This window comes from Salinibacterium sp. SWN248 (genome assembly GCF_015864575.1).
Lineage (GTDB): Bacteria > Actinomycetota > Actinomycetes > Actinomycetales > Microbacteriaceae > Rhodoglobus.
Window position 1 is genome coordinate 1 of sequence record NZ_JADYWW010000002.1, and the last position, 57098, is coordinate 57098.

The following is a 57098-nucleotide window of genomic DNA, read 5'->3' on the forward strand; positions in this document are numbered from 1 at the left end:
CGACCCAAACCTAAAAGATTTCGGAGGATGGTGGCCCCCACTTGAGGCCGGAAACCTAGCAGCAGAACTGCCCGGGACTTCCGCACCTTTGGGGTGACAAGAGGAAACATTACGTGCATTTTGCCCCCCTCGCCAACACCGCCCACATCCCGGGCGCGTCGCACCGTTGCACCCCCCCGAAACATGGGGATGTGCACCACTCACCAACCTCGTTCGCCGCGCCCTGATGCACAGGCCCTCGCCACATCCGACTCTCTCCACCTTTTTCTCGAGCCGCACCCTCGAGACGTGTGCGTACGCAAAGATGGTTTCGTGCCCAGTTTCACCACACGAGCCGCACGGCTCGACGACGCCAAAGAGCTCGCCGGCGTGCATACGCAGTCCTGGAAAGAGACCTACACCGGATTGTTTCCTGAACAAGCATGGAGCGATGAAGCGCGGCAGCGACGCGAGGCGATGTGGAACGAGCTTCTCACCGACGCGAACACGACAACCGTGGTGGCTGAAGTTCGCTCCCACATCATCGGATTTGCTCAGGCGCACCATAATCGCGATGAACCCGATCTGCCTTCCGAAGAGCTCGCCATGATCTACGTCCTAGCGAATGCTCACGGCACGGGTGCCGGCCAAGCGTTGATCGATGCAGTGCTGGGGGGCGCAGCCGCAAGCGTCTGGGTGCTTGAACAGAATCCGCGCGCTCGCGCCTTTTATGCCAGAAACCGCTTCATGTACGACGGCACCGTTCGCGAAATGGATTTCAATCCGAACATCCGCGAACTCCGACTCGCTCGTTCATAGCGAAGACACTCCCCCGCGGACCTCGTGGCGACTAGACGCAACACGCCAATAATCATATTATTGGACAATCACAGGGTGTAGAGCTGCATTCGCGGCCCCACCGCTGCTTCAACGCAAGGGACTGCAATGACTTGGATGGTAACGGGCGGCGCCGGCTATATCGGCGCCCACGTAGCTCGCGCGCTACTGAATTCCGGAATGAAAACAGTGATCGTTGATGACCTCTCCAGTGGGTTCACGCGATTCATTCCGCAGGACGCCGTATTCGTGCAGGCCGACATCCGAAACAAGAATGCACTCATCGAAACGATGGCTGCCCACGACGTAACCGGCGTCATCCACGTTGCTGGCTACAAGTACGCCGGCGTCTCCGTGCAGCGGCCGCTCCACACGTACGCACAGAATGTCACCGGCACACTCGCATTGCTCGAAGCAATGCAGGAATCGAAGATCGACCAAATCGTGTTCTCCTCGAGTGCCGCCGTGTACGGGACACCGGATGTCGATCTGGTGACCGAAGACACCGCGAAAGATCCCCTCTCCCCCTACGGAGAATCAAAATTGATCGGCGAATGGCTATTGCGCGACGAAGCCGTTGCCACTGGACTGCGGCACACCTCGCTTCGCTACTTCAACGTCGTCGGTTCCGGCGACCCCGTTGTCTACGATACGAGCCCCCATAATCTGTTCCCCCTTGTCTTCGAAGCACTCGTCGCCGGAAAAACACCGCGGATCAACGGCACCGACTACCCCACGCCCGACGGCACCAACGTGCGCGACTACGTACACGTTGCCGACATCGCCGCCGCCCACGTCGCTGCCGCCCGCCGGCTTGACGCTCATGAAGAAATCGAGCCTGCCTACAACCTCGGCAGCGGAAACGGACTCTCCGTCGCAGAGATCATGACCGCTATCTCGACCGTCACCGGAATCGACTTCACCCCGGAGATCGCACCGCGTCGGCCCGGCGACCCGCCCCGCATCGTTGCTAATGGTGACCTTGCCGCCCGCGACCTCGACTGGAAAATGCGGCACACCGCAGAAGAAATGGTTCGAAGCGCTTGGGATGCTCGCCTTCGCGCCGACAATGACAGCGCTACCCAGGGAAGTGCAGAATGACTTCGAAGATCATCAAACGACCGACAACTCTCGCCGATGGTCGCGAGCTCATCTACTTCGATGACGCCGACACCACGTTGGGCGAGGAGCGATCGGTCGACAGCCGGGTGCTCGACCCTCGACCGGCTACCGCGACGATGCGACAAGACATCCTCACGGGAGAATGGGTCTCCGTGGCCGCGGCCCGACAGAATCGAGTCTTCCTCCCGCCCGCAGATCAAGACCCGCTGGCGCCACAAACTCCCCAGAATCCGTCAGAGGTTCCCGCACTCTACGACGTAGCGGTCTTTGAAAACCGTTCGCCATCATTCGGGCCAGACCTCGCCGGAAGCGACAACAGCCCGACCGGGCTCGACGACCTTGCCGACCTCGACCTCGGCCGCACCCGCAGCTCCATCGGGCGTTGTGAAGTGGTGTGCTTCAGCCCCGACCACGAAGGATCGTTCGGCACTCAAACCCCGAGCCGTGCTCGCACCGTGATTGAAGCGTGGGCGGATCGGACCGAGGCGCTCTCGGCGCTCGACGGCGTGCAGCAGGTTTTCCCCTTCGAGAACCGCGGAGAAGCGATCGGCGTGACACTGCTTCACCCACACGGGCAGATCTACTCGTACCCGTACATCACACCCAAAACACAGCGCACTCTGGATGCGATTGATCGCACCAGCCCCGACATGTTTCAGCGCATCCTCGACTTCGAACGCGCGGGCGACCGCGTCGTGCTGAGCGGAGAGCATTGGACCGCTTTCGTGCCGTTTGCGGCACGCTGGCCCATCGAAGTGCACATGCTGCCGCACCGCCAGATTCCTGACTTCGCTGCAACATCCACTGAAGAACGCGACGAACTCTCCACGATGTATCTGAAACTGCTCCGGGGAATCGATGCGATCTATGACACCCCTACGCCCTACATCGCGGCGTGGCATCAGGCACCCGTGAACCGTGCGCGCGATACCTTCCGCCTGCACCTCCAACTGACCTCGCCTCGTCGCGCGGCAGACAAATTGAAGTACCTTGCCGGATCCGAATCGGCGATGGGCGCCTGGATCGCTGACGTCACTCCAGAAGCCGCAGCCGAGAACATCCGAAAGGCAATCGAACAAGCATGAGCGACACAGTGCAGCAGCTACGCAGACAATTCAGTGAATCAACCGGACACAATCCGGATGGCGTCTGGTCAGCACCGGGCCGCGTCAACCTCATCGGCGAACACACCGACTACAACGAAGGCTTTGTGCTGCCGTTCGCTATCGATCGCCGCACCCGCGCTGCCGTTGGGCTGCGCGCCGACGGCGTCATCCGCGTCACCAGCACGTTCGATGCCACGTCAGTTGAGGTTCCGCTTTCTGGACTCGACGCAGCGCGTTCCGCGGGAGAAATCGTCGGCTGGAGCGCGTATCCACTCGGCGTCGCGTGGGCCCTCGGCCAGCACGGCGCAGACCTGAACGGTGTGCCGGGCGTCGATATCCTCATCGACTCCACCGTGCCCGTCGGCGCAGGCCTGTCGTCGTCGGCCGCAATTGAAAGCTCCGTAGCCTTAGCCCTCAACGACCTGTGGAAGCTCAGATTCTCGCGCGAGCAACTGGCGAAGGTAGGGCAGCTCGCCGAAAACGAAGTCGTCGGTGCCCCCACCGGAATCATGGACCAGTCTGCGTCTCTCTTGGGCGCTACAGATTCAGCAGTGTTTCTCGACTGCCGCTCCCTTGATGTCGAGGTCGTACCGCTCGGACTTGCTCCAGCGGAATTGAGCATTCTCGTGATGGACACACGCGTCTCGCACTCTCACGCCACCGGCGGCTACTCCGAACGCCGTGCATCCTGCGAAGCTGGCGCTGCCGCCCTGGGCGCTTCGTCGTTGCGCGACGTGAGCGTCGCCGATCTGGAACGCGCTCAAGAAATTCTTGACGATGTGACGTTCCGCCGAGTCCGTCACGTGGTCACCGAAAATCAGCGCGTGCTGGACACCGTTCGCGCCCTCAATGAAGAAGGCCCGCTCGCCATCGGTGCGCTGCTTGATGCCTCGCACGTGTCGATGCGCGACGACTTCGAAATCTCCATCCCCGAACTCGATCTTGCCGTCGAAACAGCGCGCGAACACGGCGCGATCGGTGCGCGGATGACCGGAGGAGGCTTCGGCGGCGCAGCAATCGCTCTCGTTCCGCACGCCCGAGTGTCAGAAGTCGAAGTCGCGGTGAAGGAAGCCTTTGCAGCCCGCGGATTCACCGAACCCATGACATTTACCGTGACTCCCTCACAGGGAGCAGAACGGAACGATGCCAACTAGGCAGAGTTTCTGAAACTCACAACGCGACAACGACCGGTGGTGGAGATGGGGGGAATTGAACCCCCGTCCACTGCTGTAATTCTGTGCCTTCTACGGGTGTATCTTGTGCAGACGTTCTACTCGGCTTTGATCTTTGCCACAAGCACCTAGATCAACAAGCCCAGCCAGAGTGCAAGTCCCACGTAGCCCTCAGGCGTAACTACGCAGCAATCTCTCTAAATTGCGCCAGAATCCGGGTAGAGAGCATTCCCGGTCTGACGGACTTCTTTAGTGCGCTCGCTTAGGCAGCGAGGGCGAAGTCAGTGCGCTTTGAATTGGCACTTATAGTTTGCAGTCATCGTTAACGAGATAAGGCTGCATTCTCGACCCGCTTCTCACAGTTTTGCAGGCAATGTCGAAACCGATCATCCCCCTGTGTGGGTCGTTGTCGCGCTGTGGAGTTATCAATTGCTACCTAATGAACAGGTAGCCCTCTAGTGTAGGTCGGATTCGGCGCAGTAGCCAGCCCTGTACCCAGGCAGCGAACGCTGCCAGCGAACGCAACGCCCGCTTCCAGTATCGGCGAAGTAGATTTGGTTCATGACCGATACAACTCAAGCCTCACCCGCCAAAATCACTATGTTTGGCGCAGACTGGTGCCGCGACTGCGTGCGCTCCGAAGCACTCCTCAACTCGTTGAACATTGACTGGGAAAAAGTCGATGTAGAGAAAGATCCCACGGCAGCAGATCGCGCCCACGCCATCAGCGGCCGCCTCAACATTCCTGTCGTGCACTTCACTGACGGAACCTTCCAAGTGGAGCCCAGCGACAAGGAGCTGAAGGCCAAGCTCGAAGAACTCGGCGCCATCTAACAATGTCCCTCGTCATCACTGTTCGAGGCGAGCATGAATCGTGGCACCCTGCCGAACGCGGCATCGTGCATCTGGCGGTATCGATAGACGGTCCCGACCGGAGTGAGGTCTTCGATGCTGCACTGCAGTCGTCGAGTCGGGTGCATGCCCTCCTCGCCAAGCTCGCCTCGAACGATGGTGCAATTACGCGGTGGTCATCTGACACCGTGCGCGTCACCTCCCAACGGCCGTGGAACAACGCCGGCCAACAACTGCCGCTCGTGCACTCCGCCGCGATCGACTACATCGCGCGGTTCAAGGACTTTGACGCGCTCGCACTCTTCATCGAATACGTCAGTGCGGTCGACAACACTGCGGTGAAGTATGTCGAGTGGGAACTCACCGAAGAATCCACTCGCGCCGCACACGCACACACCCGACGCCTCGCCGTTACGGATGCCCTCACCAAGGCACACGAGTACGCAGCGAGTGTGGGGCTCACCGAGGTAACCGCTCTCGCGATTGCCGATCCAGGGATGCTCGACCACGTCGGCCCCGCAGGCGATCACGATCCTTTTGCCGGCGCTGCGGCCATGCGGATGTCAGGTGCGCCCTCGGACGGCGCCCAGCTGACGCTCAACCCCGAGAAGATCGCGATCTCGGCACGCGTCGAGGCGCGGTTCAGCGCACGCTAACGAGCGCGGAAACGAGTACAGAGACGAGTACGGAAACGAAGTTCCGCTACTCCCCCATGTTTTTGCGGGCCGAAATTGCCCGGTCTGATTCGCGCTTATCCTGGCGCTCACGCAACGTCTGACGCTTGTCATACTCGCGCTTACCCTTGGCCACTGCGAGCTCAACTTTGGCGCGGCCATCCAAGAAGTAGATCGACAGCGGAACGAGCGTGTAGCCGCCCTGCTTGATCTTGTTGTGAATCTTCAGGATCTGCTCTTTATGCAGCAACATTTTGCGCTTGCGACGCGGAGGATGATTGTTCCAGGACCCTTGGAAGAACTCAGGAATATGCACGGCATCCAACCAAGCCTCAGCATGGTCGTCGATGTAGCCGTAGCCATCGATCAGACTGGCTCGCCCTAACCGCAGAGACTTGACCTCAGTACCCGACAGCACAAGACCAGCCTCAAAGGTGTCTTCAATGCTGTAGTCGTGGCGCGCCTTACGGTTGCTGGCAACAACCTTTCGGTCACCTTCCTTGGGCATGGTTCACTTCTCTCTTCGATACGTTGGATGCTGCAATGCTACGGCGGATGCCGACAGTGCAGCAGACGAGTTTAGCGCGAGAGTGGCCCGGCGACTACACCTTGAGATAACGACTGATCGCGACGCCGGCGGATACCGCAGCAAGCGCGGCGCCGGAGACGATGAGAATGGGCACGACGAGCAGCGCCTCTTCCATTCCGAGCAGGCTTGTATTGAGGGGAAGCGTTGACGCCAGATAGCCGCGAACGAAGAACTGCACGATCGCGACAATCGCACCGCCTGCGAGGACTGACCCGATCAATGAGGCGAAAACACCCTCAAGGATGAATGGCGTCTGGATGAATCTGTTAGACGCACCCACGAGTCTCATAATGCCGAGCTCTCGCCGTCGAGAGAACGCGCTCAGCCGGATGGTCGTGGCAATCAGCAGCACCGCAGCGACCAGCATCAGACCAGCGACCCCAATCGCGGTATAACTAGCGGCATTCAGAATGGCAAAAATCGGTTCCAGATAGGCCCGCTGATCTTCGACACTCTCAACTCCCGCAAGCCCAGACAGACTCTCGATGAGTACATCCGCCTGCTCGGGATCGACGAGGTTCACCCGGAAGCTCTCGTTCAACGACTCCGGGGTAATGATGCCCTCAAACGTCGTGTCAGCGAACTGTTCCTTGAAGTTTTCGTAGGCCTGCTCGTGCGTCTCGAACTCGACCTCGTTGATGTACGGCGCGAGAGTCGGCGAATCGAGCTGTTGCTGCACCGACGCGATCTGATCTTCAGTCGCCTCAGCCAGGGTGCAATTGCCGGTCGTATCGATCTCGGTGCACATGTAGACCGCCACTTGCGCACGGTCGTACCAGTAGCCCTTCATCTGCCCGATTTGCATCTGCAGAAGAATGGATGCGCCCACGAACGTGAGCGAGATAAAGGTCACCAGAACGACGGAGACCACCATCGAGAGGTTGCGGCGCAGTCCGCTGCCGACCTCTCCTAAGATCAGTCCGAGCCTCATGCGTCGAGCCCCTCGCCCTGAGATGACGGCGAGGTCATGGGGCGCGCCGGAGACTGGGTAGCAGTCGGCGCGGCCGACGCAGGCTTGCTTGCCCCCGGATGCGGAATACGCCCCTGAGTGGGAACAGTCTGGGTTTGGTATCCACCCTGAAGCTCGTCGCGCACAATCTGTCCACCGATAAGTTCAATCACTCGGCGCTTCATCTGGTCGACGATGCCGGCGTCGTGGGTAGCCATCAGCACGGTCGTGCCGCCAAGGTTGATGCGCTCGAGGAGCGTCATGATTCCCGCAGCAGTAGCGGGGTCAAGGTTTCCGGTCGGCTCATCCGCAAGCATGATGGCTGGCTTGTTCACCACAGCGCGAGCGATCGCCACACGCTGCTGCTCACCACCCGAAAGTTCGTGAGGAAAACGATTCGATTTGCCGGCGAGACCGACCATCTTGAGAGCATCCGGAACAGCCTCTTGGATGAAACCCCGGCTCTTGCCGATGACCTGTAGCGTGAACGCCACATTGTCGAAGACCGTCTTGTTGGGCAGCAGGCGGAAGTCTTGGAACACCACACCAAGGTTGCGACGGAAATAGGGCACCTTGCGGCTCGACAGCGTATTCAGGTGCTGACCGAGCACGTGGATGGAACCCTTTGTGGGGTTCTCCTCTTTGAGGATCAGCCGCAAAAAGCTCGACTTGCCCGAGCCGGATGCGCCGACCAAGAACACGAACTCACCCTTGAGGATCTCAAGGTCAACAGAGTTCAGCGCCGGTCGTGTCGTGCCCGGATACGACTTCGAAACAGAATCAAAACGAATCATTTGGAGCCAGCCTAAGGAGCCGTGCCCGAGAACTCGGCAGCGACGCACCGCTGGCACGTACTCACAGGGTGGCCCAGTTCAGGGCACACCGGCACCGGAGGACGGAACAGTGGCGCCCCGGGTAGACCGGGCGGTCGTGGTTATTCGATGGTGCGCTTGCGCCACTTGATTCCGGCCGAGATGAAACCGTCAAGGTCACCGTCGAACACATTCGAAGGATTGTTGACCTCAAACTCCGTGCGGAGGTCTTTCACCATTTGATAGGGCGCCAAAACGTAGCTGCGCATCTGATCGCCCCAGCTCGCCGTAATGACACCCGCGATTTCCTTCTTGGTGGCCGCTTCTTGCTCACGCTGCAGCAGCAACAGCCGCGACTGCAACACCCGCATTGCGGCAGCACGGTTCTGAATCTGGCTCTTCTCGTTCTGACAACTCACCACAATTCCCGTGGGCAAGTGAGTGATGCGCACCGCGGAGTCCGTCGTGTTAACCGACTGGCCGCCGGGGCCGGAAGACCGGAAGACATCGACACGGATGTCGTTCTCGGGAACTTCGACAACATCCGTCGTCTCGATAAGGGGAACAACTTCGACCGCGGCAAAACTCGTCTGGCGCTTGCCTGCTGAGTTGAATGGGCTCATGCGAACGAGACGGTGCGTACCAGCCTCGACACTGAGCGTTCCGAAAGCGAAGGGAGCGTCGACCTCGAACGTGGCCGACTTGATGCCGGCTTCTTCGGCATAGCTCGTGTCGAGCACGCGTGTGGGATACGAGTGCTGCTCGGCGTACCGCAGGTACATGCGCAACAGCATTTCGGCGAAATCGGCGGCGTCGACGCCACCGGCTCCCGCGCGAATGGTGATGACAGCGGGTCGCTGATCAAACTCACCGTTGAGAAGGGTTTGCACCTCAAGGTCGCCCAAAGTCTTCTTGATGCCCCTGAGTTCGGTGCGAGCATCCGCCGCTGCCTGATCGTCACTCTCCTCGTTGGCCAACTCGACCATGATCTCGAGATCGTCAAGGCGACTCGAAATGGAATTGATCTTGGCCAGCTCGGCCTGACGGTGGCTCAGGTCACTCGTGACCTTTTGCGCCTTATCGGTGTCATCCCACAGATCGGGGGCACCAGCCGCCTCACTCAATCGTGCGATCTCCGACGTGAGCCGGTCGGTGTCGACCACCTGGCGAATGTCCGCAAAGGTGGAGCGCAGCGCCGCGATGTCGTCAGAAAAGTCCAGTTCATCCATGTCACCAACCAGACTACCCGCGAACCCCACGCGACACCTGTTGGCCGAGTACCCGTTCGCGCGCACCCTCTGGCCCGCACGACATATTATGGACGGCGATGAGCACAACAGGACAACCCTTCAGCTGGCGCTCGATCGGGCTTCCCGTTCTCTTGCCGACACTGCTTTTTTCGATCGGTGAAGGCGCGATCATCCCGCTGATTCCGATCGCTGCCGACAGCCTCGGCGCGACCCTCGCGATAGCTGGCCTTGTTGCTGCCGTGCTGACGATCGGCGAACTATTCGGCAACATCCCGAGCGGATGGCTCATCTCCCGTGTTGGCGAACGCCCGGCCATGATCGGCGCGAGTGCACTCTCCATCATCGGAGTAGTGATCGCGATTCTCGCCCCCAACCCCGTCGCACTCGGATTCGGTGTGCTGCTGCTCGGCCTTGCCGCCGCCGTGTTTGCCTTGGCGCGACATGCTTTTCTCACGAGCTTCGTTCCCGTTGCCTATCGCGCCCGCGCACTCTCTACACTCGGCGGAACCTTCAGGCTCGGCGTCTTCATCGGACCGTTCATCTCGGCCGGGGTCATTCACCTCACCGGTACCGTGACTGCTGCCTTCTGGATTCATGTTGTGGCAGCACTAGCCGCCGCCGCGGTGCTCCTTCTCCTTCCCGACCCTGCAACGACCTTCGGCGCGGTACACACTTCCCGCGTCAACAACCGCACGCTGCGTGACGGTGAAGCGCTTGTAGAGCAGGAATCGCACGGGCTTTTCGCTACCGTGCGTCGCAATCGTGCGCTGCTCTCACGCCTCGGCCTCGGTGCCGCCGTCATCGGAGCAATGCGAGCCAGTCGTCAGGTGATCTTGCCGCTGTGGGCCGTCAGCATCGGGCTCGCCGACACCAATACCGCCATCATCATCGGCGTCGCCGGTGCTGTCGACTTCGCTCTCTTCTACACGGGCGGCCAGATCATGGACCGCTTCGGCCGACTCTGGACCGCCGTGCCATCCCTCGTCGGCCTCGGCATCGGCCACCTTGTGCTTTCCTTCACCCACGACTCAGCGCAGAACGTGGGTTGGTTCATCTTCGCCGCCATGTTCCTGTCGCTCGCGAACGGTCTGGGAAGCGGCATCCTGATGACCCTCGGTGCCGACCTTGCTCCGCAAGCCAACCCCGCCCCGTTTCTCGGAGCCTGGCGCTTCACCGGCGGCGTCGGACAGGCATCCTCTCCCCTGCTCATCGCGGGGATTACGGCCGTGGCCTCCATCTCTTTCGCTGCGGGGGCTGTCGGAATACTCGGTCTCATCGGCGCCGGAATCATGGTGCGGTACGTGCCGCGCTACATCACGAAACCGCAGCGCTAGGCACCGAGATCTAGCCGTGGCCGGCCGGTCTTCTCCGGCGAGCCCGGAGCCCTAGACTGGCGAAATGATCCCGACCAGCAACCTGATTGCCTTCGTGCTGATCGCGTTGCCGATCATCCTGATTCCGGGACCGAGTGTGCTGTTTTTGATCGGCCGCTCGCTTTCCTTGGGAAAGCTTGGCGGCATCATCAGCTCGCTGGGAAATGCCACCGGCGGCGTCACTCTCGTCTTCGCCGTAGCCTTTGGCGTCGGCACGATCATCGCGCAATCCGTTATTGCGTTCACCATTGTGAAATACCTGGGCGCCGCCTACCTGATTTACCTCGGTGTTCAAGCGATTCGTCACCGCAACGCTCACACGACAACGGATGACGCAGCTCCCCGCCCACAATCACGCTGGCGCATCTTCGGCCAGGGTTTCATTGTCGGCATCACGAATCCCAAAGCGACCGTGTTTTTCGTTGCCGTTCTGCCGCAGTTCGTGAGCTTCGGAGCCGGCAATGTGCAACTGCAATTGCTCGTTTTGGGGCTGCTGTTTATGGCAATAGCCGTGGTGACAGACACGTCGTGGGCGATCGCTGCCGGTTTCGCGCGCGACTGGTTCGCGCGCTCACCGCAGAGAATCACCACCCTCAGCGCAACCGGTGGGGTGGCGTTGATCGCGCTGGGAGTGGGATCTCTATTTATCCCGCACGCTAAGCAATAGCGGCAATAACATCCGGAATCGGGGTCGACCCATCAGTGAACTCGATGGTCTGACCGATGGTGTTGTCGGCATCAATCACTTCCGCGAGAACGCGGGCCACGTTGTCGCGACTCGTGTGCTCGTCGGTGGCGTCATCGCCGATACCGATCATGCCGGAGGCGGCTTCACTCGAGAGTGAACCCGGGCCGACGATGGTGTACTCAAGGGGGCCGGTGCGGAGATGTTCATCGGCAGCAGCCTTTGCTTCTGCATACGCGAAGAAAGCGTTGTCTTCGGGAACACCGTGGTCAAAACCGGCACCCTTGTACGAGACCATGACGTAGCGCTTGACGCCCGCATGGGCAGCAGCGTCCATGGTGCGGATGGCCGCGTCACGGTCAACCGAATAGGTGCGTTCGGGGCTTCCCCCACCAGCACCCGCCGAGAACACGACGACATCGTGTCCCGTAAAGATTTCAGAGAGCTCTTCGGCACTGAGTGCCTCAACGTCTGCGATGACAGGCATAGCGCCCGTGGCGCTGATGTCAGCCTCCTGCTCAGGCTTGCGGACCAGCGAGTGCACGTGGTGACCGCGAGAGGTGAGAAGCTCGGCCAGACTCAGGGCAATCTTGCCGTGGCCTCCGACGATAGCGATTCGTTTCATGGCTAACTCCTTTGCTTCGGTGATGCGCCTGCGAGAAGCGCACCACCCACGCTACGGATCGAAACTCCCTGTTCGCTGGATGGAGTGTGATCGCGGGCTGGAGGATTGCGGTGTGCTGGTGACGGGTTTTCAGAGAACGCTACGAAAAGACAGAGCGAGCGTTAGCCGTAACTTCGATACGCAGGCCCTCCGGGACCAAGAGGGAGACGAACGGTGGCTTCCAATAGGCAGAAAGCGAGACCGTCGCGCTGGAATTATCGACGCTCGTCGCTTGCTCGATAGTGAGCCCGTCGAACTCTGTGGTCGGGGCGGCAGCGACATACTCCCCCACCGCGTCCGCGACCTTGGTGGGCGTCAATTGCGGGCGAAAGCCCTGGGGCGTTCGCAACACATCGTCGAGATCGTAGGATTCTGCTCCGACGAGAGCAGCTCCATCCGCCAGTGTGAAGAGTCGTTTGCGTTCCAGATAGAGCGAGGTTGCCGCGACCACTAGAAAGATGAGCACGAGCGAGAGGAAGCCATAGAAGATGGTGAGCAGGAGTGCAGAACCATCGTCGTCACGTAGCCGTAGCCGTAGCCGTAGCCGTAGCGAAGGGTTCACTAGCGCGACCCCGCAAACTGAGAAACCTGCTGCGTTGCGGCCGCATCGAGCGGCACCTCTAGAGGAAATGAGCCGCTCAGCACCGGCGGCGCCAGCGGGAGCGGCACGGCAATAGCCACCTGCACGGTGACGAAGCTGTGGCGGGACAGACAATCGCTGGGATCGGGTGCGCACGAGATCGTGACCGCCGCGCTTGCGGCATCCACGTTGTGATTGTCGAGGGCGAACTCGACCGCGCGCGATGCCGCTGCGTTCGCCTCACTGAGAGTGTCAGCCTGAACGAACACGCGCGCCGCCTGGCGGGCAGCCCCCTCAGCAGCAAGAGCTCCGGACTGAATCGCGGACATCGTGAGCACCAGATACACGAGCGGAATGAGCATCACCATGCCGACCGTAATGAACTCTAGGGATGACGAACCCCGTTCATCAGCGAACCTGCTCGATTGCCGCATGGGCCGACACCTCCAAGCCATCGCTAATACCGATAAGGCCAAAGAGCGGCAGCGGTGCCCGCACGGTGATGAGCACGGCGGGTTGCCCGAGGTGGGACGTGGTGCTTGCGCTCACATCCGACGCATAGCCGGGCGACAGCGCCGTAGCGATGAGGTCACGAGTGCGAGTGACGCCATCGCCCAATGAGGTGTCGGCAAGGGAGGCGTAGCGCGCGCCCTCAGCCGCGGCATCCAACACCGTATTGCGGATATGCAACGCAAGAGCCAGCTGGATGACACTGAGCGTCAACACCGTCAACAGAGCCGAAACGAGAACGAACTCCACCACGGCGGACCCGGATTCGTCAGCACCCAGCCGCCTGCCGCGTTCGCGCCAGCGCGCACGCATTAGAAACCGGTGACGCGATCGATAGCCTGTTCAAAAACCGAGCTGAGTGCTGGACCCGCAAGACCCCAAATGATGACCACAAGACCTGCGGTCATGAGAGTAATCAGCACCCAGCCCGGTACGTCTCCTCGCTCTGATGTGAGCGCTCGGGTGCCTCGGGAAAGCCCGCTCTTCAGTAGCAATTGAGATGATTTCACTCTGTAATCATTGAGCGAAACACAAATGTGCGTAAAGATTTTCCACAACGAGCGAGAGCAACTAACCTCAGACGACGCGGGGCGACTCCCCGAGCGGGCCGCTCCCCCGTTCGCTATTCTTCTGGCGCGTCTCGCTTTGCCTTCTCCCGCAACTCAGCTTGCAGCGCCTGTAACCGCTCCACCTCGTCTTCGACGATGGCGTCCGCCTGCGCGATGTTGTCAGGCGATACCAATCCGGTGTCCGCAAGAATCGCATCTTCGGTGACCTGCGAGATTCCGCCGCCAGACTGAGCGGCTTTCTTGCGGAGGCGATCGAGTGCCGCGCGAAGGGGGTGCACGGGTTCACGAAGCAGCGGTTCCTCGACCTCGAGACCATAGAACGTGCCAATCTGATCCACGAACTGAGCACGTTGGGCACGATCGTAGGCACGCCGCTCTCGACTGAATGCCGTCACCGTGGCTGCACACATCATGAGCATCACGACGCTGAAGGGCAATGCAGACAAAATTGCTGCCGTTTGCAAAGTCTGCAGCCCACCCGTGACCAACAGTGCGATAGCCAAGAACGACGCCAGTAGTGCGAAGAAGACACGGATGCGCTTGAGCGGTTCAGCGGAGCCACCGGTGGCGATCATCGACATCACGAGGGCACCGGAATCGGCTGAGGTGACGAAGAAGATTCCGATCAGCAGGATGGCTCCGAACGTGAGAGCGGTGCCTGCCGGGAGACCGGCAAGCAGATCGAAGAGAGCGGAATCGGCATCCACCGATCCGTCGGCAGCAACGAGCCCGCCCTGACCGTAGAGCTCACGGTAGATCGCGTTGCCGCCAAGAACACTGAACCAGAGGAACGTGAGCACGGTGGGAACGAGCATGACGCCGCCCACGAACTCGCGCACAGTGCGGCCCTTGGAGACACGCGCAATAAAGACACCGACGAACGGTGCCCACGACATCCACCAGCCCCAGTAGAAGGTGGTCCAGCCAGCCTGCCACTGTTCGCCAGCATCGCCCTGATAGGCACTGACGTTGAAAGCGAGGCCGATGAAGCCTTGGAGATAGTTACCCATCGACTGCACGAACTCACGGAACAGGAATGCGGTCGGACCCACGATGAGAAGGAACACAAGGAGCACAGCGGCCAACAGAAGGTTGGTGGTCGACAGCCACTTCATACCGCGGCCGATACCGGACACCAGCGACAGAATCGTGAAGGCAACGATCACTACGATCACGGCGATCTGAGTCGTGAGATTCGACTCGGCGATTCCCGTCTTTTCGAGACCGGCAGAAATCTGAAGAACACCGAGGCCGAGCGAGGTCGCAACACCGAATACCGTGCCGACGAGCGCGATGACGTCGATGAGGTTGCCCCAGCCACCGCGAACGCGCTTGCCGAGCAGCGGTTCAAGAGTCCAACGGATCGAGATGGGGCGACCGCGACGATGAATGGCGTACGCGAGCGCGAGGCCGACCACAACGTAGATAGCCCAGGCGTGCACACCCCAGTGCAGGAAGGTTTGACTCATGGCTTGTTGGGCGAGTTGGATCTCCGTGCCCGAAACTCCGGGGCGCGGGTTTGCGAAATGGCTGAGGGGCTCGGCGACGCCGTAGAAGACGAGACCGATTCCCATGCCCGCGGCGAAGAGGAAGGAGATCCACGCGATCATGGAGAACTCGGGTTCGTCGTCATCCTTGCCGAGCTTGATGTCGCCATAACGGCTGAACCCTAGGTACAGAGCGAAGGCCACAAAGAATGCCGCAATGAGCACGTAATACCAGCTGAACGAGTTGATGACGCTGGACTGCAGTGTGCTGAACACTGCATTCGCGAGGTTCGGAGCAATGATCGAGAACGCGGTAATCGCGATGATGAGCCCCGCTGCGGGCCAGAATACCCACGGAGCGAGCATGCGTGTAGCGGTCGGACGGTCCGGAACCTCGGGCTCTGCGGGGATGGTCGATTCTGCGGTCATGAGATCTCCGATCGCGTGGGGTCACTGCTCGACGGGCTACAAGCGTAGACATCGAGTTCTAGTAGCGTAATCGCAGTCTGCGATACATGGTTAGCGGGCGCAGCGTCGGCCGCGCCCATCGCTTTACTGTTCGGAGCCGAAGCGGTACCCGAGTTGCCAGCGAGCTGAATCAATGGTGTCGAGGATGGCGACGGTTTCGTCAAGCGAGTGCACCGGCGACTCAGTGAGACCCTGCGCTACAAAGCCGGCGAGCGCCGTGGCTTGGTAGCTGAGCCCGCGGTGGCCAACCACACCCGTCTCGTCTTTCCAGTGAATTGATTCGCCGTTGAAGCCGGGCTTCGAGAGCGTCAGTGAGGTTGGCGTGAAGAAGCCATTGCCCACCTGCAGCAGGGCGTCGGTGCCCGCAACGGATGCCGTGATCGGTGTGCGCGCGAGCAACGTGGTGTTGAGCTGGGCTTGAGCCGCGCCCTTGTAACTGAGAGTAAGTAGGGATTGAGCATCCACCCCACTCTCGATGAGCGAGCCGACATTGTGCACGGCAGAAGGTGCACCCAGAATCTGTGACGCGAAGGCGATCGGGTAAATGCCGAGGTCGAGCAGGGCTCCTCCCCCGCTATCGAGCGAGCGAACCCGGTGCCCCTGAGGAATGTGCTGACCGTGGTCGGCGGTGACGAGGTGAATATCGCCCAAGGTTCCGTCGGCAACAAGTTGGTTGATGATTGAGGTTTGGGGAAGGTAGCGAGTCCACATCGCTTCCATCGCGAACACCCCGGCGGCCCGGGCTGCGGCCACAATCTCGCGCGCTTCGGCACCGGTCATGGCGAACGGCTTCTCCACCAGAATGTGCTTGCCCGCGGCGATCGACTGCAGCGCTAGATCGCGGTGCACGTGCTGCTGCGCGGCGATGTAGATCACGTCAACGTCGGGGTTCGCCAGCAACTCGGCATAGTCACCGTAGGCCTTGTCGATACCCCAGGTGGTGGCGAATTCTTGGGCGCGATCTAGACTGCGGGATGCCACAGCCACAAACTTCTGGGCGGTGTGCGCTTGCACGGCCTGCGCGAACGTCGCGGCGATCCCACCGGGAGCCATGATGCCCCAGCGCAGAGCGGGTACGGAGTCGGCGGCAGGAATGATCGGGGCCGGGAACGTGGTGGGGAACACAAGCATCCTTCTCGTCGGGCAGGACTGCGGCGGCGCAGGCCCCGACCAGTCTAGGAGCCGCACCCAGCGACATCGCAGTACCCGTGGAAAACATGAGACATGATTCAGCTTTCAGGGTAGGTTGATCGAGACGGACCGCCACGTCACCGTGGCAGCCGTTAGCGTCGCGATATTCTCGCGGCGCGCAGTCCGTTCGGGACATTCGCGCAATGACGCTCGGAGCGAAGACCGGATTGCGACGTGCGGAGGTATTCCGAATGTCCACTGTTAAACGCCGGCTCACCATCCCGGCAGTACTCGCCTCTCTCGCCCTGGTCAGCGCCACGCTGGCAGGAGCGCCACTCGCGGCCCAAGCGATCACGTGCCCGCCCGGTTTCGAAACGCTGCCCGGGTGCAGCAACTCGTCCGACCCCGGCGGCTCGGCCGCCGTTCCGGGCACGTGGAGCACCGAAACGGTTGCGGGGATGAGCACTCGCATCTACACGCCATCCACTGCCGCCGAACTGCCGGCCGGACGCGCCCTCATGATCAGCCTCCACGGCTGCGCCCAGAAAGCGAGCGACTTCCAAGCGAACGCCAACTGGGTGGCCGCCGCCGAAGACTACGGAATGATCGTCGCCCTCCCGGATGCGCCCAACGGCGGCGTCGTGTTCGGATGCTGGGATTACTACGACTCCAATCACTCCCGAAGCAACCCGGCCCGGCACGACGACAACCTGCTGAACCTCGCCACGACCCTAACCGCGCGCGCCAGTCTGGGAATCGACTCCGATCAGGTTTATATCTCCGGGTTGTCATCCGGCGGCGGAGAAACCATGGTGATGGGATGCCTCGCGCCCGACGTCTTTGCGGGAATGGGCATCAATGCCGGCCCCACGGTGGGTACCACTTCTGGCCAGATCTCAAGTGTGGCCATCTCGAAATCGCAGGGCATGAACACCTGCTCCGGCTTCGGTAGTGCGAACTCTGCGGCCTTTTCGACCCAGCTCACCTCGGTCATTTATGGAAGCAACGACAGCACCGTATCGACGGGATACAACACCCTCAACGGCCAAATCATGGCCGGCATTTACGGGGCATCCAGCACGTCAACGTTTAGCTTGAGTGGTTTGGCCGGCAACAACACTGCTGGCTCGGGCATTCTTTATTCGGATGCCGCGGGGCCGCGGGTTTCGGTGATTCAGAACTCGAACCTTGGCCACAACTGGCCGGCAGGCGCAGGCACGGGAGGAACGTACATCAACGCGAACAGCCTTGACTACCCGGCGTACGTGACCGAGTTCTTCTTCGATAACAATCGTCGTGTTGACCGGACTGGTACGCCAGATCCGAACCCGACGCCCACGCCCACGCCAACACCGACACCGACGCCGACGTCTACTCCAACGCCGACGCCAGATCCTGTGACCTGCTTCACTGCCACCAACGCACAGCATGCCGCCGCCGGGCGCGCGTTCGCGTACGGGTTCAACCCGTACAACCCTTACTACGCGAAGGGATCACTGAGCTACCTCGGTCAGGGCGACGCGACGATCACGAGTCTCTCGCAGGTCTCTGCAACGAGTTGGGCCAAGACGGCGAGCTGCGGCTAACAGTCGGCACGGCACACTAGCGCTCTCGAAGGGCGTCTCCGGGACTCCTGCTGTTCCGGAGACGCTCGACAGTGGCACGCACTGTGAGAGGGAAAGGCTGACGGCGCAAGCCCACGTGCGCAGTTAACCTCCGAAGTGGGCGCCCAGAAGAGCCATCTCCGCCCGATCGGCCCGGGGCTACGACTGCTTCTGCTAGCGTCAGCCCTTTGTACTTGGGATTACCTTTCCTGCAGCTCCGCCACCCGACCAACCGGAGAACTATCGTGATTCCTCGCCCGAAAATCTTGCCCAGCATTACCGCTGTCGCCGTTGCGCTTGCCTTGACTTTCGCCGGCGCACTGCCAGCGAACGCCGCAACGTACGCCGTCTACGCTTGGGGCGGCATGCCAGATGCGTTCGCTTACGCGTCCGATGGCGGCACCGTGATCCTCGTTGCCGATGTCGTTGCTCCGGCAGGCAGGTCAATAGCGGTCAAACCTGGCGAATCGATCACGCTTGACCTCAACGGGTTTGACCTCACCATCAACAGTGACGTCCCTGACTCTCTGGCGGCGATTGAGGTTCCGAGCACCTCCACGCTCACCATCGTTTCCTCCGGCGGCGGAACGCTCACCGTAACCGGAGGTCTGCACGGTGCAGGCATCGGCGGCAACGATGGCAACGATGGCGGCTCCGTCATCGTTAACAGCGGCACAATCCTCGCAACCGGCAGCGCAGGCGGCGCAGGCATCGGCGGCGGCAACAACGGAACCGGCGGCACCACCACCATCAAAAGCGGCACCACCACCGCAACCGGCAGCGCAGGCGGCGCAGGCATCGGCGGCGGCAACAACGGAACCGGCGGCTCCACCACCATCACCGGTGGCACCATCACCGCGACCGGCGGCCAGAACGGCGGCGCTGGAATTGGCGGCGGCGGCGACAGCAACGGCGGCACTACTACCATTACGGGCGGCTCCATCACCGCGACCGGCGGGCAAGATGGCGGAGCCGGAATTGGCGGCGGCTACGACGCTGGCGCGCCGGGCACTCTAGACGTTCGGGGCACCCCGAATGCTGGTGCCGCACTCGACGGTGGCGGCTCATCAGCGTCCCCGATCGTCAACACGGTAACGCCGGCCGGTGTCGGCTACTCTGCTGCCACTTCCCTCATCGGCAACGGCGGAAACATCATCATTGGGTTCAATTACCTCGTCACCTTCGACGCCGACGGCGGCACCAGCACCCCCGCTGAGGCCATCACCGACGGCAGCACGATCACCGCACCGACAGATCCCACCCGCGACGGCTACACCTTCACCGGATGGACCGCCAACGGCTCCACCTACAACTTCACCACCCCCGTGACCAAACCAATCACACTCACCGCAACCTGGACCGAAGTGGCCGCCGTCACCCATCTCGTCACTTTCGACGCCGACGGCGGCACCAGCACCCCCGCCGAGACCATCACCGACGGCAGCACCATCGCCGCACCGACAGACCCCACCCGCGACGGCTACACCTTCACCGCATGGACCGCCAACGGCTCCACCTACAACTTCACCACCCCGGTGACCGAACCAATCACACTTACTGCCACCTGGGCCGAAGTGGCTGTGGTCACCGAAGAACCCGCGACCACCGGAGAGCTCGCAGCGACCGGCATCGACCTAATGCCCAGTTTGGGCGCCACAGCGCTACTGCTGCTGATGGGAATCGCTCTCGTTGCATTCCATCGCCGCGGCAACGCTCCTCAGCGGTAACGATGGCGCGGAGGCTCCAACCGTGAGAACCTCCGCACACCCCGATGCCTGAAAACACGGCCGCTGTGCATAACAAAAGTTAGCGAACTGGCCGCGCACCCGGCATGCTTAAGCGGTGACCGATAACAGTGCGCCCGCGATCCTCTCGCTTGAGCGCCTGCGGGCGTCTCTGGCAGACGCTGGATTGACCCTCGATCTCGACGGTGTTGTAACGCAACGCGAAGCTGCCGCAGCCGCCGTCCGCCAAATCGACGACTACATCCGCCCCCGCTTGGCTGACCTCGATGCGCCCCTGCTTGCAGTGGTCGGCGGGTCTACCGGTTCGGGCAAGTCGACAATCGTGAATGCGCTGCTCGGTGTTGCCACCACTCGCGCCGGCGTCATTCGCCCCACGACCCGGCAGCCGATTCTGGTGCACGCTCCCGTGGATGCGGGATGGTTCGCGAGCGATCGCGTCCTTCCCGGGCTGGCGCGCGTGCGCGGCCGCATCAGCGCCCCCGGAACGCCCGCGTCAAGCGCCGGTGATACACCTGAAGAGTCACGCATCGGTGAACTCATGCTTCTCGAGCACGAGAGCGTTCCCCGTTCGCTCGCGATCATCGACGCCCCGGATATTGACTCGGTTGCCGACGAAAACCGGGCGCTTGCCACCCAACTGCTGGCCGCCGCCGACCTGTGGCTGTTCGTCACGACCGCGAATCGCTACGCGGATGCCGTGCCGTGGCGCCTTCTCGAAAGCGCAGCCGCCCGCTCCATTACCGTCGGCATCGTGCTCAACCGGGTGCCGCCGGGCGCTCTCGACGAGATCCTTCCCGACCTTCAGTCGATGCTTTCGGAGCGCGGCCTCAGCGACGCTCCCGTCTTCTCCATCGAAGAACAGCGTCTTGACGACCTGGGGATGCTGCCCGCCAGCGCCGTCGAACAGCCGCGCGAGTGGCTCTCCGGCATCGCGGGCGACCGGGCCGAACGTTCGCGCATCGCCGCCCGCACGCTCAGCGGCGCCATTAGCGAGCTCGACCGCCAAGTGGTGGTGATTGCGGATGCTCGGCAGCAGCAACTCGACTGGCTCGACGCCGCGCACGTCGCCGCCGCTGCGCAGTACGACGCCGCGCTCGACGCGGTGGACGCCGCCACGCAGAACGGCGCCCTGATGCGCGGCGAAGTGCTGGCCCGCTGGCAAGACTTCGTCGGCACCTCCGACTTCTTCAGAAAAGTTGACTCGTGGTTCTCCGCGGCACGCGACCGCGCGACAGCGTGGATCACGGGCAAACCCAACCCCGTGGTTGAAGTCGAAACCCAGATCGAAACGGGACTGCAGACCGTGATCGTCGATCAGGCGGGGCGCGCTGCTGCGGCAGCGTGGGCCGGGCTCGAACGCAGCGTGGCCGGCAAGGCCATCGCTGAACGGCATCCGGAACTGGCCAGCGAAAGCCCAGAACTGCCTCAGGCCACGACCGCGATGATTCGCGAGTGGCAGGGCGCGCTCATGCAGCTCATTCACGACAATGCGGGAGACAAGCGCATCCGGGCTCGCATTCTGTCGCTCGGTTTGAACGTCGTGACGGTGGCCCTCATGGTGGTCGTGTTCGCTTCGACCGGTGGGCTCACCGGTGGCGAGATTGCGATTGCGGGTGGGTCAGCGGTGCTCGGCCAGAAGCTGCTTGAGACGATCTTTGGTGAGGATGCCGTGCGTCAGTTGGCGAGCGAAGCCCGCGAGGATCTGCACGCGCGCGTTCGCGTTCTGTTCGACGCGGAAGTCGCGCGCTTGAGTGTCGCGTTGGAGCCGCTTCGGTTCGGTGCAACTCCCGATTCGCTACGGCGCGAATCGCAGGCGCTGCTCGATGACGTTGCGCGTGCTGCGAAGGGCACCTCGTGAGCGCCGCCAAGCCCAGCCTCGACGAGCGAATTGTCGCGCTGCGCACCGTCGCTGAGGCGGGCACCGGACGTATTCCCGCCGACGTACTCGACGATGCCCGCGCGCTGCTCGCACAGACCGAGGCGCGGCGTTCTCGCTCCCCCGAGCACACGGTCGTTGGCGTCTTTGGCGCTACCGGATCGGGCAAGTCGAGTCTCGTGAATGCCCTCGTGGGTGACGAGGTGGCGGTCGCGCACGTGCGCCGCCCCACCACCTCCGAAGCTCTCGCGGTGACGTGGGCGGCGGCCGGCGCGAGCGAACTGCTCGACTGGCTTGAGGTTCGCGAACGGGTCGAGAGGTCGACGCCCTTCGATGCTCGTGCCAGCAAACTCGTTCTCGTCGATCTGCCCGACGTCGATTCCGTAGAGGCCAGCAATCGTGCTGTCGCCGAACGTCTTGCCGGTCAAGTGGATGCTCTGATCTGGGTCGTTGACCCGCAAAAGTATGCCGACGATGTGTTGCACGCGCAGTTCATCGCGCCGCACGCCAAGCACGCCGCTGTGACTCTCGTCGTGCTCAATCAGGTCGATCTGTTGAGTGAGGATGATCGTGCCGCCGTGGTGACGTCGCTCCAGACGATCGTTGAACGTGATGGCATTCCCCGCGCCCGAGTGCTGCCCGTGAGTGCCCGCACGGGAGACGGTATAGACGCCTTGCGTAAGGCGATTGGCGATCTTGCGGCGTCGAAGGCAGTGCGGGATGCGCGGCTCAGCGCTGACGTGCAGACCATCGCCGCGCGCATCGACGATCCGGGTTCGCCGCAGAAGGTGAGCGCGAAGAGCGCCGCTCGATTGCGCGATGAGGTCGGGACCGCTGCGGGAGTCGACATCGTGGCATCCGCTGTTGCTCGTTCGTATCGCAAGCGTTCCGGGCAGGCCACCGGGTGGCCGCTCGTGTCGTGGATTGGTCGTTTGCGCGCTGACCCGCTCACCCGCTTGGGCCTCGGGCCGAAGCGACGCGGCGGCGACCCCGATGTGCACCGCACGAGCATGCCGCTCTTGAGCGCCGGCGCCCAAGCCCGGATGTCGATGGCCGTACGCACGTTCACTGACGAAGCCGGTGCCGGAGTTTCTGCCCCGTGGCGAGCCGCCGCGCGCACCACCGCGGAGCAGGCCCTCGACACGCTGCCGGCCACTCTCGATCTTGCTATTGCCCGCACACCTCTGCCCGCGAAGGGTTCGTGGTGGTGGGTGCTCGTGGGCATTGTGCAGTGGATTGCCGTTGTGATCGGATTGGGTGGAGCCCTGTGGTTGGTGGGTGCGGCGTTGTTGCCCACGTTTGGCTTGCCCGCATTCCCGCTTCCCGCTGTTGAGGAAGGCCCGCTGACGGGGTGGGCGATACCGACGCTGCTGCTCATTGCTGCAGTGCTGATCGGAATCTTGCTCGGCCTGATCTCGGCTGTTCTCAGCGCCCTGACTGCTGGCGGTCGTCGGCGTCGCACCCGCCGCCGTCTTCTCGCCGCGGTCGACGAGGTAGTGCAGCGGGATGTCGTGGCTCCCGTCGCGACGGCGCTCGAGCAGGCGCGGGCTGTGTCAGCTGCGCTGCAGGTCGCGCGGCGCTAGCGCGAGAAAGTGCGAGTGCTAGAACCCCACCTGCAGCACGAAGATACCGGGGAAAATCGCGAACGCGATGGTGATGGGCAAGATAAGGAACACGAGCGGGAAGAGCATCGCGACCTCTTTTTTACCGGCGAGCTCGAGCAGTTCACGCTTGGACTCTTCACGAGCATCCTGAGCCTGGGCTTGCAACACCTCAGACAGCGGACTACCGCGATCAAGGGCTCCCAAGATTTGGTCGACACAGCGCGAGAACGGGGCGAGTTCCAGTTCGCGGGCGAGCGCACCCAGCGTCTCGCCGAACGGGAGGCCCGTATTGACCGAGGAGACCACGCGAGCGAGTTCTCGCGACAGCTCACCGCCACCGACGTGTGAGACGCGACGCACGGCATCCAAGATTCCTTCACCGGCAGACAGGCTGAGGGCCAGGAACTCGAGCACGACCGGCAACTCTGCCGTGAGGCGACGGATGCGGTTCTTGGCGGCGCGTTGCAGCAGGTAGTCGCGCACGGTGATTCCGATAACACCGCCGACGACCACCAGCACTGCTTGGGCAGCGAATGGAACCTGTTGCCGATTCGCGACAGCGATATCGAAAGCGACGCCCGCCATCGCACCGCCGAGAACGGCCAAGAGTTGTTGCGACCGGTAGGCCTCGAGGGTCAGTTCGGAGCCAGACTGGCGGAGACGTCGCAGGATCTGATCGCTGCCACCCACAACCGACGCGAGCGTCTCACGCAACCAGCGCGCAACAGGAACGAGCAGTACGCCCAACACCGGCAGCGGCCCGACCGAGCGCGGAGCCAAGTGTTCCCGTGCGCCGGCGGAGACGTCAATGACGTAGGGAGCAACTCTCGTCGCCAAGGTGGGTCGACTCAACCGCGGGATGAGACTCAGAATCGACCACAGACCGAGCCCGCCGGCGATTCCGGCGACGAGTGCCCACGCCAGTGCGTCATTCATGCGAACCACCGCGGCTGATCGGGAAGGCGACCAATGCCCGCCATGATTCGATACGCAACAACAGACAGCAGCAAACCGGCAACGATCAGGGCAGCGCCGCCCGCTGAGTTGTAGGCGAGTGCGGCTTCAGGCCGTGTGGTGAGCAAGAACAGCACCACCCACGGTGCCGCCAGACCGAGCCGAGCCGCATTCATCACCCATGATTGGCGCGCTTCGATCTCTGAACGAATGGCTGCCTCTTGACGCAGGTAGACGCTGAGACTGCGAAGAACGTTCGTCAGTTCGCTGCCGCCCACTTCGCGCGACATCCGCAAGGTTTCGAGGATGCGGTCAGCAACCGGGTCGGCGAGCGCCACCTTGAGTTCGTCGACGGCTACCGAGAAGTTTCCTGTTGCCCGATAGCGCACGGCGAAGGCAGCAAAGGCGGCGCGCGTCACCGCTGGCCCCGTCTGGGCGAGTGTCATGAGGCTGTCGGGAAGAGCAAGCCCCGACCGCACTGCCGACACCAACTGGTCAACAACATCGGGCCAGACCACCCGAGTGGCTCGGCGGCGCACGCGAGCGCGCCAGCCTATTCCCAGCGTCGGCAACACGAGCGCGGCAGCGGCAGCACACAGCACGACTGCGATCACCGATGTCAGCACAAAACTAATGGCCGCTACGGCGAAGCTCAACGCGAGCGACACAATCACCACAACCACCGGACTAGTGTTCGGGAGTCCCGCCTGCACGAGTCGCTCGCTCAGCCGGAGCGAGAACGCCGAACGGCCACGCACCCGGCGTTCGCCCGTAGCCGGCCAGAGAAAGGTAGCCGCGATCAAGACGACACCGACTGCGAGCACGATGCCCACGATCAGGCTCATGCGACCGCCTTCAACAGGTGCGAAACCGCGTCGATGCCGGCGGCCCGGAATTTGGAGAGCCGAGCGGGCACGGCACCCGTGTGGGCGAGTGTGCCGTCCCCGATGCGGAAGAGCAGACTGCTGTCGATAACCCCGTCACTGACCTCACCGGTAAGCGACGAGATTTCAACCACACGTCTCGTGCCGTCGGCGGTGAGTTCGCAATGGACCACGACATCCACTGAGCTGGCTACCGTTGGCACCACAAAGCTGGAGTCGATATTGCGGCCGGCGAGCAGCGGAAGCGTGCACAGTTTCACGAGAGCCTCGCGCGCACTATTGGCGTGGATACTAGACATGCCCGGCAGGCCGCTATTGAGCGCAATAAGGAGGTCGAGCGATTCGGCATCGCGTACTTCGCCAACGACAAGTCGTTCGGGGCGCATGCGTAGCGCTTCTTTGATGAGGCGGCGCAGGCTGATCTCACCGGTCCCCTCGAGGCTGGGTTGGCGGCACTGCATGCCGACGTGGTCGTGGCTGGCAACGTTCAGCTCGAAGGTTTCCTCGACCGTGACGACACGCTCGTTCGGTCGGGCCGCCGCTAGCAAGGCGTTGAGCATAGTGGTCTTGCCGCTCTGCGTTGCGCCCGAAACCACAATGTTTTGGCCCGACAGCACGCACAGTCGCAAATAGTCGGCCGCGTGCTGAGTGAGACTGCCGAGTTCGACAAGGCGATCGAGGTCACGGATGCTCCGGCTGAACTTGCGCACGTTCACGGCCCAATGGCGCCGGGTGACATCCGGAATCACGACGTGCAGTCGCGAACCATCGGGCAGCGACGCGTCGACGAACGGAGAACTCAAGTCGACGCGGCGACCCGAGGTTTGAAGCATCCGCTCGACCAGGTCACGAACCTGACCATCAGTGAGACGGATGCCCGTGAACTCGGGAACCCCGTTGCGGGCCACGAATATCTGCTCGGGCCCGTTAATCCACAGCTCCTCAACGGTGTCATCGTCGAAGAACGGTTGGAGCGGACCATACCCGGTCAACGCCGCCACCACCTCGCGGGCGGCCTGAGCTTCATCCGCCAGCAACGGCACCGACCCGCCCAGCGCACGCTCGCTGTAGCGACGCACCTCATCACGCACATACCGCGACGCCAGCTCGCTATCGCGCGACAGATCGACGCCGTCACGGCGAACCCTCTGGCGAACCTGATCGGCGATGGTCGTCAAAGCGTTAGACATGCTCATATTGTGCGGAGTGAGCGCCCGGTGCCGCCATTGTTGTCCACAGTGGGTACGTTCTCCAACGGGAGGGCTTCTTTCCGACGAGAGCCCTCCTCGACCGCAGATTCCCGACGTCGGCCACACAAACACGATACGAGACGCCTAGTTAAGTTCTCCGAACCAGCCCTCGGACGACGTCAGCGAACGCCGACGAAAGAATCGCGCGCCCGAGCCTTGCCCGCATGCGCGGGATCAAGGAACGAGACTTTCTGTGTGGAACACAGAGCGGTTTTGAAGTGGCCTTCGCTGTCATCAGGACTAATCTCAAATAGCTTCCCGAAGGGAATTACAACCTGCGCTAACAGGGTTCTCGCGCAAAATTTTCGTGCAATTGAATTCATGCGAGTTTTCGTTCCGGGGATCTGAAGGTCAAACTTTCAACGACTGGAATTCCGCCGTCATCACTGACTTAATCACTGCCTTCATCTCCGCCGATACTGTCGTTAGGTTCCTGACGATCTTAGTGCGATCCATAATTTGAACCCTTGTGGAAGACACGTATTTCATAACACGGTCCTCAGCGTGGTGAGGAATCGCGAGGAAAGGAACGGGCGGCGCAACCTCGCCAAGGAAGGCCTTCCAGTCATCCGGCACCGGTTCGAGCGCCTTACCTCGCCAGGAATCGCTTCTCCCGCAGGTTACTTGACAGATAAAATACCATCGCCCTTTGGTAGCGACTTTCCAGTCAAAAAGCCCGATTAGGTCGACGTCCTCGTCATTTGCGCTTAGACGGCGTAGAGTCGCGTTCGCATCAATCGGGACCTTGAGAAGGCGCCCCACTTCGTTCATGCTGTCCACGAAGTTCAGTGAACTTGCGCGTGAGATCGGCCCGAGACGACCAACTACCAAACCCGCGTTCTCCATCGCGTCGGCCACGACCTCCTCAAATAGATACTCGACGCCTTGGGGGTTTCGGGGCGCCTTAGCAGCCTTAGCAGCCTTAGCAGCCTTAGTACTCTTCGGCGAATCTGAAAGGTTGCCTTTCTTGGATGCAAACGCGTGTGCCAGCGTGATCGACAACACGGCAACATACGGAGATTCCTCGACAACTCTGCCGTTCTTGAGCTTCAGTGAATTTTCTGAAACGTCGAAAGGATAAGCATCGTCTAGTAGCGCAGAACGCTGCAGGAGACATGTCCAAGCCTCGTCGGCTAGGTCAGTAACCACCCACTCCGGCTGAGCTTCGGTAGTGGTCGGGTCGAAGAGAATTTCTTTCTTTCTGGAAAATAGTTCACCTATGAGATCGCGCAATGACTCCCGTCTCGCCTTCTCTCGATGCAGTGCGAGAAGCTCCATGTAATCAGCGAAAAAGCTCGCTCGAATGAGATTCCCATAGCTGTCAACATCGGGCTCAATCTTTCTCATGAAGTCGACTCCCGACGACCGCGTTCAGGTTTTTGGCCGCCGTCAGCAGACTCCCTGCCACGGCCACTTCATCGGCCCCAATCTCAAAGGAGTCCACCGATTGAGTCAGAATCTCGACAGATTTCGCAATATCTCCCGCACGCTTCGTAAAGGTCTGCCTGTCGACAATTTGATAGGCGAGATCGAGATCCCCATGGGCAGTGAGTGCGTTCCGGGCCACATTGTCGGCAATCACTTGCCCGTATCGAGTAGCGTCACGGGAGTCCTGCAGTACCGCAAGACGCCCTCCGGGAGGTGGGAGAAGATCGCTTAGCACTCTAAGGAGATTGTCTATGCGAAGCGCACCCATGCTTTTGATGACACTCTCGTAATCCAACGCGTCAGCGAGACCGATGAATTCGCGCACTTCAGCGCTATTCAGGAGTCGATTCCAAACCCCAAATCGATCGCGGAGTACGGAAGTTGCCAATTTGTTCAGAGAATCAACATCGCGCGCGGCCCGGAGAACTTTGAGTGCGATGAACGGACCTCTCACTCCGAGAGCATTCGTGCCAACCCGCTTACCTACATCCTTGAAAGGGTTCGAGCTACCCTCGCGAGCCGCGGAATCTACTTCGACCTCCAAATAGCGCGCTTTCGCTTCAGGCTTCCATGTCTTTAGACCCCCGATATGACGGAATCCCAGAAATTTTCGGACGTCGTCCTCGTGATCGACCACAAGGCAAGGGACTTCCCATAGCCGAGCGAGTTGGTCCTTTGTTGGCTCTACCTCGAAATCGAAGTTGACATCCGCTTCTTTGGCAGCTGGCAGCTGAAGAAGAATACTTAGAGTTGCGAAACGCCTATTTCCCTCGACGACGACGTACGGAGCTCCTCCGTTCGTGGCTTTGACCACGAGCGGTTCATGAGCGAAAAATCCGTTTGCGAGCATTGATGAAGCAAGCTCTTCCAAAGTCTCGGACTCTTCAAGCCACTCGAGCAGCTCTGGGGGGGTCTTCCCGAGAAGTTCCTCCGGCAAACGAGGGTTTTGGGGGTCAAGGAGCAACTCTTCGACCCTGAGTTTTTGAATAACAGGCGTTTTGACATCAAACACTTTCTGACTCATTTCGATTCATCCCGCTCGGCTACTTCAACGACACTCTAATCTGCATTCGCTACCTGTGAAGAGACCGCAGCCGGACCAAGGCCTTCACCAGCATGGGCTTTCTTCGGTCCTCGCATGTTAGCGAAACGTTCAGGAATTGGTGAAGGCTCAAGGGGCGCTGGGACCAACTCAGCCTTCCGGCTTCGAAGGAGCGCGTGCGGCGCAGAAGGTCGATCGCCGCAAGGCCTGAGACACGCGGCCAGCTGTCGGCCAACCACCTCGGCAAGAAGGGCGGGCGTCGCGTTCCCCGCCTGCTTGGTCTGTGCGCGATACTCGCCTGAGAGTTGCCATGCGTCAGGAAAGGTCTGCAGCCGCAACTGTTCACGTACGCTGAGAGGACGATTATCCCAGTGGAACGGCCCGGTCGAGGGCCCCGGCGATGCGGAAAGAGTCCACGAAGGCCGGTCTTTAGCGAGCTTCAACAAGAAGTTCCAGTACTTGGTGCGATAACCGAAGATCTCATCTCCGCCTCCGCGTTTAGTCAACCATTGATAATTCTGGCCCTCCGGAATACTCGGGAGCAATTCGGCCCATTTTCCGTTGGGTTCCGGCAGATCGCCCGGAGGAAGATCCGACAATACATCCCACGCGCGCACATAGCTTCCCAAGTGCGTGGGCTTCGGCCATTCCCACGGGATACCATCCCGCAAAGCGACCACAATGACTCTGCGTCGGTTCTGCGGCACGCCGTAGTCAGCAGCGTTGAGTAACCGCCAGTGCACGGAATATTCGACCCCAGCATGTTGCCCGATAATGCCAAGCTGTTCCTCGAGATAACCGATCGCGGCCCCCTTGCCGCTCACGAAACCCAAAACATTCTCCATCAGAATCGCTTTAGGGAGAAAAGTGCCAACCAGCCGCATCGTCGCATCTACGGTGCGAGCACGCTCATCTCGCATGCCTTGCCGCCCAGTTGTTGCCCATTGCGCTGCCGCAGAAAAAGGCTGGCACGGCGGACCACCGGCCAGCAGATCTAACTCCCCAGTTTTTAAGCCAAGATCCTCAGGCCTTAAATATTGAGCGACGCTTGTGATATCGCCATCACCGATCATTTTCCAGCTGGGCCTATTCAGCCGAAGCGTTGCGCGGGCGGTCTCGTCAATCTCGATACAACCGACGTTCTCAAACCCAGCTTCCTCGAGACCAAGGTCCATTCCACCCGCTCCCGAAAACAAAGAAAGCACTTTTAGCGGACTCGGATTCGGCACAGACAACAGCGCTCCTCCCAATGTAAGTTTCCTAGCTTGGACGGCCAGAAAAATATCACTCCTGAGCGGAACCGACAATAACCATTATCGCGGACGCGGTTCACATCTGAAAACCGCATTTCCCAAGCATCGGACCGCGAAGAAAGCTGCATAACTCCACTCGACCAGCCCCCGCCACTCAAGCCGAAATGAGCGGGCTGCTGAATCGGAATTCCAGACCGACTACCTGAATACCGGTGCTGCTCTTCTTACGAGTCGAACTACTTAATTGGATTGGATGTTGTTTGTGTTTAGGTTGTCGTCTTCTCACGCTCGGAATTTCGGAGCGCCCGCAGCGCAGCCGTGGCGTGGGCCGACGGCGGCCACTCCGAAAGCCTTCGTTCGTGCAGGAATATCGACATTCTCCGCGCGCTCGCCACCCCACTTAGAGCTTAACCTTTGGACGCAACCTCATGCTGATATGATGATTACATCAATTCAGCAAGCGGGCGATTGCTTGCTGTCAGAGCCACAGCGCAACCGCATCGCACGCACCGATCAGGAGCACATGAATGTCCGTTCTCGATGAGCGCAGGCCGCTCTATGAAATCAAGGCGAACCTCTTCAAAGGGCTCGCGCATCCGCACCGCATCCGGGTGCTCGAGATCTTGTCGGCCGCCGACGAAGCCTCTGTCGCAGAGATGCTGACCGCGACCGGACTCGAAGCCTCCCACCTCTCGCAACACCTCGCCGTATTGCGCCGCTACGGTCTCGTCGTCTCCGAACGCCGCGCCAGCGTCGTCTACTACCGCCTCGCTCACCCCCAAATTTCTGAACTCCTCCGTGTCGCGCGCGTGTTGCTCGGCGAAATCCTTACCGACACCGACAGCCAACGCGATCTCGTTGCCGGACTACCCACGATTCCGGATGCCCGATGAAACGTTCCTGGAAAGAGCTCCTGCCGAGCGCGAAAGACTACCGTCTGCTCCGCACAAGCTGGCGCGGAGACCTTATCGCCGGCGTGACCGTCGGCATTGTCGCCCTGCCTCTCGCCCTCGCCTTTGGCGTTAGTTCCGGAGTCGGCGCCGAAGCTGGGCTCATCACCGCCATCGTCGCGGGCATCGTTGCGGCAGTCTTCGGTGGCTCCAACGTACAAGTCTCCGGCCCCACCGGCGCGATGGTCGTGGTGCTCGCTCCCATCGTCGTCAGTCACGGTGTCGAGGCCGTCGCCATCGTCACCCTGCTCGCGGGCATCATCGTGGTCGTCGCGGGCGTGCTGCGCCTCGGCCGCACCGTCAGCTACATCCCCTGGCCCGTGATCGAAGGCTTCACGGTCGGCATCGGCATCATCATCTTTCTGCAGCAAGTGCCCTCGGCGCTCGGCACGGAAGGAACTGAGCACCCCACCAACTCCGTGCTCGCGGCGGGTGCCTTCATCGTCGCTGCCCAGTGGCCGGCTGCTCTGCTCCCCCTCGGCGTCACTGCGGCCGTGATCGCGATCATGCTGCTGCTCACCCGCATCAGCGGCCGCCTCCCCGCCTCCTTCATCGCCATCGTCGTCGTCACGATCGTCGCTCAAGCCCTCAACTTGCCGCTCACCACCATCGGCGAACTGCCCGCCTCGCTGCCGGCGCCCGCCGTGCCCTCGTTCGACTTCGACCTCACCACGCTGATCGGCCCGGCCTTCGCCGTCGCCGCCCTCGCCGCGATCGAATCCCTGCTTTCCGCCCGCGTCGCCGCCGGCATGGCAGACACCGGGCCCTACAACGCCGACCGCGAACTCGTCGGCCAGGGGCTGGCATCCGTCGCCTCCAGCTTCTTTGGCGGGATGCCGGCCACCGGCGCCATCGCCCGCACCGCCGTCAACGTGCGGTCGGGCGGTCGCACCCGCGTCTCTGCGGTCGTGCATGCTCTCGCCCTGCTCACCGTCGTGTACCTCGCAGCGCAGGTCGTCGCGGTCATCCCGCTGGCAGCGCTCTCGGGCGTGCTCATGGCCACCGCCGCCCGCATGATGTCCCCGACCCTGATCAAGACAATGCTTCACACCGGCAAATCTGAAGCTGCCGTGTTCGTCATCACCGGCATCATCACGGTGAGCTTCGACCTCATCATCGCCGTGGGAATCGGTATCGCTGCCGCCGCCTTCTTCGCGCTGCGCACCATGAGCAAAGCCAGCGGCGTTCACCGCGAAGAACTCCCTGGCTCCCCCGAACCGGGCGACGAACGTATCGCGCTGTTCCGCATCGATGGCTCACTCTTCTTCGGAGCAGCCGAGCGCCTCATCGACCGCATCAACGAACACGAAGGCCTCGAAGTCGTGATCGTGCGGCTGTCGCAACTGCACCTCATCGATGCCACCGGCGCCCACACCCTCACCGAGCTCATCACCGCCCTCGAACGACGCGGCGTGACCGTAATTATCAAGGGCATTCGCCCCGAACATCGGGATGTGCTGAAGCGCCTCGGAGTGATCCGATCGCTGCGGCACCCCAACCACCTGTTCGCCGAACTCGAGCCCGCGATCGAACACGCTCGCTCGCACATTCGCCGCACGATGGTCGCGAACGAGGCAGCGAGCGACGTCTAGCTCAGCGGCGGCGTCACCTTGTTCTTGGCAACCTCAGAAACCCATAGCCCGCTGTCTTTCACGATGCGTTCTTGAGTGTCGTAGTCGACCCGCACGATGCCGAAGCGCTTCGAATAGCCGTAACCCCACTCGAAGTTGTCGAGCAGCGACCACACAAGATAACCCTGCAGATTCACCCCGCGCTGCATCGCCCGGTGCGCGGCCGTGAAGTGCCGGTTGAGATAGTCGACCCGGTCGGCATCGTGCACCCGACCATCCGTCACCTCGTCGTCAAATGCGGCACCGTTCTCGGTGATCATCAACGGCAGGTCAGGGAACCGCTCGCTCAGATCAACCAGCAGTTCCTCGAGGCCATCGGGCGCAATGTTCCAGTTCATCGCCGTATACGGGCCCGCCTGCGGCAAGAACTCGACATTGCGGCTGCCCGGCCACGCGGAACCGCCCATGTCTTTGTGACCGTCGTTCATCGCCCGCTCGCTCACGCCATCCCACATCTTCACCGTAACCGTGGAGTAATAGTTGACGCCCAAGAAATCGAGGGGCTGATGGATGGTCGCCAGATCGCCTGCGTGAACGAACGACCAGTCGGTTACCTCACTCGTGTCGGCAATGAAGTCATCGTCGTAGCGACCGAGCAGCATTGGACTCGTGAACGCGCGGTTCGCGAGCGCATCGATGCGACGCTTGGCTTCGGCATCCTCGCCCCGAATCACGTGGAAGTTCAGGGTCGCCGACACCTCGGGCGAATTCGTGGCAGCGGCACGGATGCGGGGCACGGCCATTCCGTGAGCCAAATTGAGGTGGTGTACGGCGGCGAGCGCGTCAGCATCGCTCGTGCGACCGGGGGCGTGCGACGCCGAGCCGTAACCCAAATAAGCCGAGCACCAGGGCTCGTTGAGGGTCGTCCACGTGTGCACGCGATCGCCGAGAGCGGTAGCCGCGAGCTCGGCATATTCGGCGAACCACATGGCGGTATCGCGCTCAGGCCAGCCGCCCTCATCCTCAAGTTCTTGCGGCAAATCCCAGTGATACAGAGTGGCGATGGGGCGGATGCCGCGGCTCAGCAATCCGTCGACAAGACGCGAGTAGAACGACACACCCTCCGGGTTGATCGGCCCCTGCCCGCCCGGCTGAAAGCGCGGCCACGAGATGGAGAAACGGTAGGCGTCGAGCCCCAGCTCGGCCATGAGATCGAGGTCGGATTCGAGCCGGTAGTAGTGGTCATCGGCGACGTCGCCGGTGTCGCCGTTCCAGGTCTTGCCCGGGGTGTGGCTGAAGGTATCCCAGATGGATTCGGTGCGCCCGCCATCACGCGCAGCGCCCTCCACTTGATAGGCCGCCGTCGCGGAGCCGACGATGAAGTTCGGCGGAAATACGAGACCAGAATCGCGGTAATCGGAGTTCATCTCATAACCCTATGACCGGGAGCTTCGGTTTGGCCGAAACTATCCCGAGGTTACGGCGACGGGCGGTTAGCCGGTCAATCAGCCGTGAGGTTAGAGCGCCGCTGGGTCTTCCAACAACGCCGCAAAGGCGAGCTCAGCCGCACCAATCATGAGCAGGTCTGCGCCGAGCTGAGCGGGCACGATCTGCACACCCTCGAACGATGCTTCGAGCGACTGGCTGCGCACCCTCTCGATCAAGAATTCCGGATCGAACGCGAAGATGGATGCCAAAAAACCACCCAGCACAATCACTTCAGGATTCAACACATTAACTGCGTTGCGCAGCGAGGTGCCGAGCGCGAGCAGCTGCCGGCGCACCAGCTCGCTCACCGCAGGATCCGTGGATTCGCGGAGTGCCGCGTCCAGAGTTTCTGAATCGACGTTGGTGAGGCCGAGCGCCTGCAACAGGTCAGCGCGGTTCACTTCGGTCTCGAGGCTGCCCTCTTCGCGCGTGCCCTTCTCCGCCGCACCGTTCTCGACGCGAACGTGGCCGAACTCTCCCGCATAGCCGGCACGACCGGTCAGCGGCCGCCCGCCCGCGATGATTCCGCCACCAATACCGCTGGCACCACCATTGAGGTAGATCAGGTCATCGACGTCACGGCCGGCGCCGTAGATGTGCTCACCGAGCGCACCCACACTCGCGTCATTGGAGGTAGAGACGGGGTAGCCGGTCGCGTCGGCGAGCAGCTCCGTAATTGGTTCATCTCGCCAATGGAGGTGAGGCGCCCAGCGCACGAGGCCGTCTTCGACGCGCACAAGACCGGGCGCGGCAATGCCGATACCGACGATGCGGCCCGTCGATTCGTACTCGCCGCGCACGCTCTCGATGATCAGGCTCGAGATCTTCACGAACTCGGAAACTGTCGGGGGCGTCTCTGTTTCATAGCGGATGCGCTTCAAGAGCGAACCGTCGAGCCCCACGACTCCGACCGTGATGGCGTCGATCTCGGGGTTGACCGCAATGGCAACGGTGCGAGCATCCGCGTTCACCATCGGTGACGGGCGACCTACTTGCCGAGTGGGATCAGGCTCACTTTCGTAGGCCAAACCCAGTTCGGTGAGCTCGGCTACGAGCGCCGCGATCGTTGAGCGGTTAAGGCCCGTCTGTGCGGTCAGCTGCGAGCGGCGCTGAGCCCCACGATGAAGCAGGGTCAGCACGCGCGACAGATTGTGCCGCCGAGTGCGATCGCCGCGACCGCCCGTGCTGCCCGCGCCCGTCGGCGACGTCTGCGACGACGGCAGCGGCGACGATGGCGGGGTGTTCTGGTTCACGGGCGGTTCCACTCGGTTGGCAATAAAACGGTGATGCTAAGACTAGCGACGTCCGGCGCGTCGCTTGCTCATGACGTCGAACGCCACGGCAAGAAGCAGCACGAGCCCCTTGATCGTTTGCTGCCAGGCAGCATCCACCGACAGGATCGACAGGCCCATGTTGAGCACGCCCATGATGAGCGCACCAATCACAGCTCCGATGACCGTACCGACACCACCGGTGACAGCCGCGCCACCGATGAAGACGGCAGCAATGGCATCCAGTTCAAAGCTCTGACCGGCGGATGCCACGGCACCACCAGCGCGTGCCGTCGTGACGACACCGGCGAGCCCTGCGAGCACACCCATGTTCACGAAGACGAAGAAGTTGATCCACGAGGTCTTCACCCCACTCATCTGTGCGGCGAAAAGGTTGCCACCGATCGCGTAGACGTGACGGCCGAAGACCGTCTGGTTCAGCACGAACGTGAACAGCAGAATCAGCACGGCCAAGATGATCAGGATTATCGGGGTTCCGCGGTAGGCAGAAAGCTGGAAGGTGAGCGCCAAGATGACGACCGCAGCGACACCGTTCTTGATCCAGAACGAAACGCTGCGCTCCACGGGAAGTTCAAGACTGCGTTGCTTGGCGCGACTGCGCACCTGTTGAGTGATCAGCATTGCTACCGCAAGAACGCCCAAGACAATCGTGAGAATGTCACGGCTACCGCGACCTTCCCCAATTGTGCCGAACAGCTCGGGCAGCCACCCGCCGCCGATCGCGTTGAACTCGCCGGGAAGCGCGTTGATCGTGCCGCCCGTGAGGAACACGAGCGTGAGACCGCGGAACAACAGCATGCCCGCGAGCGTGACGATGAAGGCCGGGATACCCACGAAGGCAACCCAGAACCCCTGCCACGCTCCGACCGCTGCGCCGAGCAGAAGGGAGATGATGACGGCGGCCCACCAGGGCATGCCCCACTGACTCATGGAGATTGCGGCCACCGCGCCGACCATGGCCACGACGGAGCCCACCGAGAGGTCGATGTGTCCCGCAATAATCACGATGACCATGCCCACGGCGAGAATCAGCACATAGGCGTTCTGCTGGATGAGGTTGTTGAGGTTTCCGGGCAGCAGGAGCCGGCCATCCGTCAAGACTTGGAACAGGATGACGATGACGGCGAGCGCGGCGAGGATGCCGTACTGACGCAGGTCGACCCGCGTCTTGGGGAGTTTACGAGTGGGGGTGGTGGTGCTCATCGGGTTAGTCCTTTCCCGCGGTCATCAAGTGCATGAGTCGTTCTTGGGTAGCGTCGGCGCGATCAATCTCGCCGGTGATGGTGCCTTCGGAGATCGCATAGATGCGGTCGCAGAGTCCGAGAAGCTCCGGTAGTTCTGAGGAGATCACGACGACCGCTTTGCCCTGGCGGGCGAGGTCGTTGATGATTCCGTAGATTTCGTATTTGGCACCGACATCGATGCCGCGGGTGGGTTCGTCGAGAATCAGGATGTCGGGGCCGGAGAACATCCATTTGCTCAAGACGACCTTTTGCTGGTTGCCTCCCGAGAGGTTGCCGGCGAGCACCGACACGTTCGGAGTTTTGATGTTCATTTGGCCGCGGTAGTCCTCGGCGACCTTGTTCTCCGCAAAGCGGTCAACGATGCCGAAGCGCGAGAGCTTCGAGAGCGCTGCCGCTGAGATATTGACGGCGATGCTGCCGATCAGGTTGAGCCCGAAGTGTTTGCGGTCTTCGGTGGCGTAGGCGATGCCGTGGCCGATCGCCTCACTCACGCTCTTGACTGAAATTTCCTTGCCCTCTTTGAAGGCCGTGCCGCTGATGTGGCTGCCATAGGAGCGACCGAAGATGCTCATCGCGAGCTCGGTGCGGCCAGCACCCATGAGTCCGGCGAAACCGACAATCTCGCCCGCCCGCACTGAGAACGAGGCATCATCGACGACCTTGCGCGTGGTGTCGACCGGATGATGCACTGTCCAGTTCTCTACCCGGAACAGCTCATCGCCAATGTCTGGCGTGTGCGGCGGGAACATGCTGTCGAGGTCGCGACCGACCATCGCGCGGATGATGCGTGCTTCAGTGGCATCCGCTTCCTTCATCTCGAAGGTCTCGATGGTCTGGCCATCGCGGATGATCGTGACGGTATCCGCAATCCGGCGAATCTCTTTGAGCTTGTGCGAGATGATGATGCACGTGATGCCCTGGCCGCGAAGGCTATTGATGAGGTCGAGCAAGTGTGCCGAGTCTTCATCGTTGAGGGCCGCGGTGGGCTCATCCAGAATCAGTAACTTCACTTGCTTAGAGAGAGCCTTGGCGATCTCTACAAGCTGTTGCTTGCCGACACCGAGTTCAAGGACGGGCGTGCTGGGTAGTTCGTCGAGACCGACGCGCGCGAGCAACATGGTTGCTTCACGGTTGGTCTTGGGCCAGTCGACAACACCGCGCGTAGCGATCTCGTTACCGAGGAAGATGTTCTCGGCAATAGAGAGGTAGGGGCTCAACGCGAGCTCCTGGTGAATAATCACGATGCCATCGGCCTCAGAGTCGTTGATCGACTTGTAGGCCGTCTCGTGATTTTCGAAGTTAATGCTGCCGCCATAGCTGCCGACGGGATAGACCCCGCTCAGCACCTTCATGAGGGTCGATTTGCCGGCGCCGTTTTCGCCGCAAATAGCGTGGACGTGGCCGCGTTCCACTTCGAGGCTTACGCCGTCGAGGGCGCGAACGCCGCCGCTAAAGTCTTTGGTGATCTGGTTCATGCTGAGGATGGCAGTCATGAGTGTGCTCCGCTCGCAGTGACTTTCGGGGGACGGCTACTGTGCCGTCCCCCGAAGTCGAATCGTATTACTGGGATCTAGCCGGGGCTAGAGACCTACGTCTGAGGCCTGGATGAAGCCGGAGTCGATGAGCTTCGACTGCACGTCATCCTTCACGACAACCTCGGGCGCAATGAGGAACGCGGGGACAACCTTTTCACCGTTGTCGTACGTCTCGGTGTCGTTGATCTCGGGCTCTTCACCTGCCATGATCGCCTCAATGAAGCCGAAGACGACGTTGCCCAGCTCGCGGGTGTCCTTCCAGACCGTCATCGACTGCTCGCCAGCGAGGATGTTGACGACGCTCGCCTTGTCGGCATCCTGACCGGTCAAGAGAGGCCAGTCGGTTCCGGCGGTGTAACCAGCGCTGCGAAGCGAAGCGGCAATACCCTGCGCAAGGCTGTCGTTGGGAGAAAGAACGACGTCGATCTTCTCGCCACCGGTGTAGAACGATCCGAGGCGGTTGTCGAGTTCGGACTGAGCCGAGTCAGACTTCCAGCCGAGGATTCCGATGCTTGCCCAGTCATCGTTGCTCGCCGGAGCCTTACCCGAGGGAACAACCAGCTGGCCGTTCTCTACATAAGGAAGCAAGACATCCCAAGCGCCAGAGAAGAAGAACTTGGCGTTGTTGTCGTCGGGGCTGCCGGCGAACGGCTCTAGGTTGAACGGGCCGGCACCATCGGCAAGTCCGAGTTGTTCTTCGATGAACTCACCCTGAAGCTGACCAACCTTGTAGTTGTCGAACGTGGCGTAGTAGTCGACGTCGGGAGTGCCGTTGATCAGACGGTCGTAAGAAATAACCGCGATGTCTTGAGCCTTCGCGTCGGCGAGCACCGGTGCAAGAAGCTCTCCGTCGATTGCTGCGATAACCAAAACGTCGACGCCGGATGCAATCTGGTTCTGGATTTGGCTGATCTGGGTGTCGGCCTTGTCGTCTGCGTACTGCAAGTCTGCTGAGTAGCCGGCATCTTCGAGCTGAGCCTTGAGGCCTTCGCCGTCGTTGATCCAGCGTTCTAGGCTGCGGGTGGGCATTGAGATTCCGACACTGCCTTCACTGCCGCCGCCAGTTCCTGCTGCGTCGCTGCTGCAGGCGGCGAGTCCGATAGTCATCACAGTCGCTGCTGCGACCGCGATTATCTTCTTCATTGACATCGTGTTGTCCCTTTCAAATGTGATTGCCGGGCAAAAGCCAGCCGCACGGGGGTATGACCGGCCGGGGCTTGGCTGCGGTCCTCACGAGAGAGACGAAGAGCACGGGCCGGATTACCAGCGCCGTGGAGCGCTACTTCGTTGTATCGCGAGGGGCAGCGGTAAGCGCCCCGTTTTGTTGATAGAGCGAACTTATATTGCTTTATACGTTGAAAGCAACAACTTTCGAAAACTTTCGCCAAATCGATACTAAAAGTCAATAAATATAAGGAATTTGACCCACGGTTCGAGATTGACGTGTGTCAGTTGCCAGAGTATGTTGTTCTCAATTACTTATTGCCACTGCTGCCAACGGAGAACCACAATGTCTTTACAACCCACCCCCGCCGACAAATTTTCCTTCGGCCTGTGGACAATCGGCTGGGAGGGAGTTGACCCGTTCGGCGGAGCAACCCGCGCCCCCCTCGACATCGTTCACGGCGTTGAAAAGCTCGCCGAGCTTGGCGCCTACGGCATCACGTTCCACGACGACGACCTCTTCGCCTTCGGATCGACGGATGCCGAACGCCAGAAACAGATCGACCGCCTGAAGCAAGTACTCAGCGACACCGGCCTCATCGTGCCGATGGTCACCACCAACCTCTTCAGCGCCCCCGTCTTCAAGGACGGTGGATTCACGTCGAACGACCGCAGCGTTCGTCGCTTCGCCATGCGCAAAGCAATGCGTCAGCTCGAACTCGGCGTAGAGCTTGGCGCCAAGACCTTCGTCATGTGGGGCGGCCGTGAAGGTGCCGAGTACGACTCCGCCAAAAATGTGCGCGCAGCACTCGAGCGCTACCGCGAATCGCTCAACCTGTTTGGTGACTATGTCACCGAAAAGGGCTACGACATCCGCTTCGCTATTGAGCCCAAGCCCAACGAGCCCCGTGGTGACATCTTGCTGCCAACCGTCGGTCACGCCATGGCATTTATCGAGACCCTCGAACGCCCCGAGCTGTTCGGTGTAAACCCCGAGACAGGTCACGAACAGATGGCCGGGCTCAACTTCACCTCGGGCATTGCCCAGGCGCTGTACCAGGACAAGCTGTTCCACATTGACCTCAACGGCCAGCGTGGAATCAAGTACGACCAAGACCTCGTCTTCGGTCACGGTGACCTGCACAATGCGTTCTCGCTCGTCGACCTGCTCGAAAACGGTGGCCCCGATGGAGGCCAGACCTACACGGGCCCGCGTCACTTCGACTACAAGCCCAGCCGCACCGAAGACGAAAACGGCGTGTGGGTTTCTGCTGCCGCCAACATGCGCAACTACCTGCTGCTCAAGGAGCGCGCTGCTGCCTTCCGCGCCGACCCTGAGGTGCAAGAAGCTCTCGTCGAAGCGCGCGTACTCGAACTCTCTGAGAACACTCTCGGCGAGAATGAAAGCTATGACGACCTGCTGGCTGACCGTGCCTCCTACGAAGACTTCGATCACGAGGCCTACTTCAACGGCAAGGGCTTCGGCTTCGTTCGCCTCCAGCAGCTTGCTGGCGAGCACCTCATGGGCGCCCGCTAAATGACCCTCGTCGCGGGAATCGACTCCTCAACCCAGTCCTGCAAGATCGTGATTGTGGATGCCGCTACTGGTGCGCTTGTGCGCACCGGCCGCGCCTCCCATCCGACCGGCACCGAGGTTGATCCGAACGCCTGGTGGGTGGCCCTCAACGAGGCCATCACCGAGGCGGGCGGATTGGATGACGTCTCCGCGATCTCGGTCGGCGGCCAACAACACGGCATGGTCGTGCTGGATGCGGCCGGCCGGGTCATCCGCCCAGCCCTGCTGTGGAATGACACCCGCTCTGCGGCCGCGGCCGATGCCCTCAGCGCAGAGTTTCCTGACCTCGCGGAGCGCACTGGCTCGAAGCCGGTCGCCTCGTTCACCTCAACGAAGCTGCGCTGGCTGCGCGACGCTGAGCCCGACAACGCTGCGCTGGTTGCCGCCGTGTGCTTGCCGCACGATTGGCTGACGTGGCATTTGCGTGGTTTTGGCCCCGAGAATCCTGCGCTGAGCGAGCTGACCACCGACCGCTCGGACGCGAGCGGCACCGGCTACTTCAACTCGGTGACCAATGAGTACGACCTCGACGTTCTGAGTGCGGCGCTGGGTCGTGATGCCTCGGCGATCACACTCCCCCGCGTTGTCGCGCCCGGCGAATCCGCCGGAACCGTTGCTGTCTCTACCCTTGCCGCCTCGGTGACGGCGAACGCGGCGATCTCGGTGGCGTGCGGCGCTGGTGATAACGCCGGAGCTGCGCTGGGCCTCGGCGCCCGGACAGGCGATGTCGTCGTCTCGATCGGCACCAGCGGGACCGTCTTCGCTGTTACCGAAATTCAGGTTCCTGACGCCACCGGCACCGTGGCGGGCTTCGCCGATGCGAGCGGCATCTTCCTGCCCCTCGTCGCCACCATGAATGCCGCCCGCGTGCTCGACAGCACCGCCACGCTGCTGGGCGTCACCCACGATGAGCTCGGCATTCTCGCGCTCGAAGCGGCCCCCGGCGCTAGCGGACTCGTGCTGCAGCCCTACTTCGAAGGCGAACGAACCCCCAACCTTCCGGATGCCACAGCAACCCTCTTCGGAATGACACTGGCCTCCACGACCCGGCCGTCACTCGCGCGCGCCGCCATCGAGGGACTGCTGTGTGGACTCGCGGATGGCCTCGACGCTCTCGGCCGCCAAGGAGTTTCCGCCGAGCGCATCCTCCTCATCGGTGGCGCCGCCCAAAACCCCGCAGTGTCGACTATCGCGTCCCAGGTGTTTGCGGTGCCGGTCGTGGTTCCCGAGCCCGCAGAGTATGTCGCGCTCGGCGCCGCAGCTCAGGCGGCGTGGGTGCTCGACGGCACACGCCCCGACTGGGCTATCGCCACTGTGGTGGAGCCGGCATCCGACTTCCACCCGATTATTCGGGAGCAGTACGCCCGCTACGCGGTGTGATTCGGCTCACTTTCGTGCACGGTCAACAGGCCACGTAACAGGCTTTCGAACTGGGATCGCTCGCTTGCGCTGAGCGATTCCAGTAGGCGTTCCTCATTCTCAAGGTGGTCGGCGAGCGCCGCTTCGATGGTGCGCGTGCCTTGCTCGGTGAGCGCTACACGGATGGTGCGCCGGTTCTCGGGATCGACGTCGCGCGAGATGAGCTCTTTCGTGACGAGTCGATCAAGCCGATTGGTGATCGCCCCCGAGGTGACCATGGCGCTGGCCGAAAGCGCGCCCGCGGTGAGGCCGCGTGGTCCGGCATCCGATCGCAGCAGGGTGGCGAGAATGTCGAACTCCCCCGGTTGCAGACCGTGCGTCTCGAAGACGTCGCTTTGCGCGCGCTCGAGGAGTCGGGTGAGGCGGGACAGTCGCCCGAGCACGCCCATGGCCGAGACGTTGAGGTCGGGGCGCACCGCGGCCCATTGGGCGAGGATGCGATCGACGCTGTCTGTCATGATGCCTCAGAATCTCTCAACGTTGAATTGTTTGACGAATCCAGCATAACCCCGCTAGATTGTTTAACGTTCAACTATTCAATGCTAAGGAGTTCTCATGCGGCTGCGCGACACTCTCATCACCGCCATTGCGCCCATCGCGTGGGGCACCACCTACATCGTCACCACCGAGCTGCTGCCGACCGGGCATCCCCTCTTCGCCTCCCTCGTGCGCGCGCTGCCCGCCGGCCTGATCGCCCTCGCCATCGCCCGTCAGCTGCCCCACGGCGCCTGGTGGTGGAAATCCCTCGTGCTCGGCGTGCTCAACATCGGCGCCTTCTTTCCCCTGCTTTTCATCGCTGCGTACCGCCTCCCCGGCGGAGTCGCCGCCACCCTTGGCGCCGCCCAGCCCCTCATCGTTGCCGTGCTCATCGTCGTCGTCTTTCGCCAAAGCGCTCCCTGGCGACTCGTGATCTGGGGCATCATCGGCGCACTCGGCGTTGCCCTCGTTGTGTTGCGGGCGAGTGCCCAACTCGACACCCTCGGCCTCATCGCCGGGCTCGCCGGCACGGCATCCATGGCGCTCGGAGTGCTTCTCTCAAAGCACTGGGGAAAACCACCCGAGGTATCGGCACTCAGCTATGCCGGCTGGCTTCTCACCGCTGGCGGGCTCTTCCTCCTCCCCATCACACTGCTCGCAGAGGGCATTCCGGCAACGCTCAGCGGGCCCGCTATCGCCGGCTATGCGTGGCTAGGAATCGTCGGCGGCATCGTCGCCTACACACTCTGGTTTCGGGGCGTTCGAATCGTGCCAATTTCATCGCTCGCCGTGCTCGGTTTGCTCTCCCCACTCACTGCAGCCACGCTCGGCGCACTCCTCCTCGGCGAACGTTTTAGCGCACTCCAATTGCTCGGGTTCGGGCTGGCTCTTGCGGCGATAGTCGGGGCACAAATCCCCGCTCGCACACCCGCCCCAATCCCCTCTCGATGACCCCCGCCGCGGTCGAGACCAGCGCCGAATTGGTCTAGAAAATCGTCTGACTTCCCAGAGAACACGGCACGTCTTGAGGGGACAGACAGAACGTTCTGGTCAGCATTTATGGGGGCAATTGTTAACGACACCCAAACGGGGGTCTACTACCCCGCTTCGGGGGCTTGCATGCTTCAGTGAGAAAGAACCGCAGAACGAACTCCTGGGGGAGGGATCAGATGGCAGAGCACGTAATCCTGTTTGCCGGGCCAATGGGCGCCGGCAAGACCTCCGCTATTCGCGCCCTCAGCGAGATCGATGTCGTCAGCACGGAGGCCGCAAATAGCGACCGAACCGTTGCCGACAAGCCCACAACCACAGTGGCTCTCGACTACGGCGAAATCGGCATCAACGAGGCCGAGAAAGTTCGTTTGTATGGCGTTCCCGGTCAACGTCGATTCGACTTCATGTGGACGATTCTCGCCGAACGCGCCGAGGGCGTACTGCTGCTGGTGAATGCGGATGCCGATAACCCTGTCGAGACCGCCATCGAATACGTCAAAGAATTCTTCGCGCTCTACGAGCGCGGCGGAATCGTCATCGGCCTCACACGGGCCGACCTCGTGCCCCGCGCGCTGATCGAGGAATACGCCAACGCTCTTGCCGATGAAATGCCTGACGTGATGATCCCGGTGCTTACCGTGGATGCTCGTTCCCAGGAAGAGATGATGACGCTCCTCATGACCCTCATCGCCAACATCGAGCTCAAGCAAGCCGTCGCCGACAGCATCGGTGTCGGCGTCGGTTCCGGTGGACGGAGGGCACGATGACTCTCGCGCCCCACCTCGACTCCAAGTACATCGTCCGAGGCGAACTCGCCTTGGGCGGACTTCGCGACCTAGCACCGTCGCTTCGCTACGCATCCCTTCTGACAGAAGACGGATTCAGCGTCGTTTCGGTAGCCGGCAATGAATTTGACAGCAATCGATTCGCGAGCATGGCCAGTTCAACTCAGGCCCTCGCCGACGCTGTCGCTAGAGAATTGCAGCTCGGAGACAACGAGTTTGTGATCGTCGCGGCTGAAGAAGGCCACGTCGTACAAGTACGAGTTCAAGGCCACCCGCTGGTACTCGCCGCACTTTTCACCGATCGAGAAACCATTGGCGGGTCGTTGACCGCTGCGCGCCGAACCGCGCGAAGGCTCACAACCCTCCTGATGGCGAAGTAGCACGACCCGAAACACCCGCAGTAGGACCAGGAACTACGAACAGAACGCGATCACTTGTCTAACCCGCAGATCACATTCTGACTCGAGGATTTTTACCCGAAGAACCACCGCGATGCACCCTCGGCACCGCACACCAATTCACGCAGGAGGCGTGAAGATGACTACATACGCAACCAACATCCCCGCCGGCTGGTACCCCGACCCGCTTGGCCTCCCCCAGCTGCGCTGGTGGGATAACCACACCTGGACTGACCAGATCTCTGGAGCACGCGCACCGCTCGTGCACCAGCTGGTCGATGTCGACTTTGCCGACCCCACCGACGACGAGCTCGACGATCACGTCCAGCCCGCCACCGCGACGACGCCGATCGGCCGCGAAACGACACCGGAGCCGACCTTGGCGAGCACGCTCCGCCAGCTCGAAGCCCCCATGCCCGAACAGGCCGTTGACTCGGCTACCGCCGGCGACCCGACTGTCGGCTTCATGGGCGAGCCCTCGAATGACGACTTCGATCCGTCGATTCTCGTTTCAGAGTGGGCGCAGGTTGCTGAGGCAATCAAGATCGCCTCGAGCAGCGCGCAACCGACCGTTTTGGCGATCACCTCATCCAGCTTCCCGATGCTCGTCATCGATGTGAACGAGCGCGCCTACTGGTGGAAAGCTGAAATCACCGACTTCCCGACGCACCCGGTCAGCATCAACGTGCGTAGCCACATCCGCGAAGAAGTGATTATGCCCACGGGTGCCGGTTTCGACCTCAACCCGCTGCTGTGGATGATCGGCAACACCGGTTACGCTCACACTCCCGCACCGTGGCTCGTCGATGGTGCCCGCTACCGTCTGCGTCGCTGGCCGAATATCACCAACCTTCCGCACGATGCTGACCAGCTGCGCATGACCTCGATCCTGAGCCATGCACCGCTGTCGGCGAAGGAACTTTCGGCGATTGCCGAGACGTTACCCACTGCAGCACACGCACTCCTTGCGGCGCTGAGCCTCATGAACATCCTGCGCATCCTTCCCGGTGCCAGCGAAGACGAAACTGACACTCCGGCACCAGCGCCGGCACCGCAGGGCCTCTTCGCACGACTCCGCGGACGCCACAAGCGCTAACGATCTCAGCCGAGAGGGTGGGCATATTGCCCGGCTCACCCCTCGACTGAATAATCCTTGATTTCGGATGCCGCTGGCTTAGAGTGTCGCCATGACTTCGTTTTCGTCACCCTCGTCACGTTTCGCGCGGTGGGCTACCGCCGCCTATCTCAGCGCTGGACTTCTGGGCGCTAATCAGTTCTTCTTCGGCGCCTACGGCGCAGTCGGCACAGCTCCGGCAGAGTTTCCCGTCTTAGTCGCCGTCGTTGGCGCCGCGGTCGGAGTTTTTGCGATCGTGCTGCTCACCTTCGCCGTGGTCATGACGGGGTTCGCGATCAAAGCCGGATGCAGCGCTCGTTCACAGCCTGCGCGAGAGACCACCGCAGAGACGGCCGGCGACCGCCGCTACACTCTCGATCCGCCGGCGACCGCGCCGCTCTCACGTCGAACGCGATTGTTGATCAGCACCGGTACCGTCGTGGCGATGATGGCCGTAGTCACGATCGGAATACTGAATATCTTTATCTGGAATCCGCTGACCAAAGCTCCCGGGCTCACGCTTGACGAGATCTACGCAGCCATGACCGCGGCGGGAGAACTCGGGCCCGACCCGTTCCCTTGGATTTGGGCCATTTTTTGGCCCCTCGTCGCACTCGCTTTCGCGGGCCTCACGGCGTTGCCCACTTTCGCGAATATCATCACCGTGCGCGGGATGCTCATCCTTAGTTGCGTAATTCTGAGCGTTGCGATCTTCTTCCACTGGTTCGCCGGCTTCTCGATGGGCATGGGGCTGGCCGATACCTTCTTCGTCAGTGGCGGTGATGCCGCGAGCCCCGGCATGCTGCTCAGCATTCTCGGGCAGCTGCTCGCCGTCGCCGCGCTCTTCCTCTCCATCACCCCAAAACGCACAAACGCGGGCCGCCTGCCGGAGCAGACGACCCGCGTCGTTACGAACTAGCTAGTTTGCGCTGAGCCTCTTAGCTGTGAACCGCAGCGAGGGTGCGGCGGTCTTCGAGCAGCTGTGGCCAGAGCTTGCGGCGGTCGCGCACGACGAAGCCACGCGCAATGAAGCGGTCCTTGCCATCGAAGCGAGGGGCATACATCGAACGACCGTGCATGGCGCGCAGGTTGTCGAGCATCAGCAGGTCGCCCGGCTGCAGCACGTGTGCGTCGCGGTGCTCGATGTAGGTCTCGACGACCTTGCCGAGCAGACGCTGAGCTTCTGCGGTGATGCCGTGCATGAGGTCCTGGTCAACGAGGATGTACGGGTCGTCTTCTGGGCCAGTGATGATCGGGAACGGGCCACGAACGGCATCCGGGCGGGGAATGTACGGCTGGAACGACTCGTCGATCGTGGTTGCCCACAGCGGCTGGCGCAGCTTGGCAACCTCTTCAGGAGTCATTTGGGCAACAAGCTTGCGACCCGAGAATGCATACGTCTTCGCGTTCTCGTCACCACGAAGGGCACCGAGGATCACGTAGTCAGGCTTGAAGTCAGAGAAGCACTGCTCGGTGTGAGCTTCGAGCTCCACTTTCGAGCCCTGCGACTGCTGGGTTACCGCAAGCTTCGGGTTGGGGACCATGTCTTGGATGAGGTGGCCGTTGCCCTCAGCCTCGTAGGCAACCATGCTGCCGAGGAGGTGAGCAAGCATGCCCATTTCTTTCGCGAAGATGGTGGCGGCGCCCAGGCCGCTCTTGTTGTCGAGCGGAGTATCTGTAAGGTCTTCGTCGACATACAGGCCACGCACAACCATGATGCCGGCTTCGGAACCGACCTCAGCAAAATTCAAAACAGCCGCACGGACCTCTTCAGGCAAACTGAACGCTGCAGCGAGAGCTTGGCGACCGAAGTCATCCGGGTTCTCATTAGGGTGCGCAGTAATGCGCTCGGCAGCGGTACGGATCGCTTCGGCAGTAGCCGAGTCGAGGGTGAACAGGCTCGATTGGAGCTCGTGAACGGTAATGTCGCTCTCCTTGCTTCGTGCGATGCGCTAGCTGTGGCTCACAGGGCTCTTGGAAGGCGCAATCGCGGACATCGTCTCCATAGGGAAGACACTTCATAAATTACACCCTCCTTCCCCTAAAACACGAGGATGGCGGGGCCGAAGCAGGGTGTGCACAGCAAAGTTGAAGCAATCCCATAGGCGCAAACACAACCGCTCCAGTCGCGATAAGATAATCCGGCCAGCGGGAGTGGTGAAATTGGTATACACGCAGGATTTAGGTTCCTGTGCTTTCGAGCGTGCGGGTTCAAGTCCCGCCTTCCGCACCACATAGAGCACTCTGCGTAGTGCTCACTCAGACAGCGACTACCGTCTTGCCGATGGCGCCGCCGGTTTCCACTAGTGCGTGCGCGGCCCGCAGCTGTTCTGCATTGAGCGGGCTGAACGTGTGCGTGAGGGTGGTGTGGATGCGTCCGGCATCCACGAGGTCTGCAACTTCGCCCAGCAGTTCGTGCTGCAGCACCATGTCGGCGGTGTGCTGGGCTGAGCGAGTGAACATGAGTTCCCAGTGCCAGCTGAGCGCCTTTGCCTTAAGCGACAGCAGGTCGAGCCCGGCCTCGTCGTCGATGGCCACGATCTCGCCGAAGGGCTTGAGCAGTTCCACGATCGCGGGCAGGTTCTTGCCTGTTTGCGACGTGAAGACCCAGTCCACGCCCTCTGGCGCCACTTCGGCGACGTTGGCCGCGAGGTCGCCACGGTGGTTGACCACAGCATCCGCCCCCATTTCGGTGACCCAGGCTCGGGTTTCGTCACGCGACGCGGTGGCGATCACGCGCACGCCGGTCAGTTCCTTGGCGAGTTGGATGAGGATCGATCCCACTCCCCCAGCGGCTCCCAGAACGAGCAAAGTGCCCGTGCTGGCGCTCGTGAGCTTGAGCTTGTGAAAGAGCGCCTCGTAGGCGGTGATGGTCGTCAGCGGCATTGCTGCCGCTTCAGCGTGGCTCAGGCTCGACGGCTTGCGGCCGACGATGCGCTCATCGACCAGGTGCATCCGCGAATAGGTTCCGGGGCGAGTGATGTCGCCGGCGTACCAAACCTCATCGCCCGGCTGGAAGAGTGTCACGTCGGGGCCAACAGCGGCAACAACACCGGAGGCATCCCAGCCGAGAACACGATCGGCTACTTCTCCGCCAACCCGCACTTTCACATCAACGGGGTTGACCGAAACTGCAGCAACTTCCACGAGGATGTCGCGGCCGGTCGGTGCGTCAACGGTCAGTTCTGCGTCGACCAGGCTTCCCTCGCTCTCAATCGATCCGCCAGTGCGGGTGATGACGGCGGGGGCTACTGAGCCGATACTGAAGGGGGAGGGAGCTGACGTGTTCATGGGGTCCTTTGCGTGATCGCTAGCGTGTGCCACCACGCTAAACCGCTCATAGTGGTGACCCGCAAGGGAGGCAAGTTACCCCGAGGTAAGTGTCTAGACGAGGGCGCGCGCTGCCTCAGTGCGCTGCGCGTGCTCGAGTTGTGACTCGGCCCAGACCCGCAATGCCTCGAGAGGAACACCCGCTTCGTGGCCGAGTGGGGTCAGGGTGTATTCCACGCGAAGAGGAACCTCGGCAAAGACTTCGCGATCGACGATTCCGTAGTCTTCGAGCTTGCGCAGCGTGCTCGTGAGCACCTTCGGCGAAATTCCATCGAGGTGACGCTGAAGTTCACCGAAGCGCATCCGACCACCTAAGAGGGCACCGATCGCGAGGGCTGACCACTTGCTCGCGACGACATCCAGCAAATCGCGGCACGGACACGTGGCCGAGAAAACGTTACCCAGGTGCACATGGTCATGATCGGTGCTGTGTTCGAGACTCATTCCCACTCCTTGATAGTTACTTTCCTTAGGAAAGCAAGAATACGCAGTTTTACGCAGAACCGGGGGTATCCCCCACAGCGAGGCCCCTCCAGCACGCGTTACTCTGTGACGTACATAGCTAACGTCGCCGACTACGCGCACCTAGCCGACGATTCTGGAGAACCCCCTTGGTAGGCACCGCCCTTATCCCTTGGCTCGATCCCCAAAACCTGATCACCGGTTTTGGGGCCTTCGCGCTGCTGGGCGTTGCCTTCATCGTTTTTGCCGAGACCGGGCTCCTCGTCGGATTCTTTCTTCCTGGCGATACTCTGCTTCTCATCACCGGCGTTCTCACCTTCGCCGGCGTCATCGAATACGACATTTGGTGGGTCTGTTTGGCGGTAAGCCTTGCCGCCTTCCTCGGCGGTGAGGTCGGTTATCTCATTGGGCACAAAGTGGGCCCCAAGATCTTTGAACGCAAAGAGACAGGTCTCTTTAGCGTCGAAAACGTCAAACGCACCAATGCCTTCTTCACCCGCTTCGGCGGTCTCGCCGTCATCATGGCGCGCTTCGTGCCGATCGTGCGCACGTTCGCACCGGTCGCGGCGGGCGTTGGCCACATGGACTACCGCAAGTACTCGCTCTACAACGCGATCGGCGCTCTCATCTGGGGCTCTGGGCTCACCTTCGGCGGCTACTTGCTCGGCTACATTCCCTGGCTTAGCGATTTCATCGTCGAGTACATCGACCTGATCCTGCTCGCCGCTGTGACCCTCACCGTGCTACCGACGGCGTACCACTACTTCCGCTCGTCCTACAAAGCGAAAAAGGCGCGGGAAACTGGCCGCGCCGAGGCTCTCGACGATGCCGAAGCAGAAAAGCTAGCCCTGCACCCCAAAGACTTCAACCAAGACTTCAACGATTAGGCCAGAAGCCGCTACTCCTGAGGCGAACGCTTACGGATGGCGGTCACGGCCTGCTGAGCAGCGCGACGGACCTCAATGTCTTCGTCTTTCACGAGCTCGGAGAGCGTCTCCACAACGTCGAGCGAACCGACCGTTCCGAGGGCGCGAGCTGCCGAGGCGCGAACGCGGGCAGTGTCGTCCGTCAGGAGCGCCAGAAGCTGCTCGCGAGCGTCGAGTCGACGAGTAGCAACAACACGCGTTGCCATCTCGCGCACACGCCACGCTTGGTTACTGAGAGCGGCGCGTACGGCATCCGCAGCACTGTCGTTCCAGGCGTGCAGTAGCGCGCGCGTTCCCCACAGCTCAGGCCAGTAGAGCACCGGAGCGCCATCGAGGATGCCTTGAGCATGCTCACCGCCGACAATCAGCAGGAACTCTTTGCCCTCGTTGTTGCCCTCGATAAGAGAGACGGCACGTTCGACAATGACGGCTTCGCCATGGCGTTCGCTCGCGGCCGTAATGCGGGCTGCGATGGGGAGTTCAAGATCTACTGCGTGGGGATCATCATGTTCAGACACGCCTCAACCCTACGTTGTTGCGCTCGACGCCGAGACCGCAGCGCACATACTCGCCGTTGATCGGCAGGCGACGACTAGTTGCCAAGCAGCTGAGTGCGCACGATCGGCATGATCGCGGCGAATGCCTGAGCGCGGTGACTGAGCGCATCCTTCTGGTCAGAGGTGAGGTCGGCGGATGTTCCCGGCTGGCCATCCGGACAAAAAATCGGATCGTAGCCGAAGCCTTCAGTTCCGCTCCGCTCGGTTGCCACGGTGCCCGGCCAGAGTGCGAGCTCCACGAACTCGTGAACCTCTGCTGTGGAGGCACCAGCAGCGTCGGCTGCGCCAGCAGAGTCGGCTGTGCCAGCAACACCGGCCGGCACCACGAACGCTGCCGCACACGCGAACTGGGCGGCGCGGTCATCCGCCCCAACCATGTTGGCCAGCAGAAGTTCAAGGTTGTCGACGTCGTTGCGGGTGCCCGCATACCGAGCCGAGTGGATGCCGGGGGCACCGCCCAGCGCGTCAACACAGATTCCGGAATCGTCTGCGAGCGCCGGCAGCCCGGTGTGGGCAGCTGCGGCCCGCGCTTTGATCAGCGCGTTGGCTTGGAACGTGTCGCCGTCTTCAAGCGGCTCAGGGCCGTCGTAGGCGACGAGCTCGAGGCCGTCGAGCGCTGGGCCAAGGATGCGGCGCAGCTCAGCAACTTTGTGGGCGTTGTGGGTGGCGAGAACGATGCGCACGACTACGCGCCAGTGAGGGTGGTGCTGCTCTGGCCGAGAGTGGCGGCTTGAATCGCGGTGAGCTGCGTGCCGCCCGCGAGAGCGAGGTCGAGCAGCGAGTCGAGTTCGCTACGGTCGAAGGGGGCGCCTTCGGCGGTGCCCTGAACTTCAACGAAGAGACCGCGACCGGTGACGACAACGTTCATGTCGGTCTCGGCGCGCACGTCTTCGACGTAGGCGAGGTCGAGCATGGGCTCACCGTCGATGATTCCGACGCTCACTGCGGCGAGCGAATCGAAGAGAGCCTTCGAGTTCTTGCCGATGAACTTCTTCTCACGGCCCCACTCGATGGCGTCAGCGAGCGCGATGTACGCACCCGTGATCGCTGCCGTGCGGGTTCCGCCGTCGGCCTGGAGAACGTCGCAGTCGATCACGATCGTGTTCTCGCCGAGCGCCTTCATGTCGACGACAGCGCGAAGGCTGCGACCAATGAGGCGGGAGATTTCGTGGGTGCGTCCGCCGACCTTGCCCTTGACGGCTTCGCGGTCCATGCGGCTGTTCGTGCTGCGCGGAAGCATCGAGTACTCGGCCGTAACCCAGCCTTTGCCCTTGCCTGCCATCCAGCGCGGAACACCATTGGTGAAGGATGCCGTGCACAGCACCTTGGTCTTACCGAAGGAGATTAGTGCTGAACCCTCAGCCTGGTCGCTCCATCCACGCTCAATTGTTACTTCGCGCAGTTCGTTGTTTTCGCGGCCATCGTGACGGGTCATGTTTCTACTCTCTATCGGTCTATCGGTGAAGTCTGGTGTTCGTAAGTGGTGGGGTGCTCGCTACGAAAGCGGTGGCAGGCTGATCGCACCGGTCTCAAAAGTTTCGACGCGCACAATGTTCGGCCCCATGAAACGGGAGGCCAGACTGGTGAAGCCCTGTTTGTCTGGGCCTGTCGCTTCGAAGGCATGACGAGCGGGTGCCGTGGATTCGCGCAGCAAGTTGTGAGCGACGAGAGTGCTGTACACGTCGTAGGCGGTTTCTTCCGCACTCGAGACGAGTGTGACATCCCGCCCCATCACATACTGAATCGCAGCCGAAATGTGTGGGTAGTGCGTGCAGCCGAGCACGAGAGTGTCGATCTCGGCAGCCTTGAGCGGCGCCAAATACTCTTCGGCAACAGCAAGAACTTCTGGCCCGGTTGTGATGCCGGCTTCTACGAACTCGACGAAACGGGGGCAGGCCTGCGTGAACAATTCGATGCCGGATGCTGCAGCAAAGGCATCTTCGTAGGCCCGCGACTTGATCGTGCCCTCGGTGCCAATCACTCCGACGCGACCATTGCGGGTCTGACGCACTGCCGCCCTCGTGGCGGGCTGGATCACTTCGACCACTTCGATGCCGTACGCCTCGGTGTACCGCTCGCGGGCATCCCGCAGCATTGCAGCGGAGGCCGTGTTGCACGCGATCACGAGCAACTTCACGCCGTCGTCAACGAGGCGGTCCATTACTTCGAGCGAATAGCGACGCACATCGGCAATGGGCTTGGGGCCGTACGGCGAGTGCAGAGTGTCGCCCACATACAGAATCGATTCGTGCGGCAACTGGTCAATGATCGCTCGGGCTACGGTGAGGCCACCGACTCCAGAGTCGAAAACGCCAATAGGTGCATCAGTCACGTCTTCAATCGTAGTGGTGGATGCCCACACTCTCCCCGACAGCGTTGAGGGACTGTCGCGTACTCTGGTCGGGTGAGTACCGCTCTGCTAACAGACCAATACGAGCTGACCATGCTCGACGCCGCTATCGGCAGTGGCCGCCACGAACGCCAGTGTGTGTTCGAAGTGTTTGCCCGCCGCCTTCCCGACAGCCGCCGCTACGGCGTTGTTGCCGGAACCGGACGCCTTCTCGAACTCATCGAACAGTTCCGTTTCGGCGACGACGAGCTCGGGTTCCTTTCGCGCAATGCGATCGTGAGCCCCACCACGATCGATTGGCTCGCCAACTATCGTTTCACCGGCGATATCAGTGGTTACCGGGAGGGTGACGCCTACTTCCCGGGCTCCCCCGTGCTCACCGTCGAGGGCTCCTTCGCCGAAGCTGTGCTGCTGGAGACACTCGCGTTAAGCGTGCTGAACTACGATTCCGCTGTCGCCTCCGCTGCTGCGCGCATGGTGTCTGCCGCCGACGGGCGACCCATCGCAGAGATGGGATCACGCCGCACTGGAGAACGCTCTGCCGTGGCATCCGCTCGCGCCGCCTACATCGCCGGCTTCAGCGCAACGAGCAACCTTGAGGCAGGGCGCAGTTGGGGCGTGCCCACGATGGGAACCGCAGCGCACTCGTTCACGCTGCTGCACGACTCCGAAGAAGAAGCATTCCAAGCGCAGGTCGACGCCCTCGGCCCCTCGACAACCCTCCTGGTCGACACGTACGACGTCGAGACTGCGGTCGAGCTGGCCGTGAAGGTCGCCGGAACCGGATTGGGCGCTGTGCGCATCGACTCTGGTGACCTTGCCGTTCAAGTCGCTGCCGTTCGAGCCCAACTGGACTCGCTGGGAGCAACGAAAACACGCATCACCGTGACGAACGACCTCGACGAACACGCGATCGCAGCGTTGCGAGCCGCCCCTGTCGACTCATTCGGGGTCGGCACTTCCGTGGTCACCGGTTCAGGTTTTCCCGCCGCCGGCATGGTCTACAAACTTGTCGCACACCACAACGATGCGGGCGAATGGGTGTCCGTCGCCAAGAAGTCGACGGCGAAGGCCACCATTGGCGGTCACAAGGCTGCGGTGCGCGCTCTCGACAATGGCGTCGCATCCATGGAACTGATCTATCAAGAGTCCGAAGGACGCCCGGATGTCGAGGGCCGAGACCTCAACGTTCCGCTCATGGCTGCAGGCATTGCCGATCACCAGTGGGTCGGTGATGGCGGCACGCTCGCTGCCCGCGATCACTGCGAAACGGCCATGTCAGAACTGCCGCAAACCGCGTTCCGGTTGTCGCGCGGAGAACCTGTACTGCCCACGGTCTACCGCTAGGGCTGTGCCGAGCGAAAAGCTCGAGCGTTAGCCCTTCATCTTTTCGTAGACCTCTTTGCAGGTCGGGCAGATGGGAAACTTTTCGGGGTCGCGGCCTGGGGTCCAGAGTTTTCCGCACAGGGCACGAATCGGCTTGCCCGAGAGCGCCGATTCCATGATCTTGTTTTTGGGTGCGTAGTGCGAGAAGCGCTCGTGGTCGCCCTCTTCAACCTGCTCTTGGTTGAGCAGTTCTTCGAGTTCGCGGTCGAGCGTGTCGGTTCCGCCGCCAGTGCTATCGGTGTCAGCCATGGATCGATTCTACTTCCGTCGCCGTAAGCCGTTGTCTTTGCTTCCGCAAAGGTGGCTTGGGATGTGCTGGGTCAGTTCTGTGAGGAGAGTGCGAGCAATTCGGGGCCGCGGCGGACCATGATTCGTCCACCCCCGTACACGCCGATGACGAGCACGACAAGACCGAGGGCTACACCCACGATGAATGCTGCCCACTGTGGTTGCAGGTCGGTGAAGGGGTTGAAGAAGACGACGCCCAACACGGGCAATCCGAACAGCACGGTGATCGCGAAGGTAAACGATTGCACCGTAGCCGCATTCGATACGAGCGCTTGGGGCTGAATGAACGCACCGTGGCCGGGCAGTGGTGCCGCGTAGGGGAATGCTGCGGAGCTGATGCTGGAAACGCCGAGCCCTGCGAAGAGCAAGCAGAGGCTGAGGCCGATGAGGCCAGGCAGCGCTTCTCCATTGCCGACAATGACAACAGTGAGGATGCTGCCGACGACGGCGAGCGGGATGCCCACGAGCAAGTTGGGCACGATGCGCCCCCACCGGTCATCGGAGCCACGGGTGTGGGCCGAGACGTGGGTCCAGAGTGCGGTGTTGTCGTGAGCAACATCGTTGTGGGCACTCCAGCCGAGGAAGAGGCACATGACGGGCACGGGGATCCACGCGATCACGTCGGCTCCGATGCCGCCGACGAGAAGAGCGGCAACCATTCCGATGGGGATGATGGGGATGGCGGCGAGTGCGACAAAATATCGTGCATCCCGAGCCCAGTAGCTGAGGCTTCGTGCCGCGATGGCGCCCAGTGGCGTTGACGGCATGAGGCGGAACCAGCCGAGGCCCGAACGGTACGTTTCGACGGCGCTGCGCTCAGGGCGAGAGAGCACGTAGCCCAAGAGGAAGTACCAGCAGGCTGCGAGAACGGCCAGGAAGCCGACCGCGATCGCGAGCTTGCCCACAACGTCGCTGCTGTCTCCGGCTGCTGCGGAGGCCGGTGCGCTAAACGCGACGCCGAGGGGCGTCCATTCCATCACCGCGGCAACCCGGCGAATCACGGGCAACACTTGGGATTGGTAGTCGGCGAGAGCGAGCATGACGGCGATGGGCAGTGAGGCAACCACGAGAGCAATCGCGACAATGCCGAAGCCTTCTCGCAAACGTCTGGTGCTCAAGTAGCGGGCCGCGATGAGGCTGGCGAGTCGAGCTCCGACAATGGCCGTGACGAATACGACGATTCCCGACAGCACGGCGATAAGGGCGGATGCGAGGCTTGCCGACCACGCGATGACTTGCGCCACGGCGAGCCCGGCCAGCATCACCGTGGGGATACTGACGGCACCGGCGAGCAGCAGAAGCAGCGCGAGGCGGATGCGGGTGACGGGGAGGTAGGAGAATCTG

55 protein-coding genes, 1 tRNA gene and 1 other RNA gene (1 of these 57 running past the window's edge) are annotated in these 57098 nt (G+C 61.7%); 24 read left to right on the forward strand and 33 right to left on the reverse strand.

Annotated features, from left to right (window positions below; genetic code table 11):
- Positions 1-312: 312 nt before the first annotated feature.
- The 4 genes from I6E73_RS14770 to galK all read left to right on the forward strand — a co-directional run bounded on the left by I6E73_RS14770 (position 313) and on the right by galK (position 4198).
- A complete protein-coding gene (locus I6E73_RS14770; RefSeq protein ID WP_197125267.1) occupies positions 313-798 on the forward strand; it encodes a GNAT family N-acetyltransferase in 486 nt (161 codons plus the stop codon).
- A 126-nt stretch (positions 799-924) separates the two neighbouring features.
- Positions 925-1917 (forward strand): UDP-glucose 4-epimerase GalE, encoded by a 993-nt coding sequence (galE, locus tag I6E73_RS09940; RefSeq protein ID WP_197125268.1) that lies wholly within the window; start codon positions 925-927, stop codon positions 1915-1917.
- The gene (galT, locus tag I6E73_RS09945; protein WP_197125269.1) at positions 1914-3023 is read left to right on the forward strand and encodes a galactose-1-phosphate uridylyltransferase; all 1110 of its coding nucleotides are present in this window, start codon (positions 1914-1916) and stop codon (positions 3021-3023) included. The genes galE and galT overlap by 4 nt, the downstream gene beginning before the upstream one ends.
- Positions 3020-4198, forward strand: a complete 1179-nt coding sequence (gene galK, locus I6E73_RS09950) for a galactokinase (protein ID WP_197125270.1) — start codon at positions 3020-3022, stop codon at positions 4196-4198. Before galT ends, galK begins: the two co-directional genes overlap by 4 nt.
- A 37-nt stretch (positions 4199-4235) precedes the next feature.
- On the opposite strand, the gene ssrA is transcribed toward galK, so the two are convergent.
- Positions 4236-4610: a transfer-messenger RNA gene (gene ssrA / locus I6E73_RS09955) on the reverse strand.
- Positions 4611-4777: 167 nt separating this feature from the next.
- On the opposite strand from ssrA, the gene I6E73_RS09960 reads away from it, so the two are divergent.
- Positions 4778-5050, forward strand: coding sequence for a glutaredoxin domain-containing protein (locus tag I6E73_RS09960; RefSeq protein ID WP_197125271.1), 273 nt, complete (start codon positions 4778-4780; stop codon positions 5048-5050).
- A 2-nt stretch (positions 5051-5052) separates the two neighbouring features.
- On the forward strand, positions 5053-5724 hold the full coding sequence (locus I6E73_RS09965) for an SIMPL domain-containing protein (RefSeq protein ID WP_197125272.1): 672 nt from the start codon (positions 5053-5055) through the stop codon (positions 5722-5724).
- A 46-nt stretch (positions 5725-5770) separates the two neighbouring features.
- On the opposite strand, the gene smpB is transcribed toward I6E73_RS09965, so the two are convergent.
- The 4 genes from smpB to prfB form a co-directional block, all read right to left on the reverse strand.
- Positions 5771-6250 carry an SsrA-binding protein SmpB gene (gene smpB, locus I6E73_RS09970; RefSeq protein ID WP_009771737.1) on the reverse strand — a complete coding sequence of 160 codons (480 nt, stop codon included), beginning with the start codon at positions 6248-6250 and terminating at the stop codon, positions 5771-5773.
- Between the two features lie 94 nt (positions 6251-6344).
- The gene (gene ftsX / locus I6E73_RS09975) at positions 6345-7262 is read right to left on the reverse strand and encodes a permease-like cell division protein FtsX (RefSeq protein ID WP_197107246.1); all 918 of its coding nucleotides are present in this window, start codon (positions 7260-7262) and stop codon (positions 6345-6347) included.
- Complete coding sequence (gene ftsE / locus I6E73_RS09980) at positions 7259-8074, reverse strand: cell division ATP-binding protein FtsE (protein ID WP_197125273.1); 816 nt, start codon at positions 8072-8074, stop codon at positions 7259-7261. The genes ftsX and ftsE overlap by 4 nt, the downstream gene beginning before the upstream one ends.
- Before the next feature lie 140 nt (positions 8075-8214).
- Positions 8215-9321, reverse strand: coding sequence for a peptide chain release factor 2 (prfB, locus tag I6E73_RS09985; RefSeq protein WP_197107248.1), 1107 nt, complete (start codon positions 9319-9321; stop codon positions 8215-8217).
- Between the two features lie 98 nt (positions 9322-9419).
- Here prfB and I6E73_RS09990 point away from each other — a divergent pair, with 98 nt between their 5' ends.
- Together I6E73_RS09990 and I6E73_RS09995 are read left to right on the forward strand one after the other, a co-directional pair.
- Positions 9420-10676 carry an MFS transporter gene (locus I6E73_RS09990; RefSeq protein WP_197125274.1) on the forward strand — a complete coding sequence of 419 codons (1257 nt, stop codon included), beginning with the start codon at positions 9420-9422 and terminating at the stop codon, positions 10674-10676.
- Between the two features lie 64 nt (positions 10677-10740).
- Positions 10741-11382: a LysE family translocator gene (locus I6E73_RS09995; RefSeq protein WP_197125275.1), complete on the forward strand. Its 642-nt coding sequence runs from the start codon at positions 10741-10743 to the stop codon at positions 11380-11382.
- Here I6E73_RS09995 and I6E73_RS10000 read toward each other — a convergent pair.
- The 7 genes from I6E73_RS10000 to I6E73_RS10025 form a co-directional block, all read right to left on the reverse strand.
- Positions 11372-12025: an SDR family oxidoreductase gene (locus I6E73_RS10000; RefSeq protein WP_197125276.1), complete on the reverse strand. Its 654-nt coding sequence runs from the start codon at positions 12023-12025 to the stop codon at positions 11372-11374. The two genes, I6E73_RS09995 and I6E73_RS10000, sit on opposite strands and share 11 nt — an antisense overlap.
- Before the next feature lie 139 nt (positions 12026-12164).
- The gene (locus I6E73_RS10005) at positions 12165-12626 is read right to left on the reverse strand and encodes a Tad domain-containing protein (RefSeq protein ID WP_197125277.1); all 462 of its coding nucleotides are present in this window, start codon (positions 12624-12626) and stop codon (positions 12165-12167) included.
- Positions 12626-13078, reverse strand: coding sequence for a hypothetical protein (locus I6E73_RS10010; RefSeq protein ID WP_197125278.1), 453 nt, complete (start codon positions 13076-13078; stop codon positions 12626-12628). The genes I6E73_RS10005 and I6E73_RS10010 overlap by 1 nt, the downstream gene beginning before the upstream one ends.
- A complete protein-coding gene (locus I6E73_RS10015; protein ID WP_197125280.1) occupies positions 13053-13466 on the reverse strand; it encodes a TadE/TadG family type IV pilus assembly protein in 414 nt (137 codons plus the stop codon). The genes I6E73_RS10010 and I6E73_RS10015 overlap by 26 nt, the downstream gene beginning before the upstream one ends.
- Positions 13466-13648, reverse strand: a complete 183-nt coding sequence (locus I6E73_RS14620; protein WP_231600929.1) for a hypothetical protein — start codon at positions 13646-13648, stop codon at positions 13466-13468. The genes I6E73_RS10015 and I6E73_RS14620 overlap by 1 nt, the downstream gene beginning before the upstream one ends.
- Positions 13649-13776: 128 nt before the next feature.
- Positions 13777-15639, reverse strand: coding sequence for a BCCT family transporter (locus tag I6E73_RS10020; protein WP_197125283.1), 1863 nt, complete (start codon positions 15637-15639; stop codon positions 13777-13779).
- A 123-nt stretch (positions 15640-15762) separates the two neighbouring features.
- Positions 15763-16809 carry a Gfo/Idh/MocA family protein gene (locus I6E73_RS10025; protein WP_197125285.1) on the reverse strand — a complete coding sequence of 349 codons (1047 nt, stop codon included), beginning with the start codon at positions 16807-16809 and terminating at the stop codon, positions 15763-15765.
- Between the two features lie 251 nt (positions 16810-17060).
- Here I6E73_RS10025 and I6E73_RS10030 point away from each other — a divergent pair, with 251 nt between their 5' ends.
- The 4 genes from I6E73_RS10030 to I6E73_RS10045 all read left to right on the forward strand — a co-directional run bounded on the left by I6E73_RS10030 (position 17061) and on the right by I6E73_RS10045 (position 23617).
- The gene (locus tag I6E73_RS10030) at positions 17061-18395 is read left to right on the forward strand and encodes a PHB depolymerase family esterase (protein ID WP_231600894.1); all 1335 of its coding nucleotides are present in this window, start codon (positions 17061-17063) and stop codon (positions 18393-18395) included.
- Between the two features lie 263 nt (positions 18396-18658).
- Positions 18659-20140 carry an InlB B-repeat-containing protein gene (locus I6E73_RS14830; protein WP_197125289.1) on the forward strand — a complete coding sequence of 494 codons (1482 nt, stop codon included), beginning with the start codon at positions 18659-18661 and terminating at the stop codon, positions 20138-20140.
- 115 nt (positions 20141-20255) lie between these two features.
- The gene (locus I6E73_RS10040) at positions 20256-22016 is read left to right on the forward strand and encodes a dynamin family protein (protein WP_197125291.1); all 1761 of its coding nucleotides are present in this window, start codon (positions 20256-20258) and stop codon (positions 22014-22016) included.
- Positions 22013-23617 carry a GTPase gene (locus tag I6E73_RS10045; protein WP_197125298.1) on the forward strand — a complete coding sequence of 535 codons (1605 nt, stop codon included), beginning with the start codon at positions 22013-22015 and terminating at the stop codon, positions 23615-23617. The genes I6E73_RS10040 and I6E73_RS10045 overlap by 4 nt, the downstream gene beginning before the upstream one ends.
- A gap of 18 nt (positions 23618-23635) precedes the next feature.
- Here I6E73_RS10045 and I6E73_RS10050 read toward each other — a convergent pair whose 3' ends face one another.
- The 6 genes from I6E73_RS10050 to I6E73_RS10075 form a co-directional block, all read right to left on the reverse strand.
- Positions 23636-24574, reverse strand: a complete 939-nt coding sequence (locus I6E73_RS10050) for a type II secretion system F family protein (protein ID WP_197125300.1) — start codon at positions 24572-24574, stop codon at positions 23636-23638.
- Positions 24571-25437 (reverse strand): type II secretion system F family protein, encoded by an 867-nt coding sequence (locus tag I6E73_RS10055; protein WP_197125302.1) that lies wholly within the window; start codon positions 25435-25437, stop codon positions 24571-24573. The genes I6E73_RS10050 and I6E73_RS10055 overlap by 4 nt, the downstream gene beginning before the upstream one ends.
- Positions 25434-26666, reverse strand: coding sequence for a CpaF family protein (locus I6E73_RS10060; protein ID WP_374189167.1), 1233 nt, complete (start codon positions 26664-26666; stop codon positions 25434-25436). The genes I6E73_RS10055 and I6E73_RS10060 overlap by 4 nt, the downstream gene beginning before the upstream one ends.
- Positions 26667-27077: 411 nt before the next feature.
- A complete protein-coding gene (locus I6E73_RS10065) occupies positions 27078-28073 on the reverse strand; it encodes a hypothetical protein (RefSeq protein WP_197125306.1) in 996 nt (331 codons plus the stop codon).
- Positions 28060-29178 (reverse strand): ParB N-terminal domain-containing protein, encoded by a 1119-nt coding sequence (locus tag I6E73_RS10070; protein ID WP_197125308.1) that lies wholly within the window; start codon positions 29176-29178, stop codon positions 28060-28062. The genes I6E73_RS10065 and I6E73_RS10070 overlap by 14 nt, the downstream gene beginning before the upstream one ends.
- 35 nt (positions 29179-29213) lie before the next feature.
- Entirely contained in the window at positions 29214-30425 is a 1212-nt protein-coding gene (locus I6E73_RS10075) for a DNA cytosine methyltransferase (protein ID WP_307784320.1), read from the reverse strand.
- Between the two features lie 551 nt (positions 30426-30976).
- Here I6E73_RS10075 and I6E73_RS10080 point away from each other — a divergent pair.
- Together I6E73_RS10080 and I6E73_RS10085 are read left to right on the forward strand one after the other, a co-directional pair.
- Positions 30977-31342, forward strand: coding sequence for a metalloregulator ArsR/SmtB family transcription factor (locus I6E73_RS10080; protein WP_197125312.1), 366 nt, complete (start codon positions 30977-30979; stop codon positions 31340-31342).
- Positions 31339-32991 carry a SulP family inorganic anion transporter gene (locus tag I6E73_RS10085; RefSeq protein WP_197125313.1) on the forward strand — a complete coding sequence of 551 codons (1653 nt, stop codon included), beginning with the start codon at positions 31339-31341 and terminating at the stop codon, positions 32989-32991. The genes I6E73_RS10080 and I6E73_RS10085 overlap by 4 nt, the downstream gene beginning before the upstream one ends.
- Here I6E73_RS10085 and I6E73_RS10090 read toward each other — a convergent pair.
- The 5 genes from I6E73_RS10090 to chvE all read right to left on the reverse strand — a co-directional run bounded on the left by I6E73_RS10090 (position 32988) and on the right by chvE (position 39678).
- Positions 32988-34397 (reverse strand): GH1 family beta-glucosidase, encoded by a 1410-nt coding sequence (locus tag I6E73_RS10090; protein ID WP_197125315.1) that lies wholly within the window; start codon positions 34395-34397, stop codon positions 32988-32990. The two genes, I6E73_RS10085 and I6E73_RS10090, sit on opposite strands and share 4 nt — an antisense overlap.
- A gap of 90 nt (positions 34398-34487) precedes the next feature.
- Positions 34488-35711, reverse strand: a complete 1224-nt coding sequence (locus I6E73_RS10095) for an ROK family protein (RefSeq protein WP_307784285.1) — start codon at positions 35709-35711, stop codon at positions 34488-34490.
- Positions 35712-35753: 42 nt separating this feature from the next.
- The gene (gene mmsB, locus I6E73_RS10100) at positions 35754-36953 is read right to left on the reverse strand and encodes a multiple monosaccharide ABC transporter permease (protein WP_197125316.1); all 1200 of its coding nucleotides are present in this window, start codon (positions 36951-36953) and stop codon (positions 35754-35756) included.
- Between the two features lie 4 nt (positions 36954-36957).
- Positions 36958-38487 (reverse strand): multiple monosaccharide ABC transporter ATP-binding protein, encoded by a 1530-nt coding sequence (gene mmsA / locus I6E73_RS10105; protein ID WP_197125317.1) that lies wholly within the window; start codon positions 38485-38487, stop codon positions 36958-36960.
- Between the two features lie 87 nt (positions 38488-38574).
- Positions 38575-39678: a multiple monosaccharide ABC transporter substrate-binding protein gene (gene chvE / locus I6E73_RS10110; RefSeq protein ID WP_304610983.1), complete on the reverse strand. Its 1104-nt coding sequence runs from the start codon at positions 39676-39678 to the stop codon at positions 38575-38577.
- A 361-nt stretch (positions 39679-40039) separates the two neighbouring features.
- On the opposite strand from chvE, the gene xylA reads away from it, so the two are divergent.
- A complete protein-coding gene (gene xylA / locus I6E73_RS10115; RefSeq protein WP_129073398.1) occupies positions 40040-41230 on the forward strand; it encodes a xylose isomerase in 1191 nt (396 codons plus the stop codon).
- Positions 41231-42649, forward strand: coding sequence for a xylulokinase (gene xylB / locus I6E73_RS10120; protein ID WP_197125319.1), 1419 nt, complete (start codon positions 41231-41233; stop codon positions 42647-42649). It abuts the gene before it with no gap.
- Here xylB and I6E73_RS10125 read toward each other — a convergent pair.
- A complete protein-coding gene (locus I6E73_RS10125; protein ID WP_197125320.1) occupies positions 42637-43146 on the reverse strand; it encodes a MarR family winged helix-turn-helix transcriptional regulator in 510 nt (169 codons plus the stop codon). The genes xylB and I6E73_RS10125 overlap by 13 nt on opposite strands.
- A 97-nt stretch (positions 43147-43243) precedes the next feature.
- Between I6E73_RS10125 and I6E73_RS10130 the strand changes: the two genes are divergently transcribed.
- From I6E73_RS10130 to I6E73_RS10150, 5 genes are all read left to right on the forward strand, one after another.
- Positions 43244-44116, forward strand: coding sequence for an EamA family transporter (locus tag I6E73_RS10130; RefSeq protein WP_197125322.1), 873 nt, complete (start codon positions 43244-43246; stop codon positions 44114-44116).
- A 218-nt stretch (positions 44117-44334) separates the two neighbouring features.
- Positions 44335-44925: an ATP/GTP-binding protein gene (locus I6E73_RS10135; protein ID WP_197125324.1), complete on the forward strand. Its 591-nt coding sequence runs from the start codon at positions 44335-44337 to the stop codon at positions 44923-44925.
- Positions 44922-45323: a roadblock/LC7 domain-containing protein gene (locus I6E73_RS10140; protein ID WP_197125325.1), complete on the forward strand. Its 402-nt coding sequence runs from the start codon at positions 44922-44924 to the stop codon at positions 45321-45323. The genes I6E73_RS10135 and I6E73_RS10140 overlap by 4 nt, the downstream gene beginning before the upstream one ends.
- A 157-nt stretch (positions 45324-45480) precedes the next feature.
- Positions 45481-46437, forward strand: a complete 957-nt coding sequence (locus I6E73_RS10145; protein ID WP_197110223.1) for a DUF2510 domain-containing protein — start codon at positions 45481-45483, stop codon at positions 46435-46437.
- Positions 46438-46528: 91 nt separating this feature from the next.
- On the forward strand, positions 46529-47374 hold the full coding sequence (locus I6E73_RS10150; RefSeq protein ID WP_197125326.1) for a hypothetical protein: 846 nt from the start codon (positions 46529-46531) through the stop codon (positions 47372-47374).
- Between the two features lie 19 nt (positions 47375-47393).
- Here I6E73_RS10150 and I6E73_RS10155 read toward each other — a convergent pair whose 3' ends face one another.
- Complete coding sequence (locus I6E73_RS10155; RefSeq protein ID WP_197110225.1) at positions 47394-48206, reverse strand: TauD/TfdA family dioxygenase; 813 nt, start codon at positions 48204-48206, stop codon at positions 47394-47396.
- Positions 48207-48603: 397 nt separating this feature from the next.
- On the opposite strand from I6E73_RS10155, the gene I6E73_RS10160 reads away from it, so the two are divergent.
- Positions 48604-48688, forward strand: a tRNA-Leu gene (locus tag I6E73_RS10160).
- 26 nt (positions 48689-48714) lie between these two features.
- Here the strand turns inward: I6E73_RS10160 and I6E73_RS10165 are convergent.
- Both I6E73_RS10165 and I6E73_RS10170 read right to left on the reverse strand, forming a co-directional pair.
- The gene (locus I6E73_RS10165) at positions 48715-49746 is read right to left on the reverse strand and encodes a zinc-binding alcohol dehydrogenase family protein (protein ID WP_197125328.1); all 1032 of its coding nucleotides are present in this window, start codon (positions 49744-49746) and stop codon (positions 48715-48717) included.
- 93 nt (positions 49747-49839) lie between these two features.
- Positions 49840-50229 carry a helix-turn-helix domain-containing protein gene (locus tag I6E73_RS10170; RefSeq protein ID WP_197125330.1) on the reverse strand — a complete coding sequence of 130 codons (390 nt, stop codon included), beginning with the start codon at positions 50227-50229 and terminating at the stop codon, positions 49840-49842.
- Positions 50230-50396: 167 nt separating this feature from the next.
- On the opposite strand from I6E73_RS10170, the gene I6E73_RS10175 reads away from it, so the two are divergent.
- Entirely contained in the window at positions 50397-51134 is a 738-nt protein-coding gene (locus I6E73_RS10175; RefSeq protein WP_197125331.1) for a DedA family protein, read from the forward strand.
- 11 nt (positions 51135-51145) lie between these two features.
- Here I6E73_RS10175 and I6E73_RS14875 read toward each other — a convergent pair whose 3' ends face one another.
- The 4 genes from I6E73_RS14875 to murI all read right to left on the reverse strand — a co-directional run bounded on the left by I6E73_RS14875 (position 51146) and on the right by murI (position 54062).
- Entirely contained in the window at positions 51146-51691 is a 546-nt protein-coding gene (locus I6E73_RS14875; RefSeq protein ID WP_197125332.1) for a HEAT repeat domain-containing protein, read from the reverse strand.
- Between the two features lie 74 nt (positions 51692-51765).
- Positions 51766-52413: a non-canonical purine NTP pyrophosphatase gene (locus I6E73_RS10185; protein WP_197125333.1), complete on the reverse strand. Its 648-nt coding sequence runs from the start codon at positions 52411-52413 to the stop codon at positions 51766-51768.
- 2 nt (positions 52414-52415) lie between these two features.
- The gene (gene rph, locus I6E73_RS10190; RefSeq protein ID WP_197107287.1) at positions 52416-53165 is read right to left on the reverse strand and encodes a ribonuclease PH; all 750 of its coding nucleotides are present in this window, start codon (positions 53163-53165) and stop codon (positions 52416-52418) included.
- 60 nt (positions 53166-53225) lie between these two features.
- Positions 53226-54062, reverse strand: coding sequence for a glutamate racemase (gene murI / locus I6E73_RS10195; RefSeq protein WP_197125334.1), 837 nt, complete (start codon positions 54060-54062; stop codon positions 53226-53228).
- A gap of 111 nt (positions 54063-54173) precedes the next feature.
- On the opposite strand from murI, the gene I6E73_RS10200 reads away from it, so the two are divergent.
- Positions 54174-55427, forward strand: coding sequence for a nicotinate phosphoribosyltransferase (locus tag I6E73_RS10200; RefSeq protein ID WP_197126274.1), 1254 nt, complete (start codon positions 54174-54176; stop codon positions 55425-55427).
- A 27-nt stretch (positions 55428-55454) separates the two neighbouring features.
- Here I6E73_RS10200 and I6E73_RS10205 read toward each other — a convergent pair whose 3' ends face one another.
- Both I6E73_RS10205 and I6E73_RS10210 read right to left on the reverse strand, forming a co-directional pair.
- Positions 55455-55715: a DUF3039 domain-containing protein gene (locus I6E73_RS10205; RefSeq protein WP_197107289.1), complete on the reverse strand. Its 261-nt coding sequence runs from the start codon at positions 55713-55715 to the stop codon at positions 55455-55457.
- Positions 55716-55786: 71 nt separating this feature from the next.
- Positions 55787-57098: the 3' portion of a hypothetical protein gene (locus I6E73_RS10210; RefSeq protein ID WP_197125335.1), read on the reverse strand. The gene runs 182 nt beyond the window's last position; only the last 1312 of its 1494 coding nucleotides appear in the window; the start codon falls outside the window, past its right edge — the gene reads right to left on this strand; it ends in the stop codon at positions 55787-55789.

Coding starts and splice junctions, on each gene's coding strand:
- galE (WP_197125268.1), top strand. CDS start 925: ATGACTTGGATGGTAACGGGCGGCGCCGGCTATATCGGCGCCCACGTA.
- galT (WP_197125269.1), top strand. CDS start 1,914: ATGACTTCGAAGATCATCAAACGACCGACAACTCTCGCCGATGGTCGC.
- galK (WP_197125270.1), top strand. CDS start 3,020: ATGAGCGACACAGTGCAGCAGCTACGCAGACAATTCAGTGAATCAACC.
- I6E73_RS09960 (WP_197125271.1), top strand. CDS start 4,778: ATGACCGATACAACTCAAGCCTCACCCGCCAAAATCACTATGTTTGGC.
- I6E73_RS09965 (WP_197125272.1), top strand. CDS start 5,053: ATGTCCCTCGTCATCACTGTTCGAGGCGAGCATGAATCGTGGCACCCT.
- smpB (WP_009771737.1), bottom strand. CDS start 6,250: ATGCCCAAGGAAGGTGACCGAAAGGTTGTTGCCAGCAACCGTAAGGCG.
- ftsX (WP_197107246.1), bottom strand. CDS start 7,262: ATGAGGCTCGGACTGATCTTAGGAGAGGTCGGCAGCGGACTGCGCCGC.
- ftsE (WP_197125273.1), bottom strand. CDS start 8,074: ATGATTCGTTTTGATTCTGTTTCGAAGTCGTATCCGGGCACGACACGA.
- prfB (WP_197107248.1), bottom strand. CDS start 9,321: ATGGATGAACTGGACTTTTCTGACGACATCGCGGCGCTGCGCTCCACC.
- I6E73_RS09990 (WP_197125274.1), top strand. CDS start 9,420: ATGAGCACAACAGGACAACCCTTCAGCTGGCGCTCGATCGGGCTTCCC.
- I6E73_RS09995 (WP_197125275.1), top strand. CDS start 10,741: ATGATCCCGACCAGCAACCTGATTGCCTTCGTGCTGATCGCGTTGCCG.
- I6E73_RS10000 (WP_197125276.1), bottom strand. CDS start 12,025: ATGAAACGAATCGCTATCGTCGGAGGCCACGGCAAGATTGCCCTGAGT.
- I6E73_RS10010 (WP_197125278.1), bottom strand. CDS start 13,078: ATGCGGCAATCGAGCAGGTTCGCTGATGAACGGGGTTCGTCATCCCTA.
- I6E73_RS10015 (WP_197125280.1), bottom strand. CDS start 13,466: ATGCGTGCGCGCTGGCGCGAACGCGGCAGGCGGCTGGGTGCTGACGAA.
- I6E73_RS10020 (WP_197125283.1), bottom strand. CDS start 15,639: ATGACCGCAGAATCGACCATCCCCGCAGAGCCCGAGGTTCCGGACCGT.
- I6E73_RS10025 (WP_197125285.1), bottom strand. CDS start 16,809: ATGCTTGTGTTCCCCACCACGTTCCCGGCCCCGATCATTCCTGCCGCC.
- I6E73_RS10030 (WP_231600894.1), top strand. CDS start 17,061: ATGTCCACTGTTAAACGCCGGCTCACCATCCCGGCAGTACTCGCCTCT.
- I6E73_RS10050 (WP_197125300.1), bottom strand. CDS start 24,574: ATGAATGACGCACTGGCGTGGGCACTCGTCGCCGGAATCGCCGGCGGG.
- I6E73_RS10055 (WP_197125302.1), bottom strand. CDS start 25,437: ATGAGCCTGATCGTGGGCATCGTGCTCGCAGTCGGTGTCGTCTTGATC.
- I6E73_RS10060 (WP_374189167.1), bottom strand. CDS start 26,666: ATGTCTAACGCTTTGACGACCATCGCCGATCAGGTTCGCCAGAGGGTT.
- I6E73_RS10065 (WP_197125306.1), bottom strand. CDS start 28,073: ATGAGAAAGATTGAGCCCGATGTTGACAGCTATGGGAATCTCATTCGA.
- I6E73_RS10070 (WP_197125308.1), bottom strand. CDS start 29,178: ATGAGTCAGAAAGTGTTTGATGTCAAAACGCCTGTTATTCAAAAACTC.
- I6E73_RS10080 (WP_197125312.1), top strand. CDS start 30,977: ATGTCCGTTCTCGATGAGCGCAGGCCGCTCTATGAAATCAAGGCGAAC.
- I6E73_RS10085 (WP_197125313.1), top strand. CDS start 31,339: ATGAAACGTTCCTGGAAAGAGCTCCTGCCGAGCGCGAAAGACTACCGT.
- I6E73_RS10090 (WP_197125315.1), bottom strand. CDS start 34,397: ATGAACTCCGATTACCGCGATTCTGGTCTCGTATTTCCGCCGAACTTC.
- mmsB (WP_197125316.1), bottom strand. CDS start 36,953: ATGAGCACCACCACCCCCACTCGTAAACTCCCCAAGACGCGGGTCGAC.
- mmsA (WP_197125317.1), bottom strand. CDS start 38,487: ATGACTGCCATCCTCAGCATGAACCAGATCACCAAAGACTTTAGCGGC.
- chvE (WP_304610983.1), bottom strand. CDS start 39,678: ATGTCAATGAAGAAGATAATCGCGGTCGCAGCAGCGACTGTGATGACT.
- xylA (WP_129073398.1), top strand. CDS start 40,040: ATGTCTTTACAACCCACCCCCGCCGACAAATTTTCCTTCGGCCTGTGG.
- xylB (WP_197125319.1), top strand. CDS start 41,231: ATGACCCTCGTCGCGGGAATCGACTCCTCAACCCAGTCCTGCAAGATC.
- I6E73_RS10125 (WP_197125320.1), bottom strand. CDS start 43,146: ATGACAGACAGCGTCGATCGCATCCTCGCCCAATGGGCCGCGGTGCGC.
- I6E73_RS10130 (WP_197125322.1), top strand. CDS start 43,244: ATGCGGCTGCGCGACACTCTCATCACCGCCATTGCGCCCATCGCGTGG.
- I6E73_RS10135 (WP_197125324.1), top strand. CDS start 44,335: ATGGCAGAGCACGTAATCCTGTTTGCCGGGCCAATGGGCGCCGGCAAG.
- I6E73_RS10140 (WP_197125325.1), top strand. CDS start 44,922: ATGACTCTCGCGCCCCACCTCGACTCCAAGTACATCGTCCGAGGCGAA.
- I6E73_RS10145 (WP_197110223.1), top strand. CDS start 45,481: ATGACTACATACGCAACCAACATCCCCGCCGGCTGGTACCCCGACCCG.
- I6E73_RS10150 (WP_197125326.1), top strand. CDS start 46,529: ATGACTTCGTTTTCGTCACCCTCGTCACGTTTCGCGCGGTGGGCTACC.
- I6E73_RS10165 (WP_197125328.1), bottom strand. CDS start 49,746: ATGAACACGTCAGCTCCCTCCCCCTTCAGTATCGGCTCAGTAGCCCCC.
- I6E73_RS10170 (WP_197125330.1), bottom strand. CDS start 50,229: ATGAGTCTCGAACACAGCACCGATCATGACCATGTGCACCTGGGTAAC.
- rph (WP_197107287.1), bottom strand. CDS start 53,165: ATGACCCGTCACGATGGCCGCGAAAACAACGAACTGCGCGAAGTAACA.
- I6E73_RS10200 (WP_197126274.1), top strand. CDS start 54,174: ATGCTCGACGCCGCTATCGGCAGTGGCCGCCACGAACGCCAGTGTGTG.
- I6E73_RS10205 (WP_197107289.1), bottom strand. CDS start 55,715: ATGGCTGACACCGATAGCACTGGCGGCGGAACCGACACGCTCGACCGC.